This window comes from Streptomyces sp. STAM6, from assembly GCF_054963715.1.
On record NZ_JBUEFZ010000019.1, the window covers coordinates 57,387 to 113,218 of the forward strand.

The window sequence follows — 55,832 nt, forward strand, 5'->3', positions numbered from 1 at the left end:
CCGAGGCCGAGCCGCCCGGCGACGTACCGGGCGCAGCGGGCGCCGAGGAGGACCCCGACCCCGCCCGCCGCCCAGAACAGGCCCAGGGTGCCCTCCGCCAGGCCCAGTTCGCGGATGAACAGCACCGGAACCATCGTGTTGACCATCTGTGCGCCGAGGTTGGAGAGCGCTGCCGTGAGCGCGAGGGCCCGCAGCTCCTTGTCGCCGAAGACGTGCCGCAGCCCCTCCGCGATCCGGCCGCCCAGCCCGGTGGCCGGACCGGCCGGGCGCGGAGACGGTTCCGGAGTGCCGCGGAGCGCCATCAGGCGCAGGGCGGATGCCAGATGCCCGGCGGCCGTGCACACCACGGCGAAGGGCGCCGTGAGCGCCTGGACCAGCCAGCCGCCCGCGCCGCGCCCGGCCACACTGGCCGCGGCCATCAGGCTGACCATGGCGGCGTTCGCCGGTACCAGGCCCTCGCGGCCCACCAGCCGGGGCAGCGTGCTCTGCGAGCCGACGTCGAAGAAGACGGTGGCGCACCCGGTCAGCAGCACGACGGCGTACAACTGCCAGAGGGTCAGGGTTTCCAGCCACCAGGCGACCGGTACGGAGGCCAGCAGCGCGGCGCGCGCCAGGTCCGCGGCGACGAGCACACGCCGGTGGCGCATCCGGTCGACCCAGGCCCCCGCGGGCAGCCCGATGAGCAGGAACGCGGCCGTGCCGAGGGTCGCGAGCAGGCCGACCTGCCCGGGGCTCGCGCCGAGCGCCGACACGGCGATCAGCGGAACGGCGACGTAGCCGACGTTGGTGCCCAGCTGGCCGAGGACCGAGGCGCTGAAGAGGATGCGGAAGTCCGCTGACCGCCAGGGGGATTCGGGACGCATGGCATGACCGTCCCCCGAGCCGACGTCGAAGCACAAGCGAGAAATTCTCCATGATCTGTTCAGCAACGCTACGTCGTCAGAGGGAGTGGCCGGTCCTCGCCGCCGGTCCGTCAATGACCGGCCCCGTCCGGCCGCGCTGCGCTACGGTGCGGAGCATGCCGACCGAGGAGGGACAGCCCGCCGGTGTGTTGTCGCCCCGGCGACCGGCCGACACCACCCGCCGCCGCGACCCGGCGTTACGTCCCGAATCCGGCCGGCTCGTGCGGCGCCGGCCCGACCTCACCGCCCTCTGCGTCGCGACGGTCTTCTTCTGGCTCTCCCTCACGCCCTCCCTCGTCCCGCGCCCCTGGCTCCTCCAGGGGGTGACCGGCGGCATCACCGCCGCGATCGGGTACGCGCTCGGCGCGACCGTGAGCGGGCTGTTCCGGGCCCTCGTCGACCGCCGGCCGCCGGACCGGGTGCGGGTCCGGACAGGGGAGGCGTACTGGCTGCTCAGCCCCGCCGTCACCGCGTGGCTGCTGGCCGAGAGCGCCGACGCACAGCGCCGGTTGCGGCAGTTGCAGGAACTGCCCCCCACCCTGACCTGGCATCCGCCGCTGATCGCGGTCATCGCCGTCGCCCTCTGCGTCGTCCTCCTGGTCCTCGCCCGAACGGTGCGGCTCGGCGCCCGCCGGCTCATCCGGGTCCTCGCCCGCCGGCTGCCGCGTCCCGTCGCCGTCACCACCGGTCTGCTCGTCACCGCGCTGGTGGTGACGGTCGGCGTGCGGGACGTGGTCTTCGACCGGGGCATCGTCGATGTCGCCGACCGCATCGCCGAGACCACCAACCGCGGGACGAAGGCCGGAATCAGCCGCCCGGTGTCCCCCCTCGTCTCCGGCGGCCCCGGTTCCCTGATCCGCTGGAGCGAACTCGGCCACCAGGGACGGAACTTCACCGGAACGGTCCCCACCGGCCGCCGGATATCCGCCTTCACCGGCCGCCCCGCCAAAGACCCGATACGGGTCTACATCAGCTCGCAGCTCCCCCGGGCCTTCAGCGGGCAGGGCGAGGGGGAGGTCTTCGGTCCGCAGGCCCGGCTCGCGGTGCGCGAACTGGAGCGCACCGGCGCCTTCCGCCGGAAGGTGCTGGCCGTCGCGGGCACCACCGGCAGCGGGTGGATCGACTCGAACGTCGCGCAGTCCCTGGAGTACCTGCACGGCGGTGACACCGCGATCGTCGCCCTCCAGTACTCCTACCTGCCGTCCTGGGTCTCCTTCCTCGTCGACAAGGAGCAGGCCGGGAAGGCCACCCGCGCCCTGCTCACCGCGGTCCGGGACAAGCTCTCCACCCTCCCCGTCACGGACCGCCCCCGGCTGGTCGTGACCGGCGAGAGCCTCGGCGCCTACGCCATAGAGGCGTCCTTCGGTGACATCGAGGACCTGCTGGACTCCACCGACGGCGCACTGCTGCTCGGCACCCCCAACTTCTCCCCGCTTTCCCGGCAGGTGCGCGAGCAGCGCGACCCGGGCAGCCCGGTGTGGCGGCCGCAGTACCGGAAGGGGGTCAACGTACGGGTCGCCCAGTTCCCCGAGGAGGATCTGAGGCGGCCCGCCGGGCAGCGCTGGCGGTTCCCGCGCGTGGTGTACCTGCAGAACGCCTCCGACCCGATCGTGTGGTGGTCCACCGACCTGGTCCTCGAACGGCCCGAGTGGCTGGAGGGGGAACTGGGCCCGGACATCACCCCCGAGATCAACTGGTTCCCGTTCGTCGCCTTCTGGCAGACGACGCTCGACATGGCCGTCTCCTACGGGGTCCAGGCACCCCACGGCCACCGGTACGGGGCGGGCGCGGTGGACGGCTGGGCGGCCGTCGTGCCGCCGGAGGGGTGGACGGAGCAGGACACCCGCCGCCTGCGCCGCTACTTCGAAGGAAGGAAGACCCCCTACTAGCACCTGCACCTTTCGATGTAGCGGACTTCGCCCCTGGTCACGAAGAAACGGGCCGCCGCCGCGCGGACGATGGTGTGCATGACCGAGACGCTGCCCACCCCGACCGTGACCACCGGCCCCGCCGGAAGCCGTCTGGCGCTGCTCGACGTCCTGCGCGGAGCCGCCATCCTCGGCACGCTGATGACCAACGTATGGATCTTCACCGGCCCCGGCTCCGAGTGGGGCGTCCTGGAGACCGGCACCGGAGGCGCGGCGTTCGGGTCCGTCCCGGCGGCCGCCGAAAGCCTCTTCCGGCTCCTCGCCGACGGCAAGTTCCTGTCGCTGCTGACCATCCTGTTCGGCGTGGGGCTGGCGATCCAGTTCCGCTCGGCCGCCCGGCGCGGACAGCCCTGGCCGGGCCGCTACCGGTGGCGGGCCCTGTTCCTGTTCGCCGAGGGCACCGTGCACTTCGTCCTCGTCTTCGCCTGGGACGTCCTCATGGGGTACGCCGTCACGGCGCTGCTGGTGGCGTGGCTGCTGACCCGCTCCGAGAAGGCCCGCCGCCGGGTGATGTGGTGGGCGGGCGGGCTGCACCTGACGCTGATGGGGCTGGTGACGGCGGCACTGGCCGCCGCCCCCGAGGAGGGGGAGAGCACGGTCTCGCCGGAGGTCGTCGACCTGTACGCGCACGGCGGCTACCTCGACCAGGTCGCCTTCCGGCTGGAGAACGCCGTCGCGCTGCGCCTGGAGCCGGTGCTGACCTTCGGGCTGCTCGTCTTCCTCTTCCTGCTGGGCGTCCGGCTGTTCCGCGCGGGAGCGTTCGGCGCGGACGGGACCGGCCGGCGCATCCGTGCCCGGATGCTCGCCTGGGGCCTGGGCCTCGGCGTGCCGCTCACCGCGGCCGTCGCCCTGGCCGGCGAGGACTTCTACCTCCTGGGCCGGTACGGCGCGGCGCCGCTGATGGCGGTCGGCTACATCGGCCTGATCGGCGCCCTGGTGGACCGGGTGCGGCGGCCCGGCCCCTTCATGACCGGCCTCACGTCCGTCGGCCGCGCCGCCCTGTCGGGCTACGTCCTGCAGAACGTGCTGTGCGCCCTGGTCTCGTACGGCTTCGGCCTCGGCCTGGCCGAACGGCTCGGCGCGACCGGCCACCCCTGGTGGGTGATGGGCCTGTGGGCGGCGGTGAGCGCCGCTCTGATGGTGGGCTCCACGCTGTGGCTGCGCCGCTTCGACAACGGCCCGCTGGAGTCCGTGCAGAAGTGGGCGCTGCGCCGCTGAACCCGGGCGGGCCCGGCCGCCGGGCGCGGACCGGTCAGCCGCCCAGTGTGCGCACCGCCCCGATGACCAGGTCCCAGAACCGGGGGGCGTCCACGCCGACGCCCACCCGGGCGTTCGCCGGGCGCCCGGTCACGCCGTCCAGGTCGACGACGGTCGCGCCCCGGGTGTGCGTCCCGGTCAGCTCGACCGCGACCGGCGCGTCGACCAGCGTGATCAGTGCCGGGTCGATCAGGTGCGCCACGGTCAGCGGGTCGTGCAGCGGCGGGGCGGCGAACCCGAACACCTCGCGGTAGGTCGTGCCGAAGAACGTCAGGAGATCGACGCAGAGAGCCGCCAGGGGGGTGCCGAGCGCCTCGATCCGGGCCAGCACGTCGGGCGTCGCGGGCACCTGGTGGCTGACGTTCAGCCCGATCATGGTGACGGGCAGCCCGCTGGAGAACACGATGTCGGCGGCCTCGGGGTCGGAGGCGATGTTGAACTCGGCGGCGGGCGTGCGGTTCCCCCGTCCCGTGGACCCGCCCATCAGCACGATCCGCTCCACCCGGTCCAGGAGCCCGGGGTGCGCGAGCAGGAACGCGGCGATGTTGCTCAGCGGCCCGGTCGGCACGAGCGTCACCGGCTCCGGATGGGTGAGCAGCACGTCCCGTATCAGGGTGAGGGCGTCCCGCTCGTCCAGCGGGACGGTCGGCTCGCCGAATCCGGGGCCGTCGAGCCCCGAGTCGCCGTGGATGTCGTGGGCCACCATGCCGGGCCCGTGCAGCGGTCGCGCCAGCCCGGCGGCGACCGGCACGCCCTCGATGCCGGCGACCGTGCAGACCCGCCGGGCGTTGAGCGTCGTCTTCTCCAGCGTCTGGTTGCCGGCGACGGTGGTGATCCCGAGGAGGTCGATCGCCGGGTTCGCGGCGGCGAGCATGATGTTGAAGGCGTCGTCGTGCCCGGGGTCGCAGTCGAGGATCACCGGAACGGCCATGGAAGTCTCCTTCGTGACGGGGCCAGGTGTCCATCGTCCAGCCGCCGCCGCAGCAGCCACAGCCATGCCGCCGCCAGACACGCGGAGGCCACGAACGTCAGGGGCAGCAGCAGATACGGCCCGTCGTCCGGCGCCCCGCCGGTTGGGACGTCCGCCTGCGGGCCCGGGGCGGCCACGGCGCGGGCCACGACCGGCACCGACGCGGCGGCGGCCGGCGCTGCGGGGGACCGGCGGGCCACGACGGCCGTGGCCGACGGGGTCGCGCGCGGCGCGTCACCGCCGAGCGGCGGCGGCAGCAGCGAGCCCACCGGCCGCACCCGGCGGCCCGCCCCGAAGCCCCAGTCGAGCAGCTCCCGCGCCTCCTCGTACACGGCGTACGGACCTCCCGACCGGGGGTTCATCACCGTCACAACCAGGGTGCGGCCGCCCCGCCGGGCCGCGGCGATCAGGGTGTGGCCCGCGTTGCTCGTGTAGCCGTTCTTGACGCCGATGACGCCCGGGTAGCGGTCCACGCCGTCGTCGCCGGTGAGCAGCCGGTTGGTGTTGCGGATGCCGTACGACGAGCCGTCGCCGGGGAACTTGGCGTAGGGCGTGCCGGCGTAGCGGACGAAGTCGGGGTTCCGCAGCCCCGCCCGGCCGAAGACCGCCAGGTCGTAGGCGGACGACACCTGCCCCGGGGCGTCGTAGCCGTCCGGCGAGACGACGCGCGTGTCGCGGGCGCCGAGCCGCTCGGCCGTCCGCTGCATCTGCCGGACGGTGGACTGCCAGCCGCCGTTCAGGCTCGCCAGGACGCGCACGGCGTCGTTGCCGGAGCTGAGGAAGACCCCGTTCCACAGATCGGAGACCCGGTAGGTGAGATCCTCCTTCACCCCGACCAGGCTGCTGCCGTCGCCGATCCCCGCCAGCTCCCGCCCGGTGACCTTGTGCCGGGTCTGCCCGCCGATGCGGGGCAGCGCGGTGAGCGCGAACAGCGCCTTCAGCGTGGACGCCGGCGGCAGCCGCCGGTGCGCGTCGTGCGCGGCGAGTACGTCACCCGTGCGGGCGTCCGCCACCAGCCACGAACGCGCGGACAGCTCGGGCGGCCGTGTGGCGCCGGACGGCAGCCGCACCTGGGTGCCAGAGCGGTGCAGTACGGCCGGGTCGGCGCGCGGGGTCGCCCGCGGCGGCATCGGCTCGACGGGATGGGGCGCCGCCACCGCGGCCGCGGGGAACGACAGCAGGAGCAGGGACACGGCCGCGCCGCCCGCGGCCCGGAGCACTACAGAACTGACGGTCATTCAGCCAAGGTAGGAACGGCGCGCGCTTCCCGCAGTGCGGCGTGCGCCGACCGGACTACGCGGCGGGCGGCCGCCCGGCGCCCCTGCTATCCACGAAGGAGGCAACGCGTCCGTGGGGGGCCCGCCGAGCGGAGGACCACTCATGTCCCAGCGCGCCACCACCGTCACCCTGACCGTGCAGTTCCGCAAAGGCGTGTCCGGCGCCCCGTCGAAGGTGGCCCGGCCGGTGTTCGGCGCGGTGCTGGTCACCGTGACCGGCATCCTGGTCGTCGGCGTCGGCGGCGGGCTGATCCAGCCGGTGCGCCGCCGCGTGGAGCGGCTGCTCGGCGAGGCCCGACGCGATGCGGCGGACCCATGGCACGGCACGCCGGGCCGGCCGGCCGAACGCCAGGACGTCCTGCGCCACGAGCCGCCGCCGCGCAGGCCGCCCGGCCGTGGCCGCGGGACCGGCCCCGGGCCCGGTCCCGACCCGGACACCGGTGGGATCGACCCGATGTGAGCCGGGCGCGGGGCATCACTTGCCGCTGGGCGGGCACTGGAGAGGCCGGGCACCGATCCACCCACCCAGGAGGAACGACATGGACGCGGTCCTGCGCGACAAGGTCTGCATGCGGCTTCTCTCGCAGAACGGCGAGCAGCTCACCGTACTGGCACAGCTGACGTACGACGTCCGCGACCCGTTCGCGGTTTCGGTGGGTTTCACCCACGGCGGCCACGTCTACGCCGAGTGGCGCCTGGACCGGGAGATGTTGCGCAACGCGATGAGTCACCCGGTCGGGGTCGGTGACGTCCGGATGCGGCCCGCCCGGATCGGCGACCGCGACGAGATCCGCATCGAACTGCGCGGCCCGGGCGCCGACGGCGAGGCGGGACACGCCGAGTTCCGGGTGTGGGCGCGGTCCATCGGCCCGTTCCTGGCCCGCACCTACAAGGCGGTCCCGGCGGGCGAGGAGCGCCTGGAGGAACTCGACGCGTTCCTGGCCCAGCTGCTCACGAAGGGCTGAAAAGGCACCCCCGCGACGGCCCTGACAGGCTGGGGCCATGGCACTCTCCCGAAAGCGCGTCCCCGGCGACCCTGCCGCGGTGGGCGCGGTGGCGGTCGGCGGCGCGCTGGGCGCCTCCGGCCGGTACGGCGTCTCCCTGCTCTGGCCCGCCCCGCAGGGCGGCTTCCCCTGGGGCACCCTGTGCGTCAACGCGACGGGCTGCGCCGTCATCGGCGTGTTCCTCGTCCTGATCACCGAGGCGTGGCCGGCGCACCGGCTGGTCCGGCCGTTCTTCGGGACCGGCGTCCTGGGCGGGTACACGACCTTCTCCACGTACGCCGTCGACACCGAGCACCTGCTGGCCACCGGCCGTACGGCGCAGGCCCTCACGTATCTCGTGGCCACCCCGGCGGCCGCGCTGGCCGCCGTCACCCTCGCGGCGTGGGCCACCCGCCGCGCCCTGGCGGGGAGGGCCCGATGACGAAACGGACGGGTACGGCGCTGCGGCTGACGGTGTTCGTCGGCGAGAGCGACCAGTGGCACCACCGGCCCCTGTACACCGAGATCGTGCACCGCGCGCACGAGGCGGGCCTGGCAGGGGCGAGCGTGTTCCGCGGCATCGAGGGCTTCGGCGCCTCCTCGCTCATCCACACGGCACGGCTGCTGTCCCTCGGCGAGGACCTGCCGGTGGCGGTGGTCATCGTGGACGAGGAGGAGCGGGTACGGGCGTTCCTGCCGCGGCTGGACGAGCTGGTGACGGAGGGCACGGCCACCCTGGACCGCTGCGAGGTAGTCCGCTGGGCGGGCCCGGGGCGGGACGGGTGAACTGGCTGCTGGTCCTCGTGGGCGGCGCGGTCGGCGCACCGCTGCGCTACCTGACCGACCGGGCGGTGCAGGCCCGCCACGACAGCGTCTTCCCCTGGGGCACCTTCGCGGTGAACGCCGTGGGTTGTCTGGTCCTCGGCGTCCTCACCGGCGCGGTCGCGGCCGGCGCGGCCTCCTCCCGGCTCCAGTTGCTCCTCGGCACCGGCCTGTGCGGCGCGCTGACGACGTACTCGACGTTCTCGTACGAGACGCTGCGCCTGGCCGAGACCGGAGCGACGCGGTACGCGGTGGCCAACGTCCTCGGCAGCGTCGCGGTGGGCCTGCTCGCCGCCTGGGCGGGCGCGGAGGCGGCCCGCGCGGTCTGGGGGTGACCGAGCGGGCCGCCTCCATGTCCGCATTGAGCAGCGTGAGGCCGACCGGCAGCAGGCGGCTCCGGAGCCGAACCGAGCCCCTTCAAAGGGGCGCCAGGCCCGTGGCGGCGCCGAGCGCGGCGCCGGCGATCGTCTGGGCCACCGTGTGGTACCTCAGGGCGACGCGTGACCAGCACACGGCGGCCGTCATGCCGTAGCCGAGCAGCCACCACGGCGAGTGGACGGCGGCCGGCAGCGCCACGACGGCCGAGGCGACCGCCGAGTCCACGGAGATCTTCCAGACGGTGTTGACGGCCAGCAGTCCCACGGTCATCGCCCACAGGGCGAGCATCGCGACGAGGATGCCGGTGGGGGCGTGGCCGAGGACCATGACGAGCGAGCCCGCGCCGATGGAGCCGAGGATGACGAAGAAGATCGGTGCCCGCTTCGTCCGGTCGACGACGTGCCGGTCGCCCCAGGTGCCGCGCTTGCGTTCCCACTCGATGTAGCCGGCGGGGACGAGCCCGGCGCACAGGGCGCCGAGCAGGCCCCACGGCAGCCCGGTCCAGTCGCCCGCGGCGGCCAGGCCGATGGCGAGCATGCCGGCCAGCAGGAGGTTGCGGGGCTGGAGGACGTCGGTGACGGTGCGGGCCGCGCTGCGGGTGGCGGTGCTGGTGCTCACGCTGCTGAGGTCTCCATGGACGCGAGGACTTCCCGGGTCCGGTCGGCGGTGACGGTCCGGTACGCGGCGGCGACCCGTACCAGCCAGGCGACTTCGTCGTCCTGGTCGGCGGCGTGCCGCGGTTCGACGGCGGCGGCGGGCCCGGCCGGCGCGCCGGCGGCCTTGGTGGCGAGGGCGGCCTTGATCCAGTGGGCCTCGGCGAGCGGCCCGGCGCCGCCCGCCGCCCGGTCCGCCGCCACGAGGAGGCTGTCGGGGACGTAGTGCCGCAGCTTCTCGACCGCGTCCGCGATGTCGGCGGCCCACCGGTCGACACGCAGGTCGGCGGGCGTGTCGAACCGGGTGAGTTCCCGGGCGAGCGAGCGGGGCGGTTCGAAGGGCTGGTCGGGGAAGGCCGTCATCAGCTCGTGCCACAGCGGGTGGAGCCGGGCCTGCGCCCGCCACAGCTTGACGCGCCGCCAGCCCTTGCTGAACGCCGGGATCGACGCGCCCACCGCGAAGAACGCGAACAGCACGATCTGGGCGAACTCGGTGACCTTGTCGAAGGTCTGCGCGAAGGAGTGGCTGGGCGTGTCGACGACGCTGACCCACATGAACAGGGTGCGGCTGACGGTGTAGCCGACGCCGATGAACATGGCGGCGGTCATCATGCCGAGTCCGACGCGCAGGTGGCGCAGGGTGGCATTGCCGGTGGCGAGGGCCCACTGGTAGGCGCAGACGGCGGACGCGGCGCCCAAGTACAGGTAGAACACGCTCATGTAGAGCGTGGCGCCCCACTGGCCGGCGTGGTCGGAGACGAACCGGTCGGAGGGCACGGACCGGTCGACCACGGTGAAGAACAGCACGGTCAGCAGGATCAGCGTGGCGACGGACGCCTTGGCCGCCACCTGCTGGACGAACCGTGCGAACCGGACGTGCCGGGGGACGGCCCCGTCCTCCGGGTAGTGGCCGTAGATGGCGACGATGTAGCTGAGGATCGCGAGGATGGCGATGGTCGCCGTGTAGTGCTTGATGAGGACGGCGAGGTCGACGACCGGGCTGTTGTTGAGCCCGATGCGGACCACGTGGGTCTTCGTCCAGAGGGCGACGGCGAATCCCGCGTAGCAGCCCCACAGGGCCCGGCGGCGCTTGTCTTCTTCGTCGCCCCACAGCGCGGCCGGCATCCGCCAGAGGGCGACGGCGGTCATCAGACCGGCTATGAGGTAGCCGGCGAGGTCGAGCGGGGTCACGGGGAGTCCTTGGTACGGCGGAAGAGGCGGCGGCGCCGGTGGGCGACGGGCCGGGAGAGCGAGTTGGCGAGCCGCCCCACCATGTCATCGCTGGTGACGTCCCGGGCCATCCGGGGGATGAGCGAGGCACCGAATTCGGCCACGCGTTCGTCGTGCGTGTCGTACTGGGCACGGGCCTGGACGGTGGCGCCGGAGCGCAGTACCCGGGAGATGAGCGAGGTGTCGAAGACGGGCAGCAGCGTGCGCAGTTGTTCGGCGTCGAGGCTGGTGCCGTGGTCGAACCACTCGTGGCACAGCTCGTGCAGGATGACGTGCTGGGTCTGGTAGTCCGTGGGGCGCCGGCGGTAGAGCACGAAACTGGTGTCGCCCGAGGTGAGGCGCAGCCCGCAGGCGGCGTTGACCCGGGCCAGCCGCTCGGGCAGTTCGCGCAGGACGATGGTCCGGCCGCGGGCCGCCTCCATGTTCCTCACCAGCTCCGCGATGCTGAAAGGGGCTGGGATGGGGAGGTCGGCCAGTCCGGCTTCGCACTCTTTCCGCAGCTCGCGCATGGACATGGGGGCCTCTTGGTCGTAGTCACGCGTGCCTGTGACATGCGGTGGGCGATTTTAGCCAACCCACGCGGACACCTGTTCGCTACGGCCCCGGTTCGCGCTGTTCGGGTTCCTTCTTGCTCTCTTCCAGCAGGGAAAGGGCGAATTCCAGCAGTTCGGCGGGAATGCCGTCGTCGTCGAGGCCCCGGCCGGCCACCCCACTGATCTCGCCGGTGCGCCGCTTGGCGAGGAACTGCAGACCGGCCACCACGTCGTCGACGACCTCGGACTCCTCCTTGAAGAACCTCCAGTCGACGCCGAAGCCCAGCCCGAGCGCCTTGAGGATGTCCTCCGAGGGGTGGGTGACCTTTCCCGCCAGGATGTTGGAGAAGTAGCTGTGCGAGAGGGAGCCGCCCCGCTCCTTGACGAGCTCCGCGAACTGCCGCCCGGAGACCTTCTGGCCGGGGAAGGTCTTCTCCACCATGTATTCGACCTTCTGCTGCAACGTCCTCAGCTCGGGCGTCTGCTCTTCGCCGTTGTCCATCAAGGTCCCCACGTTGCGCGATGTTCGATTTCGGTCAACGGGCTCGTACTGTAACCGACCCTGAACATTGCCGCCTTTGCCTCGGTGACAAAGCGGAACATCCTGCTCCTGCTTCAGAACCGGACTTGCGTAAACACTCTACGTCACTGTTAACTCGAAAAAACACGGGCAGGGGGCCACGAGGGGAGTCCCTTGCCCGTGAGGACGTGCGCGGAATCGGGGAAGAAACGCGCCCGGAAAGGGGTGTAGCCCTTCGCGACGGGGGATGCACGAAGGGCTACACCGACAGTATGACACCTCGTCAATCGCTGAGGACAGCCGCCCCCGCGGACTCGCGCCGACTTCCCGGAGTTCCGGCGCGCGCATACGCCGACCGCTGATTAGCGTGGCCAGTGGACCACCTCCCATCCGGACCGAGCGGAAGAGGGTCGGAACGATGGCCGGACTGACCGAAGGCACCCCGTGCTGGGCGGACGCGATGTTCACCGACGTGGAGGGCGCCAAGAGTTTCTACGGCGACGTGCTCGGCTGGACCTTCGCCGAGGCACAGTCCGAGTACGGCGACTACACCCAGGCCTACTCCGACGGCAAGGCGGTCGCCGCCGTCGTACCGCCCATGGGCGAAGACGAGGGCATGTCCCAGTGGTGTCTCTACTTCGCCTCGCCGGACGCCGAGGCCACCGCGCGCAAGGTGCGGGACAACGGCGGCGAGGTCGTCATGGGACCCATGCAGGTCGGCGACTTCGGAACGATGGTGCTCGCCCGCGACCCCAGCGGCGTCGTCTTCGGCGTCTGGCAGGCCGGCGTCCACCAGGGTTTCGAGGCCCAGGGCAGGGCCGGCGCCTACTGCTGGGCCGAGGTCTTCACCCGCGAACCGGAGAAGTCCGACCCGTTCTTCGCCGCCGTCTTCCCCTACCGCGTGCAGCGGATGGAGGACGTGCCCATGGACTTCAAGGTCTTCCGCATCGGCGAGGCCCCGGTCCTCGGCCGGATGAAGATGACCCCCGAGGACTTCCCGCCCGAGGTGCCGGTGTACGTGAACGTCTACTTCGGCGTCGACGACTGCGACGCCGCGGTCGCGAGGGCGACCGAACGCGGCGGCGTGCTGCGCTTCGGCCCCATGGACACCCCCTACGGCCGCTTCGCGGCACTCAGCGACCCGCAGGGCGCGTTGTTCTCCGTGATCGACGTCAGCAAGCCCGAGGGCGAGGCACCGCGACTGGTCGACGAGCCGTCCTGACGCCTGCCCGGACCTACAGCGCGACCACCGTCGTCTCGGTGGCCTTGATGCTCGTCCAGACCGGCGTCCCGTCCGCCAGGTCCAGCTCCGCGGCGGCCTGCGGGGTGATCTCCGCGACGAGGTCCGGGGCCTTGTCGGAGGTGATCAGGACGCGCAGGCGGCTGCCGGAGGCGGTGATCTCCCGGACGGTGCCCGGCCAGACGTTGCGGGGGCTGCCGCCGGGGCGTTCGCGGTGGACCGCGACGGCCTCCGGGGCGATGATCGCCAGGGCCTCGGTGCCGGCCGGGAGCGGGTCGGCGACGACCAGGCGGCCGCCGGCCGCGAGACCGAGCCCGTCGTCGGTCGCCGTGCCCGGCCAGGCGTTGCGGCCCAGCATGCGGGCGACCCAGGGCGAGCGGGGGTGACGGGTGACCTCGGTGGGCGGCGCGTCCTGCACCGCACGGCCCTCGTCGAGGACGAGGACCCGGTCCGCGAGCGACACCGCCTCCACCGGGTCGTGCGTGACGATCAGGCACACCCCGCCGAAGTCCGCCAGATGGCCCCGCAGCGTGTGGCGCACGTGCGCCCGGGTGGTCTGGTCGAGGGCGGCGAGGGGCTCGTCGAGCAGCAACAGCCGGGGTCGGGCGGCCAGGGCGCGGGCCAGGGCGACGCGCTGGGCCTGACCGCCGGACAGCTCGGCGGGCCTGCGGCCGGCGAGATGGCCGACGCCGAGCCGGTCGAGCCACCGCCGGGCGCTGCGTCGGGCCTCGGCGCGCGGGACGCCGCGCGCCCGGAGCCCGTACGCCGTGTTCGCGAGGGCGGTCATATGGGGGAAGAGCGCCCCGTCCTGGGGGACCCAGGCGACCCCGCGGCGGTGCGGCGGCAGCTTCGTGACCTCCGTGTCGCCGAGGCGCAGCGCGGCGTGGGCGCGCGGCGTCAGACCGAGGAGCGCGCGCAGCAGCGTGGTCTTGCCGGCGCCGTTGGGGCCGACGACCGCGATCGTGGTGCCGGGCTCGGCGTCCAGCGAGAGCCGGTTGAAGCCGGTGACCTCGGCGTGCAGGGCCCAGCGCTCGGTCGGCGGGGCCGGGGGCGTGTCGTCCGGGGGCGGCACGGGCGCCCGGGGGGCGTCCGGCTCGGCGTCGGCCGCCACCGGGGCGGGCGGGTACGCGCGGGCGGTCGGCGTGCCCGACCAGCGGCCGCGCAGGGCGACCAGCACCACCATGGCGATGGCGAGCAGCAGCAGCGAGACCGACGTCGCGGCCTCCGGCTGCTCCTGGAGCAGCAGGTACACCTGCAACGGCAGTGTCTGGGTGGTGCCCGGCAGGTTCCCCGCGAAGGTGATGGTGGCGCCGAACTCGCCGAGCGCCCGCGCCCAGGTGAGGGCCGCCCCGGCGACGAGTCCGGGCGCGACCATCGGCAGCGTCACGGTGAAGAACACCCGGACCGGTGAGGCACCGAGGGACGCCGCCGTCTCCTCGTACCGCGGCCGCAGCCCGCCCAGCGCGCCTTCCAGGCTGATGACGAGGAACGGCATGGACACGAACGTCGCCGCGACGACCGCCCCCGAGGTGTGGAACGGCAGGGTGACGCCGAAGGTGTCCTCCAGCCACGGGCCGAGCAGCCCGCGGCGGCCGAAGGCGAGGAGCAGGGCCACACCGCCGACCGTGGGCGGCAGCACCATCGGCAGCAGCACCAGGGAGCGCACGACCGCCTTGCCGGGGAACGGCACGCGGGCCAGCAGCCACGCCAGCGGTACCCCGAGCAGCAGGGACAGCCCCAGCGCCCAGAACGACACGACGAGCGACAGCCGCAGGGCCTCGACGGTGGCGGGGCTGCCCAGGTGGCCGGCGAGCTCGCCCCACGAGGTGCGGGCGAGGACCCCGACGAGCGGCAGCAGCAGCAACGCCACGGCGAGCAGCGCGGGCAGCGCGAGAGCGATCGGCGCGCGCGAGCCGGGCACGCGCGAGCCGGTTGCGGGCAGGCGCGGCCCACGGCTCCTGAGACGGTTCATCACTCTTCCCTCGGTCGTGCCCGCGAAGCCCCGTCTGCCCGGCGGGCGGACGACGCCACCTTGCGGACACCCCGGGCCGCGGACGGCGAGCCGCGCGGGTCAGGTCCGGTCGATGTGCACGTTGGTCGACTTCACGCGGGCGGTGGCCTGCATGCCGACCTCCAGGCCCAGCTCCTCGACGGCCTCCCGGGTGAGCAGGGAGACGAGCCGGTGCGGACCGGCCTGGATCTCCACCTGGGCGGCGACGTCGCCGAGCTTCACGGCGGTGACGATGCCGGGGAACGCGTTGCGGGCAGATGTGTACGCGGCCTCGTCCTCGCCCAGGGCGCCCTGGCCCACCTCCACGGAGAGCGCGGCCAGGTCGCGGCCGTCGATGAGGCGACGCCCGCTCTCGTCGCGGTGGGTCGCGACACGCCCGGCATCGGCCCAGCGGCGCGCGGTGTCGGGACTGACGCCGAGCAGACGAGCCGCCTGTCCGATGGTGTAGGACTGCATGTGCGCCACGATATGCACGCTCTGGCCGCATGTACAACGTTTCGGGCGTTCATCCGTCGCAGATGCGGCCCCGTCTGGAGGAATCGCCAAGCGCGGCGCTCGCGAGTCCTCCGCGCGTCGGCACCCTCACCGGCAACAGGATCGACCGGACGGGCCCCTGTGTAGTGATGACGAGCGTGGTCGACGCTCGTCATCACTACACCTAGGCGGCCAGCCGCACGTCGCCGCGGGTGGCGGAGGACCGGCCGCGGCCGGGCCCGCGGCGACGGGCGGCGCTCAGCTCCGTCATGCCGCGGACGGCGCCGGTCCGACCGGGCTCCGTCCGGACCGGCGCGGCGGGGGCGCCCGGCGCGGCGGAGGCGGTGCTGCCGGGAGTGTCGGCGGTGGCGGGGGAGATTTCGGTCCGGGCGAGCGAGAGCAGGTCGGCGAGCCCCAGCCCCAGGGCCCGCGCGGCGGCCGCCAGTACCTCCGAGGAGGCCTCCTTGCGGCCCCGCTCGAGCTCGGAGAGGTACGGCACCGAGATCCGGGCCGCCTCGGCCACGTCCTTCAACGTCCGCTCCTGCGCGCGCCGTTCACGCCGCAGGGCGCCGCCGACGACGTGCCGCCAGAGAGGCTCCTTCGCCGGGTAGGGGCGCAGCGGGACGACACGGGCTTGCTTCGGGGCCTGGTTGCTCACCCGTTCAAGGGTAGGAGCGTCACGTCCCGCCACAAGGGGACGGCGTTCCGCCCTCGGTGGAATCGACCCGTGCGTGAAGGGCAGGACCGCGTACGAAAGGGCGGCGTGCCCGGCGAACCGGTCACGCCGCCCGGACTCCCCCGCCGTCAGCGCTTCCACCACATGCCGGAGGCGTCGCGCAGGGTGTTCGTGCCGCAGTGCACCTCGCCCATGCCGAGGTGGTAGGTGTCCCAGTCGTCGATGTACGACACCTTCAGGCCCTCGCGCGTGTACGCGGCGGTCACGGCGGCGGTGAAGACGTCCTTGCCGCCGATGACCGGACCCCACTGGCGGGGTGCGAGATAGCGGTCCCTGCCGAGCAGCACGCCGTTGACCGCGCCGGGGACGTACGCGCTCGTCATGACCGCACCCGGGCCCCCGGCACGGTCGGCCGACCGCCGAAGCTCCTTCTGCTGGCCGTGCTCACGCACCGCTTCCGGCACCGGCGGTTCTCCGGCGCCCATCCGCGAGAGCCGCGGCATGCGGTCGCCCCGCTCGTCCTCCTCCGTACCGCGCGTGTAGAGCGCGGGGACCCGCACGACCTCGGCGTCGGTCACGCCGGTCTCGCGCTGGAGGACCGCCAGGTTCGCCCTGATCCGCTGGGCGGCCATGGTGTTGTCGGCCACCAGCCACTTGGAGGCGAGCGCCTGGTCGATGGTCTCCTTGGGCGCCGGCACGTCCTTGCTGCCGGGCACCGAGAACATCCGGGTCTTGCCGTGCCCGGCCTTCTGCGCGTCCCGCAGCAGCTTCAGCCCCGCCTCCGGGTCCGCGATCCCGATCTTCCAGCCGCGCGGTGTGTTCGCGGGCAGGAACTGCACGAACTCGTCGACGTGGCCCACGTGCAGCCAGGACGTGTCGAGCAGCAGCGGGTCCTGGAAGCCCTGGGACTTCAGCAGCGTCCGCATCACCTGTGCGGGCTTCGAGCCGTTGTCCTTCCGCTCGCCCATGATGATGCGCCCGGCCGGGAACGAACGGCCGCCCTGGGCGTACGGGGGAACGGTCTCCAGGTTGCCCATCGAGTTCAGGGTCCACTCCTCCGAGTCGCGGACCCCGGACACCTGCACCACGCCCACGCCGTTGCCGCGCAGCTTCTCGAACAGCTCCCGTCCGGCCTCGCGGTCCGCCTGCGCCGAGCGCAGCATCACCCGGATCACCTGCCGGCGCCCGTCGGGTCCGGTCATGCTGACGTAGCCCGGCTCGACGAAGTCCTGTGCCCAGATGTCCCCGTACTTGTCGAAGGTGACCAGCGGCTTGCTGATCCCCGCCGCCTTCGCCTCGGCCGCGAGGCCCTTGACGAACGCCTGCTGCCGGCGCACCCAGGGGTCCTTTCCGGGCAGCCTGGTGACCATCATCTGCTGCGCGTTCTGCAGATGGTGGTGGGTCAGCAACGGGGCGACCCGCAGGGTGACGTCGTCCGAGGAGCTCTTCCCGCCGTCGGTCACCGTCAGGCGTATCACGGCGCGGCCGTCCCAGACCGCGCTGTCGCGTATGACGTCGGTGCTCTCGACGCCGAGCTCCACCCCGGAGCGGAGCTCGGCCGGGGTCAGCCGGGTCCTGGCGGTGACCAGGGTCCAGCCGGCGCCGCGTTTGACGAAGACCCGGGTTTTCTTGCCGCCCGTCACGACGCTCAGCGACCCCGTGGCGGAGGCGGACACGTTCCTCATCGGCACGGCGCGCACCCGGGCCAGATCGGCGGCGTCCGCGGCGCCGTTCACCACCGCGTCGGCCGCGTCGTTGCAGGCGGCCAGCTTGGCGTCGGGCAGCGGTTTGCCGCCCGGGCCGGTGGACTTGCACCGCTTGGTGTCGTCGTCGATGTTCGGCAGGAAGAGCGCGCCCCGCTCCGGGCTCCAGCCGTCCTCACCGGCCGTGTCCGTCGCCCCGGAGACGTCCACGCGCCCGTCCCGGTTCACGTCCGCCCGGAGGTCGACCCGGGGCGGCTCGGCGGCGAACACCGGGGCGGCCGGCGCCAGTACGGCACCGATCGCGGTCATCGCGGTGATCGCCACAGTCGCGCGTCTTGCTTGGCTCGTACTCAACGTGCGTCCTTTCGTGGGGATGGACTGTCGAGCCGGAAGAGGGCGCGTGCGCACGGGCCGTTGCCTGCCGGGCCGGGGATCATCCCGGAAACGGGCCGCCTGCGACCCGGGAACGAGACGGCCTCGGCCCGCGGCATGACGACGCACCGGGGCCGACTGCGGTAGGGGGCGGGGTGCTTCAGGCGCCGAGCGCGATGAGCTGGTCGTCGGAGGTGGCGAGGTACACCGCCCGGCCGTCGGCGGCCACCGTCCCGGTGGCTCCCGGGGCCGGGTACCGCCAGCGCTCGGTACCGCTGGTGGCGTCCAGCGCGTAGACGTAACGGGCCGGGGCGGCCTCGGCGGCCCGGCTGTCGGGGTCCTCCGGCACGGCGATGCTGCCGAGGTAGACCGTGCCGCCGTACAGGGTGGGGACCGCGCTGCCCGTCACCGCGTTCCACGACGCCAGCCGCTCCCCGAACCGGACACGGTGGCTCCAGGCGGGCGTGCCGCCGGCGGGGAAACGGGCCGTGATGCGGCCGTCGGAGGTGGTCGAGTACAGCGTCCCGCCCGCCAGGGTGAGCGGCTGGAGCAGGTCCGAGGAGGCGGCACCGCCGGTGCTCTCGTGGGTCCACCGCCGCTCCCGCGTGGCGAGGTCGACGGCGACGAACGTGCCCATGTTCTCCGTGTAGACGGTCTGCGCGTCGGCCGCGACGTACGGGGCGACGTGACCGTTGATCCGCCACTTCTCGCGGCCGTTCGCGAGGTCCACCGCGGCCAGGTGGTTGGCCTGCTCGTGCGTCACCTGCACGCAGACCAGCGCGTCGCTGACGGCCGGGGCGGAAAGGACCCCGCCCCGCGGCGAGTACGTCCACTTCTTCCGGCCCGTCGTCGCGTCGAGGGCGTACAGGGAGCCGCCCCACCGGGACGCGTAGACGACGCCGTCCTTGACCACGAGCCGTACCTCGTCCGGGGCGATGTCGGTGCCGACCTTGACGGCCCACCGCTGGCGGCCGGCACCGGCGTCGATCCCGAGCACGTACCCGTTGCCGTCCGAGGCGTAGAGCAGACCGCCGGCCACCGCCGACGTGTTCAGGCCGTCGAACCAGGTGTCGTGGCGCAGCGTCCAGCGCGCCCTGCCCGTGGCCGTGTCGAAGCCGTACAGCGCGCCTTCGCCGGGCACACAGACGACGTCGGCCACCACCGCCACGTCGGCGGGCCCCACGCCGGAGGCGAGTTTCGTCCGCCAGATCGGCTCGCCCGGTGTCGCCCGTGGGGAGCTGCGGCTCGGGGCGGGCGCCGGGGCCTTCGCCGACGCCGACGGGGAGGGTGACGGCGAGGCGGACGGCGCGGCCGCCGGACCCGGGGCGGGGCCGCCCGGTGTGGTCCCGCCGCCCGCCCCCGGCCCCTTCGCCCGGGTCTCGGTGCCGTGGCCGAAGAGCAGGTCGCGCACCCCGAAACCGAGCCCGCCGAGCGCGGCCGTCCCGGTGGCGATCCCGGTGAGGACCGTACGGCGGGACAGCCGCCGCGGCAGGGGCGACGGCTTCGGCGCGATGGCGTCGAGCACGGGGTCGGCGGCCCGGCCGGACTCCGGTGCGTGCGCGCGGTTGCGGGCCAGCACGATGAGCCCGCCCGCGTTCCTGTTGCGCTGCTGCGGCAGCGGCCGGTCCTTGGCGTCCAGCTCCGCGTACACATGGCGGTAGATGGTGTCCATGTCGAGCAGTGCGGGGCCCTCGGCGACGCCCCGCACCAGAATGCCGATCAGTTCGCCGGTGAAGGCGGTGTACTTCTCGCCGGGGAAGGACAGCGCCTTGCGCGTCTCCGCGGTGGAGGTCAGCAGACATGTGCCGTCGATGAGCGCCTGGGCCGTGATGTGGTCACCCGCCCCCATCTCGCCGATCAGGGCGCGCCCGCTGTAGCAGCTGTCCAGGATCACCACCTTGCGGCGGGCCGTGACGGCCGGGTCGAGGACGGCCCGGCGGACGTACTCGTACCGCAGCGCCGTGTCGGGTCGGCCCTGTTCGGAGGCGGGCAGGGCGAGGTACAGCTCGTCGGTGTAGGGATCGACCAGGCCGTGGCCCGCGTAGTACACGACGAGCGTGTCCGTCGCCCGCGGCGCCTGCCGGTGGAGCGCGTCCAGGGCCGCCCGGGCGCTCTCCGGCTGTGCCACCACCGTGCAGTGGGACGCCGGCAGCCCCCACACGGCCGGATGCTCCAGTGCCTGCCGCAGCCCGGTGAGATTGTGCTCGACCGCGGGCAGGCCGGGCAGCTTCCGGTAGCTGTGCGCCCCGATCAGCACCGCGCGGGAGGCGGCCGGGTCCGGTAACGACGGCTCCGCCACGACTAGGGCTCCGCGTCGTCGTCGGGGGCGGGAGCGGCCGGGCCCCCCGTCGCCCCGGTGGTTCCGGCGGCCCCGGTCGCCCCGGTGGTTCCGGCGGCCCCGGTCGCCGCGGGCGGATCGCCCAGCGCGTCCACGATCCGGCGCACCACCTCCGGATCCGCGGCTTCCGCCGTCAACTCCACTGTCACACCGTCACGTTCGAGCCGGACGGCCGGCGGCCGGCGCCTCGTGTCCCGCCACGCCACCACCGCGACCACCAGGCTGCTCAGCGCCAGCGTATGGTCGACGACCGCGCTGATCGCCTCGAAGGCCCCGCCCATCTCGCCCGGCCTCAGCGGCGCGCCCACGAGGGTGAGCCTCACCTGACGGGTGACGTCCCGGTCCTGTGCCACCCAGCGGTGCAGCGACGCCAGCGCCTGACCCCCGTCGGCCTCCGCTTCCGTGCCCGAACCCCCGCTCGCGACGGCGATACGGATCTCCACCGAGCCTCCCTCCGGTCGGACCCTCGGCCAGGCCCCCGGCGCATAGTAACGAGGCAGGTGGGGTGAGGGGACCCGAATGCGGGGCGGGTACGGCCGCCCCAACGCCCGTTCAGACGTGCGGTGTCCGGGTCACCGTCCAGCCCCGCGACGCCGCGATCCGGGCGAACGTCCCGGCGTCCACCACGGCCGCGCCCCCCGGGTCGTTGTTGAAGTACACGTACACGTCGTCCGCGTCGGACCAGGCCTCCGAGATACGGCCCGCCCACGACGTCAGGGCCTGGCGGCCGTAGCGCGGCGACGGCCGCGCGAGACCGGCGTGGAACCGCACGTACCCCCAGGCCGCGGTGCGCCACAGCGGCGTCACCGGCCGGGACCACCGGTCGGCCCAGCACAGGGCACTGCCGTGCCGCTCCAGCACCGCCCGGAGCTCCCGCCCGGCGTCCCACCACGAGGGGTGGCGCAGCTCCACGGCGACCCGCACCGAGCCGGGGAAGCAGCGCAGACAGGCCTCCAGCGCCGGGAGGTTCTCCCGGTAGTTCGGCGGCAGCTGCACCAGCACCGGCCCGAGCCGGTCACCAAGACCCTCGGCGCGGTCCATCAGCCGCGCGACCGGCTCCTCCGGCTCGCGCAGCCGCTTCACATGGGTCAGATAGCGGCTGGCCTTCACCGCCATCACGAACCCCTCCGGCGTCCGCTCCCGCCAGGAGGCGAAGACGTCCCGGCCGGGCAGCCGGTAGAACGCGTTGTTGTTCTCCACGGTGGCGAACCGGCCGGCGTACTCCTCCAGCCACAGCCGCTGGGGCAGGCCCTCCGGATAGAGCACGCCGCGCCAGTCCTTGTACTGCCATCCCGAGGTTCCGACAAGCATGGGCATGGTCCGATCATGCCCATGCTGGTGCGAACCGGGCGACTACCGCGCCACGAACTGGGTGAGGATGGCCTGCACCTCGTAGATGTCGACACCCTTGGTGAAGGTCTTCTGGATCGGCAGCTGGCTGCCGGACACCCAGATCTTCAGCTCGGCGTCGAGGTCGAAGGTGCCGGCGGTCTCCACCGCGAAGTGGGTGATGCTCCGGTACGGGACGGAGTGGTACTCCACCTTCTTGCCGGTGATCCCCTGCTTGTCGACCAGGATGAGCCGGCGGTCGGTGAACAGGATGGTGTCGCGTATCAGCAGGTACGCCGCGTGCACCTGCTCGCCGTGGCCCAGCAGCCGCGCGTATTCCTGCTGCGCGCTCGCCGGATCGATGGCGTGGGCGTTCCCGAACAGCGCCATGACAGTCCCCCCAAGTGTCGAACACGGATGTTTCCCGCACTGTATCCGCCGGTTCCGGCGGCTGATCCCGCCCGACGTGGATCACTCCCGGACGCGGATCCAGCGCCGCTGGACGGTGTCGTACTCGTGGACCGGCCGCCCCGCGGTTCCGCTCGTGCGGAACGGGCGCCCGTCGTCGCCGATCCTGACCGTGCCCGAGCGCCCCTCGGAGCTCCACTCCAGCTCCAGGTACCAGCGGCAGTCGCAGTCCGCCGTCCGGGCCTTCACCAGCAGCGCCTCGGGATCCGCCGAGGTGACGGTGTACGGGAACGACACCGCCGGGATCGACGTGCCCGCCGTCCCGTCGAAGCCGGCGACGGGACGGGCGACGGGCCGCGGGGCGTCCAGGTCCACCTCGATGTGGCGCGGCGTCAGCGCGCCGCCGCAGCCGCCGCCCATGCGGTACGCGTTCCACCCGAGCGCCGGGGCGCGCGCCTCGACCCGCACGCGCAGGGCCTCCAGCACCACGGCCTTCCCGGACGTGCCCTGGACGGAGATCCGCACGTTGGTGTCCCCGCCGTGCACCGCGCCCATCGAACCCGCCCACGGCCGGGCGTCCTGCTCCACCGGCGGCGGAGGCACCTGCCCCGGCCCGCGGTCCAGTACGTACGCGTGCCCGCACCCGTTCTGCCACACGTCCGCCGTGGCGGTCCATGTGAACGGCACCGGGGGAGCGGGAGCCGGAGGGGTGGTGGCGGGTGCGGTGGCCGCCCGCGGGACGTCGTCGCCGGGCTCGCCCCCGCCCCGGAGGCCGGGCGCGGCGACGACGCCGATGACGACGGCGGCGGTCGCGGCGGCGGTGGCGACCAGCCCCGCCACCCGCCGCCGCGCCGCTCGCCGCGCCGCCGCCGGGTCCGGGAGCGACTCGGTCGCGGCGACTTCGGCGGGCGGCGCCGGATCGTGCGCGACGAACTCCACAACCGGCCCGCGCGTCGGCTCGGCCGCCTGGTCCGCGGACCGCGGGACCGCCGCGGGAGCGTGCTGCGCCGCGGCCGGGCGGTGACCGACGCCCGGTGTCACGTCCGGGGTCGGGCCCGGGGTCGGGTCCGGGGCCGAGTCGCCCGGTACGGGAGTACCTCGGGGTGCGGCGGGGCGGTCCTCGGCCCTCGGGGCGGCGGGGCGTGGTGCGGCGGCCGGCGGGTCCGACGCGGGCGCGGGGCCCACGGGTTCGGGCTCCACGGGGCCCCGCAGCGGCTCGGGATCGACGTCCTTCGAGGGGGCCGGATCGGGGGTGGGGGCCACGTGCTCGGGCGCGGCCCGGGGCCGCGCCGGTGCGGGCGCCGGGTCTGCCGGGCGGGGTGCCCCGGCCGGTGGACGTACGGCGGGGCGGCGGACCGCGTCGGCCAGGATCCACAGGCGGTGCAGTTCGACGACCTCCCGGGGCGACGCCCCGCACAGCCGGGCCAGCCGCTCGACGGCCGTGAACCGCGCCGGTACCGCCTCGCCGGAGCCGTACCGGTGCAGGGTCGACGCGCTCACCCCCAGGCGCCGCGCCAGCGCGCCGTAGCTGCGGCCGGAGCGGTCCTTCAGCGCCCGCACCTCTTCCGCGAACCGTTCGACGTCCGGTTCCCTCGCCGTACCCATCCGCACCAGTCCCCGTTCCGGTCCGTATTCCACCCCACCCGCATATCCCCACGTCAATGGGGGTGGAATGGTTCCACCGTTCCGCGGGGCCGGGCTCCTATTGCCCGGTCGGCACAGGCGTGGAGAAGCTGGAGGCACGACCGGCACCGACCACGCAAACGGGGGATTTCCGTTCATGATCACACTGCGCACCACGTTCACCGCCGCCGTCTTCGCCGCCGCGGGCCTCGGCCTCGTCGCCGCGCCGGCGACCGCGGCGCCCAAGCCGGCCTTCCTCGACGCGGCGCAGATGCCGCCGTCCTCGACCGCGTGGACCGCGGGGGCGGTCACCGCCGGACTGCCCGAGGGCGGTGCCGCGTGCGCCCCGGGGATCCTTCCGGCCGCCGGCACCAGCCACCGTGTCTTCCGCACCGAACTGGACACGGGCGGCGTCCAGATCACCACGGTCGCCGCGAACAGCACGAAGGCCGCCGAGCTCGTCAGCAGGCTGCGCAAGGCGCTCGCCACCTGTGCCGACCGCATCGAGCAGCAGTACCCGACGACCGAGGCGAGCGGCGCGTACCACGGCAGTCTGGCGGTGGAGGAGGGCGCGTACGTCTACAGCCTGGACACCGAGGACCGGGAGGTCGGCAACACCGACATCAACCTGTTCTCGGTGGGGCGTGACGGACGCACCGTCACCTACGTCAACTGGGGCCGGATGGGCGATCTGGCGGACGCCCCGGTGGGGGACTTCAAGAACACCACGCGTACCGCCGTGAACAAGCTCTACCGCTGATCCGTACCCCGCGGAGCCGAGTTCACCTGCCCGCCGCCGAGGGGGAGCGGCGGGCCGGTGGCTCACCCGCGGCCGGGGCCGGGCCCGCCACCGAGATCACGGGCGGGCCGTTCGGTTCGGCCGGGAAGGGGCGGGGATTCGGGTGGCCGCCTCGAAGACCGAGTACGGGCGACATGCGGGAGGTGATCCGGTCCCTCACCGCGGTGGAGCCGACACGGACCTGGAACCGGGTCAGTCGTCGGACGGCTCCGCCAGCTCCTGGAGTCGTTCGGCGATGTCGTCGGCCCAGGCCTGCGCCCATACGCGCAGTTCACCGATCGCGGCTTCGCCGAGGCCGTACGCGGCGAACTCGCCGTCGTCGATCAGTTCCGCGCCCGCGAGGCGTTCCTGAAGGTCCGTGAGGTCGAAACCGTCACGGGCGTGCCGGCGGCCGAGCTCCTCGAGTTCCAGGAGGCTCCAGCGGTCGGCCGCCGCGCGTACGTCGACCAGGTCGACCGCGAGGCCGCGGTCGGCCAGGGCGCGCACTTCCGTGCCGACCACGTCCTCCAGGGACAGCGCCGGACCGAGCCCGGTCGGCACCGGAGGCCGCCAGAACGTCTCCTTGGAGACGTCGACCCGCCACTCCTCACCGGTGGCGCCGTCGGTGACGGTCAGCCGCGCGGCCAGCGGGTCCACGGTCACGGAGTGCACGAGCCACCCGCGCTCCCGCAGTCCGGCGCGCACCGCCTCCGCGATCCCGGCCATCGGCTCCGGGCTCTCGGTGGCGACCTCGACCTCCCGGCCGGGCCCGATCCGTGCGACCAGCCCGTGGGCGTGGGCGGCGTACGCGCCCGCCAGCACGAGCGGGCGGTCCCCGCCCGCGGCGAGGACGTCCACCGGCAGACGATGGCGGGGTTCGGGGGTGGTGGTCATATGCCGATTATCCGCGGCGGGTGGCCCCGCTCCGGGCACCGTGGTGTCGGAGCCATCCGGTTGACTGGCCGCCATGAGTGACGCCGAGATCCTCGCCGCCGTCCGCCGGACGCTCGCCCTGCCCCCGCCGCCGCGCGACGCCCCGGTCGTCCTCGAAGCACCCCGTGGCACCGTCCGGCCGGAACTCGGCACCGGTATCGGCCGCTGGCCCCTGCGCCCCCGGAACCTCGTCGCGGACGGCTTCCGCGACCCGACGCTGACGGAGCGCACGGGCCTGCCGCTCGTCGAGCCGTTCGGCGAGGAGCTGCTGAGGATGCGGGGCTGGGCGCACGGGCCGCACTGGATCGGGTGGGGGCAGCTCGCGCACCCGGAGGGGGAGCGGTCGGTCGTCGTGATCGCCCGCCGTGAGGATCCGGCGGCGGCCGGATTCCCGGAGGGCGCGTCCTGGGCGCGGAAGCTGGCCCTCCTCACCGGCTGGGAGCCGGCGTCCGGCCCGGCGTCCGGCCCGGCATCCGGCCCGGCGTCCGGCCCTGCGCCCGGTCCGGCCGTCGACTGGCCGGCCGCCGAGGCCGCCCTGGGCACGCCGCTGCCGACCGACTACAAGGAGATCGCCGACCTCTTCGGCGCCGGCGACTTCGACGCCTACATCGGACTCCTCGTCCCGGGCCACCTCGGGCGAGACCTCGTGGAATGGGCCAAGGCGGAGGGCACCGCCCCGTGCGACCCCCACGACCCCGACCCGGAACCACGGGGCCTGCTGCGCTGGGCCGCATCCGAACGGGAGATCGACTTCGCCTGGCAGACGGGCGCCGAGGACCCGGACGACTGGCCCGTCCTCGTGCGGCGCGACTTCGAGACATGGGAGCGGTTCGACTGCGGCACGGGCGAGTTCCTGCTGCGGATGCTCACCGATGTGGGGTTCGGCTTTCCCACGTGCCGTCTGGCGACCCATTCGTTCACCGAGCTGCGACTGGCGGAGTGAGTCCCTGCGCCGTGAGGACGCCCAGCAGCCTGGTGACCTCGCGGGTCATGGCCGTGCGGCCGGCGCCGAGGTAGCGGCGGGTGTCGACCAGGGCCGGGTCGCGGTCGAGTGCCTCGCGGGCGGCGGTGGTGAAGACGCGGTTCAGATGGGTCGCGATGTTGATCTTCGTCATGCCGTGGCCGACGGCCGCGGTCAGGTCCAGGTCCGCGACCCCGGACGAGCCGTGCAGCACCAGCGGTACCGGGACGGCGGCGCGCAACGCCGCGATCAGGGCGAAGTCGAGTGAGGCGTCACGGGTGAGCATGGCGTGGGAGGTGCCGACGGCGACCGCGAGGGCGTCCACCCCGGTGGCGGCGACGAACGCGACCGCCTCGGCGGGGTCCGTACGGGCGCCGGGGGCGTGGACGCCGTCCTTACCGCCGACCTCGCCGAGTTCGGCCTCCACCCATACGCCGGCCGCGTGGCAGTGGGCGGTCACCTCCGCCGTCGTGCGCACGTTCCGCTCGTACTCCTCGGCGGAGGCGTCGAACATCACGGAGCCGAAGCCCAGTTCCACGGCCTCCCGCACCAGGTCGGGCGAGGTCGCGTGGTCCAGGTGGACCGCCACGGGGACACGTGCGGCGCGGGCCACGGCCAGGGTGGCGGCCCCGACGGCGGCGAGCGCGCCGTGGTAGCGGGCGGTGTTCTCACTGATCTGGAGGATCACGGGTGATCCGGCGGCCTCGGCGCCGGCGACGGCGGCCTGGGCGTGTTCGAGCTGGACGACGTTGAAGGCTCCGACACCGCTGCCGGTGCGGGCGGCGGGGGTGACGATGTCGCCCGTTCCTACGAGGGGCACGACATTTCTCCTTGGTCGGCGCCGACTGGCGCGGCGTGTGCGTTGTTGGCCAGGAGGTCCCGGGCGAGCAGCGCGGCGCCCAGGCAGCCGGCCCGGTCGCCGAGTTCGGCGGCGACGACATCCGGCGCGGCCTGGAAGGTGAGCCGCCGGGCGAGTGCCGCACGCAGGGGTGCCAGGAAGGCCTCGCCCGCCTCGGCGAGGCCTCCGCCGACGACGACGCGTTCGGGGTCGTAGAGGCTGATCGCCGTGGCGAGTCCGTCCGCCAGGGCTTCCACGGCCTCGGCCCAGACGGCCTTCGCGACCGGGTCGCCGGTGTCGGCGCGGCGGCGCACCTCCTGGGCGCCGACCGCCGGCCGGCCGGTCGCCAGGGCGTAGCGGCGGGCGACCGCGGCGGCCGACGCCACGGTCTCCAGGCAGCCGCGCCCGCCGCACGGGCAGGGGTCCCCGCCGGGCCGCACGACCACATGGCCGAGCTCGCCGGCGCGCCCGTGGCCGCCGGTCAGGACGCGGCCTCCGGCGAAGACCGCGGCGGCGATGCCGGTGCCGACCGGTACGAAGAGGAAGTCCCGGCAGTCGCGGCCCGCGCCCGCCCGTGCCTCGGCGAGCCCGCCGGCCCGGACGTCGTGTCCGAACGCCACCGGCAGGCCGAGGCGTTCGGACAGCCGGTCCCGCACGGGTACGTCGCGCCAGCCGAGGTTCGCGGAGAGGACGGCGCTGCCCGTGGTCTCGTCGACGATGCCGGGCACGACGATGCCCGCCGCGGCCGGCCGGCAGCGCTCGGCGAGCGAGGTGGCGAAGCCGAACACGGCCTCCAGGACGGCTTCCGGTCCTCGCCCGGCCGGGGTGGGCCGGTGTTCCCGGAGGTACGGGGTGCCGTCGGGGCCGAACGTGCCGCCCTTGATACAGGTGCCGCCGACGTCCAGGGCCAGGACGGTCATGAGTCGACCAGGACGATCGAGCGGGTCAGGCCGCGAGGACGGTCGGGGTCGAGCCCCCGGGCCCGGGCGAGTTCCACGGCGAGCCGCTGGGCCCGGACCAGTTCGGCGAGCGGGTCGTGGGACGACACCGCGGTGTACGCGCCGGTGGCGCGGACCTGGTCGAGGAGGCCCGCGGGGGGTTCGCAGAAGAACCAGACGACGCTGTCCGGCCCGGTGACGCTGATGGGGCCGTGCCGGTACTCCATGGCGGGATAGGACTCGGTCCACGACCCCGAGGCCTCGCGCACCTTGAGTGCCGCCTCGTGAGCCAGGCCGACGGTCCAGCCGATGCCGAGGAAGGTGAACTGCCGGGCGTCGAGGGCCTCCTGGGGGAGCGGGGCCACCAGGGTGCGGCCGGCCTGTTCGGGCAGGTCCGCGGGGATGTGCCCCAGGCTCGCGCGCAGCAGGACGAGCGCGGTCGTGGCGAACCGGGTCTGCACCACCGACTGTTCGTCGGCGAAACCGAGGTCCACCACCGTGCCGGCGGCGCCGCTGACCGGGGTGTCGGTGTCGCCGGTGACGGCGACGGTCGGGGTGTCGCCGCAGCGCCCCAGGGCGGTGAGGACCTCGGTGGTGGTGCCGGAGCGGGTGAGCGCGAGGACGCGGTCGTAGCGGCGGGCGGCGGGGAACTCGGAGGCGGCGAAGGCGTCGGTCTCGCCGAGCCCGGCGGATTCGCGCAGAGCGGCGTACGCCTGGGCGATGTAGAGCGAGGTGCCGCAGCCGATGACGGCCACGCGTTCCCCGGCCCGGGGCAGCCCTGCCGCCCGGGTCTCCAGTGCGCGCCGCCAGCACTCCGGCTGGCTGGCGATCTCTTCGTCGACATGGCTCACGGTGCCTCCCGGCAGAACGCGGATGGAGTCGGCTGATGCGTGAAGCTGATTTGTTTATAGCCATTGCGCGCAGCTCTGCGCAAGCATGCGCAGTACCGCTCATCTCGCGGGGCGCGCCGGACGGCTACCCTCGGCACCCATACGGACGAGGCGAGGAGAACGGTGAATGAGCACCCATGAGCGGTGGACGCGGCTGCTCGACGCGCTGAGCGAGCGGGGCCGCATCGAGGTCGGCGAGGCCGCCGACCTGCTGGGCGTCTCCCCGGCCACCATCCGCCGCGACATGGAGGAGCTGGCCCGCCAGCAGCTGCTCACCCGCACCCGCGGGGGTGCGGTGCTCAGTGGAGTCGCCTACGACCTGCCCCTCCGCTACAAGACCGCGCGCAAGGCGGACGAGAAGCAGCGGATCGCCCGCGCCGCCGCCGGCCTCGTCCCGCCCGGCGCGGTGGTGGGCCTGAACGGCGGCACGACCACCTCCGAGGTGGCCCGTGAGCTGGCGACCCGCGCCGACCTCGCCGACCAGGCCACCGGCACGGCGCTGACCATCGTCACCAACGCCATCAACATCGCCGGCGAGCTGGCCGTGCGCCCGTACGTGAAGACCGTGGTGACGGGTGGGGTCGCCCGGCCGAACTCCTACGAGCTGACCGGTCCGCTGGCCACCACGGTGCTCCAGGGGCTGTCACTGGACTACGCGATCCTCGGCGTGAACGCCGTGGACCCGAAGTTCGGCGCGGCCACCCATGACGAGGGGGAGGCCAGCGCCAACCGCGCCATGGCCGAACGGGCCGGGCGGGTGATCGTCGTCGCGGACTCCACCAAACTCGGCCAGCGGGCCTTCGCGCGGGTATGCACCGTCGCGGAGATCTCCGTCCTCGTCACCGACCGGGACGCCCCGGAGGAACTGGTGGAGCAGTTCACCGGCCAGGGCATCGAGGTCATGCGCGTCTAGGCCGCCCCGGCCCGCACCCGGCCCGCACCCGGCCCGCACCCGGGCCGCACCCGGCCCGCACCCGGGCCGCACCCGGCCCGCACCCGGGCCGCACCCGGCCCGCACCCGGGCCGCCCCGCCGGGCCGCCCCGCCGGCCCGCCCCGCCGGGCTGCCGCCCGGGCGGGTCGCCCGCGTCCCCAGGCGGGCCCGCCCCGCGCGCACCCATGCAACGGACTCCGCCACTCCGTGCGCGAAGTTGAGTGAAATACCGCCCCAGCAAGCACTTGACGGCAAAAACGCACGACTGCTCTCATGGCGCGAGCACTTCCGCTTGTAGCACTTCCGCATGTTGTCGGTGGGCGCCGCCGCGTGGTGCTCACCCGCCCGGAGAAGGCGGCGATGATGCAACGAAGCTCAGGAAGGCAACGCGCCCAGAGGCCTCACCGGCCGGGGGCCCGGGGACGCCCCCGAGCCGCCCCGCGCACCACGGTCCTCGCGCTGGTGACCGCCCTGGTCGCCGCACTCTTCTCGGTCGCGGGCCCGGCGCCCGGCGCGGGCGCGGCGAGTGCGGGCGCGGCGAGTCCGGCCGCGGCGAGCGCGGGCGACGCCACCGGCGTCAGCCGGTCGGGAAACACCTTCACGGTCACCACGTCGACCGCCGCGAAGGCCCGGGTGGTCGTCGCCCGCGAGGACATCTTCCGCATATGGCTGTCGCCCAGCGGCCACTTCACCGACGACCCGGCCGGCGACAGCCTCGCCGTCGACACCGACTTCGGCACCGTCCCGGCGAACGTCACCGACGCCGGCGCGTACTACCGGATCAGCACCCCGGCCCTGTCCATCCGGGTCAACAAGTCGCCGCTGCGGTTCTCGGTCTACCGCGCCGACGACACCACCCTCGTCTGGCAGGAGTCGCGGCCCATCGGCTGGACCGGCACGCAGACCAGCCAGTACCTCACCCAGGGCGCGGACGAGCAGTTCTACGGCACCGGCCTGCGGCTCGGCGAGTGGGCGCTGCGCGGCAAGACCGTCCCGGTCTCCGTCGCCAACACGTGGAAGGAGAACACCAACGCCAGCCCGGCGCCCTTCTACATGTCCACCAACGGCTACGGCGTGATGCGCAACACCTGGGCCCCCGGCACGTACAGCTTCGGCGCGCCCGGCACGTTCACCCACCACGAGAGCCGCTTCGACGCCTGGTACTTCGTCGCCGACTCCCTCAAGGGCGTCCTCGACGCGTACACCGACGTCAGCGGCAAGCCGTTCCTCGCCCCCCTCTGGGGCTTCGAGCTCGGCAACGCGGACTGCTGGAACGCCTCCAACCCCGAGTACACCGGCGACCACGACCGCCCGCGCCACCAGACCACCCCCGACGTCGTGGGCTACGCCGCCGACGCTCGCGCCGCCGACATGCCCTCGGGCTGGTTCCTGCCCAACGACGGCTACGGCTGCGGCTACACCAAGCCCCTGAAGAGCACGGTCGACGCGCTCAGGGCGAAGGGCTTCCACACCGGCCTGTGGACCTCCACCGGCCTCGCGGACATCGACGAGGAGGTCGGTGCCGCCGGCAGCCGCGGCGTCAAGACCGACGTCGCCTGGATCGGCTCGGGCTACAAGTTCGCCTTCGACGGTGTGCAGCAGGCCGTGGACGGCATCGAGAAGAACTCCGACGCCCGCCGCTTCGTGTGGACCGTCGACGGCTGGGCCGGCACCCACCGCAACGCCGTGGTGTGGACCGGGGACACCCCCGGCACCTGGGACGCCATGCGCTGGCACGTTCCGGCCATCACAGGCGCGGGCCTGTCGGCCCTGAACTACGCCGCCGGTGACGTCGACGGCATATTCCAGGGCAGCCCCAAGACGTATGTGCGCGACCTGCAGTGGAAGGCGTTCACCCCGGCGTTCATGACGATGTCCGGCTGGGGCGCCACCCACCCGTCCGCCGGCTACCAGGACAAGCAGCCCTGGCGGTTCGCCGACCCGTACCTCTCCATCAACCGCAAGTACCTCAAGCTGAAGATGCGGCTCATGCCGTATCTGTACTCGATGAGCCGGGTCGCGAACCGGACCGGTGTGCCGACCGTCCGCGCCATGGTCCTGGAGTACCCGGACGACCCGGTCGCCCGCTCCGACCTGACGAGCGGGCAGTTCCTGTCCGGCGACTCCTTCCTCGTCGCCCCCGTCGTCTCGGACACCGACACCCGCGACGGCATCTACCTCCCCGCCGGCACCTGGACCGACTACTGGACCGGCCGGACGTACCGCGGCCCGGGCTGGCTCAACGGCTACTCCGCCCCGCTCGACACCCTTCCCCTGTTCGTCAGGGGCGGCGGCATCGTCCCGATGTGGCCGCAGATGAACCACACCGGCGAGAAGCCCGTCTCCACGCTCACCTACGACGTGTACCCGCGCGGCTCCTCCACCTTCACCCTGTACGAGGACGACGGCATCACCCGCCAGTACGCGAGCGGCGCGTACGCCACCCAGAAGGTGGACGTCACCGCCCCGGCCTCCGGCACCGGTGACGTGAGGATCGCCGTGGGCGCGAGCACCGGCGCGTACACCGGCAAGCCCGCGTCCCGCGGCTACGAGTTCAGCGTCCACGCCGCCGCCTCGCCCTCGCGCGTGACCGCCGACGGCACGGCACTGACCAGGCTCACCTCCAGGGCCGCCTACGACGCGGCCGCCACCGGCTGGTTCTTCGACGCCGCCGACCGCTCCGGCACCCTGTGGATCAAGACGGGCGGAAAGCCGGGTGCCTTCACCGTCACCGCCTCCGGGCTGACCCTGCTCCCGGCCGCCGCGGTGCCCGCCGCCGGTACACCGATCCCCAAGGCCGGGTGGAAGGTCGTCCGAGCCGACAGCCAGGAGGCGTCCGCGGAGAACGGCGCAGCGGCGAACGCGGTCGACGGCGACCCCGGCACGATCTGGCACACCGCGTACAGCGGCACGCCCGCGCCGCTGCCGCACGAGATCACGATCGACCTCGGGGCGCGGTACGACATCGACGGCGTCTCCTACCTGCCGCGCCAGGACGGCGGCGGAAACGGCCGCATCGGTCGGTACGAGGTGTACGTCTCGGACACCACGAGCGACTGGGGGAGCCCCGTCGCGACCGGCACCTTCGCCGACACCGCAACCGAGAAGAAGATCGGCATGGGCGTCAGGACCGGCCGCTACCTCAGGCTCAGGGCCCTCACGGAAGCCGGTGACACCGGGCCGTGGACCAGTGCGGCCGAGATCTCCGCGACCGGCAGGGCCACCCCGCCGCCGGCGAACGCCACGCTGGTCAACGCCGCCTCCGGCAGCTGCGTCGACCTGCCGGCGGGCGCCACCGCCCCGGGCACCGAACCGGCGCTCCACACCTGCCACGGCGGGCCCAACCAGCGCTGGACGTTCACGGCCGCCGGCACGCTCACCGGCAAGGACGGCGTCTGTCTGGACGCGTCCTCGGCCACCGTCGCCGTCCGGCCCTGCGACGGGTCCGCGGCCCAGAAGTGGCAGCTCGGCCCCGAGCAGTCCCTGACCAGCGGGGGCCGCTGCCTCGCGCCGGTCCGCTCGGGCACGGCCAACGGCACGGAACTCGAACCGGCCGTGTGCACGGGTGGGGCCGCCCAGCGCTGGCGGCCCACCGCCTGAAAGCGGGCTCGTCCCGGGCCTACGGCAGGGCCCACGTACGGATCGGCGGTGCCGCGCACGACGGCACCGCCGAATCCTTCGGTTCCTTCGGTTCCTTCGGTTCCGTCGGCGTCGGCGTCGAAGACCCCCCGTCGTGGACGGGGAAATTGCGTGAGCGGCGTCGAGCCGATCGTGAATGACTCACCGCCCAATTGCAATTACCCTTTTTCATAAGGGACTTGGGAAGACCGTAGGGCTTATGGCATTCGGTCGAACCGAGGCCTCGGATCGCTGTCGGGAAAGTCGGACGCGGCGATGGCGTCGAGGTGGTCGTCGAGCGGACCGCGCACCCCGGACCGCGTGCGGGCCGCCGCGTCGGAAGCGTCCTGGTACCGCGCCGACCTGCACTGCTCCGGGGTGAACGGAAGGTGGGCCCGTGCACCGAGAGCGCTTACCCGTCGATTTCCAGGACCGCTCTGTCGCGCGGCGAACGGGGAGGCGGCTCCCTTTGTCGTCCGGCTCACGGAAGGCCCCTGGAATGCAGTCCTCCAAGTCGTCCGCCACCGGCGCGAGGAACGGTTTTATGGTGCCCGAAATCACGCGGGAGGATTAGCGGCCCATGGGATCATCTTCATGACTGTCTTGATCTTGCCAAGGGGGCACACCGTGCTGGACATCCACAAACCACCACGAAGGGGCGAGGAATACCTCACGGCTGTGGACCAGCGGTTGTACGAGTGCGTGGTGAGCGGGGGGCCACGCGAGGCGCCGGAGCTGGCCGCCGAACTCGGTGTCTCCCCCGAGGCCGCCGAGGAGTCGGTCCGCCGGCTGCTGGCGCTGCGCCTGCTGCGGTCGGAACCCGGGGCCGAGGGCCGGGTCTCGGCGGTGAGCCCGGAGTCGGCCGCGGTCCTCGCCGCTTTACCGGTGGAGAACCGGTTGCGCCGGCAGATGGAAGAGGTCCAGCGGCTGCGGCACGAGATCGAGAGCCTCCTGCCGGTCTTCGAGCGCGGACAGGCCCAGGAACCCAGGACCGACTGCCTGCAGGTGCTGCCCGAACTCGACGACGTGCTCGCCGTCCTGGCCCACCAGGCGGCCACCTGCCAGGAAGAGGTGCTGACCGCCCAGCCCGGCGGCAGGCGCAGCGTGGACGAGCTGACGGAGGCGGTGGAACGCGACGAGGGGATCCTGCGCAGGAAGGTCCGGATGCGTACGCTGTACCAGCATCCCGCGCGGTTCCACCAGGCGACCGCGGCGTATGCCGAGCGCCTCGCACAGCTGGGCGGAGAAGTGCGCACCACCAGTGCGAACTTGATGCGGCTCATCGTCTTCGACCGGAAGACCGCCCTGATCTCGCACGTCGGGAACCCCCGGGGGGCCGTGGTGGTCCGGGACAGCAGTGTCGTGGACTTCGCCGTCCAGGCCTTCGAACACATCTGGCTCAAGGCCGACCCGTTCCCGGTCGACCACGACCGCGCGCTGATCCAGAGCGTGTCCGAGGACACCGACCAGACGTTGCTGCGCCTGCTGGTGAGCGGGGAGAGCGACCAGGCGGTGGCCCGCCGGCTGGGTGTCTCGATGCGTACCCTGCAGCGGCGGCTCGGGAAGATCACGGACGAGCTGGGCGCCACCAGCCGGCTGCAGGCCGGCTACCTCATCCACCGGAGGGGCCTGCTGTCCGAGAAGTGAGGCCGAGAGGTGAGGCCGAGAAGTGAGGCCGAGGGGTGAGGCCGAGAGGCGGGACCGGGTAGCTGAGGCGCGAGCGGGTGCCGGCCCAGGGTGCGGTGGGCCGGGGAGCCGGACCGTCCGGTCGCGCACGGTCCCAGGGGTGCAACTGACCGTAATTGGCCGGTGTGGCGACGGTTTGACCACTTGTCGCATTGCGCCAGTCCGAAACGTGCACCTAGCAACCTCTTGATTCGCCCAATCCGGCGGCAAGAATCAGGAAGGAAAGCGCTCGGCCGTCACTCCGGTGGCACTCGCCTCACTCTTAGGAATTCAGTGATGTTCGCACAAGTCCGCCCCGTTCGTTACCTCGCGTTCGCCGTTCTCGCCGCCGGGTGTCTCCTTTCCGCGCCCGATGTGGCGGGCGTGCGGTCCGTGAACGAGGCGGCCGACGCCGCGGGCGCCCCGCTTCCGGCCGTCGCGCTGGGGGACACCGGATGGGGTGTGGCTCCCGTCGACACCGGCTGGGGCGCAGTGACTCCCTGAGCAGGTAATTGCCGGCATTCAGCACGAACGCCGGCATGCGCTTTTTTCCGGGTTCCGTCCCCGGCCGCCCGTACGGGGGCGGTCCTGTCCCGAGGGATCACCTGCTCATGGACTGGCAAGTCGTTCTTGCCCTCTTGGCCGTCGCCGCGATGGCCGGCTGGATAGACGCGGTGGTGGGCGGCGGCGGACTGCTCCAGCTCCCCGCGCTGCTGCTCGCGGGCGGCTCGCTGCCGGTGGCCTCGGTGCTGGGCACCAACAAACTCGCCGCGACGCTGGGCACCCTGGCGGCGGCCGTCACCTACCGTCGCAAGCACCCCATCTCCGTGAAGGTGGCCGCCGTCGGCGGCGGCGCGGCCGTCGCCGGATCCGCCGGCGGCGCGATCGTCGCGACCGTCGTCTCGTCCGACTTCCTGCGCCCGGTCATCCTCGTCCTGCTGGTCGCGGTGGCCGTCTACGTGCTGCTGCGACCGCAGTTCGGGACGACCGCCGCCCGGGACGAGGGCCCGGACGCCTCGCGCCAGGCGCCGCAGCGCCGCCGGGTCGCCTGGCTGGTCCTGCTGGCGGGCGGCGGAATCGGCTTCTACGACGGTCTGGTGGGGCCCGGCACCGGCACCTTCCTCATCATGACCTTCACCACCCTGCTGGCCCTGGAGTTCATCCGGGCGCTCTCGACGGTAAAGACCATCAACGTGGGCACCAACCTCGGCGCGCTGCTGGTGTTCGCGAGCCAGGGCCATGTGCTGTGGCTGCTGGGACTCGGTATGTCCCTGTTCAATGTGGCGGGTGCGGTCGTGGGCGCGCGGATGACCATGTCCCGGGGCAGCGGGTTCGTCCGGGTCGTGCTGCTGACCGTGGTCGCCGTGATGGTGCTGCGCCTCGGGTACGCCGAGTTCGCCTGACGGACCCCTCCCCGAGCGCCTTCCCACCGCCCCGAACTCACGTGTCCCTTTTGGGACGTTGCACGCCAAGTGTTCTGGTGGCGACTCACCGACAGTCCGAGGGCCGACGGTTTGATGCCTGGATTTGGCTTCCCTCGGCGACAACGATGGACACCGAGCGGAACAATCCCCATTCCGCAAAACGGAGGAAGTAGTAATGGCGAAGTCGCCTGACAGTGTCCTTTCCTGCTTTGACGTCAACAACGATTTGCTGCCCGACAGTGTCCTGAAGTATGCATTCCGCCAACTTCTCGGGAACAACGGCTACGTCAAGATTGTCAACGTCCCGGACAGCTTCGACCATGTGGCGTTCCTGAAGGAGCTGGGCGATTTCCAGCCGACCCCCACCGGCACCGTCATCGGGGACCTCAAGCCGGAACCCGACATGGACGACACGTATCACGCGCAGAACCGCCGTCCGCTCGTGCCGCACACCGAGGGGTACGAGTTCCGCGGCACTCCGCCGCGCTACATGGCCCTGTGGTGCGTCAAGCCGGCCTCGGGGCTGGGCGGCGAGACCACCATGCTCGACGGCAACCGGATCCTCCGCGAGTTCACCGCGGAGGAGCGGCAGCACTTCCTGGACACCACGTACGCGTGGAAGTCGACCGAGGGCCTCGCCCGCCGTGGCGTGCACCACAACGCCGAGCACCCGGTGCTGGAGGAGATCGACGGCGAAACCGTCTTCCGCTTCTCCTACAACAACCTGGTGGTGCCCGAGGGCGACGAACTGGCGGCACGGCTGCTGCGACGCGGCAAGGAGATCTACGACGAGAGCCACGTCGCCGTGGAGTACGAGGAGCGCGACATGATCGTCTGGGACAACTGGCGCATGCTGCACTCCCGTAACGCGTTCGACGACCCGGACCGGCACCTCAAGCGCGTCCAGATCGCCGCACCGATCAGCGCGTAGCCCGATCCGCGCCCTGTCGGCCCGGCGCAGGCGCAGGCGCAGGCGCAGGCGCGGGCCGGCAGGGCGCCGTACGGAACCACGGTGCGGTCGCGAGGAAGAGGAGCCACACATGTTTCGGGTCGCGGTCATCGACGACTACCAGAACGCCGCCGCCGGGCTCGGGTGCTGGCGGGAGGCGGCCCCCGCCGCCGACGTCACGTTCTTCCCGGACCACCTGGCCGACCCGGACGAACTCGTCGACCGGCTACGGCCGTTCGACGCCGTGGTCGCGACGCGGGAGCGTACCCCGTTCCCCGCGCACGTTCTGGAACGGCTGCCCGGCCTCCGACTGCTGATCACCACCGGCCTGCACAACGCCGCCATCGACATGGACACCGCCCGCGCGCGCGGCGTCACCGTGTGCGGCACCCGGCTGCTTCCGTACCCCGCGGCGGAAGTGACCTGGGCGCTCATCCTCGAGCTCGCCAAGCGGGCGGGCGCGGAGGACGCCGCCCTGCGCTCCGGAGTGTGGCAGAGCGGTGTGGGTCTGGACCTCGACGGCGCCACCCTCGGCGTCATCGGCCTCGGCAAGCTGGGCCGCAGGGTCGCCATGATCGGAGCTGCGTTCGGGATGGACGTCGTGGCGTGGAGCCAGAACCTGACTCCCGAACGGGGCGCGGAGGCAGGCGTCCAAGTGGTCTCCAAGAAGGAGCTGTTCCGGCGTTCCGACTACGTCACCGTCCACCTCCGGTACAGCGAGCGGACCCGCTCGGTCGTCGGCGACGAAGAGTTCGGGCTGATGAAGCCGACCGCCTTCCTCGTCAACACCTCCCGCGCCCCGATCGTGGACCGGCAGGCACTGCTCGCCGCCCTGCACGAGGGACGCATCGCCGGAGCGGGGCTGGACGTCCACCCGGTCGAGCCGATCCCGGCGGACGACCCGATCCTCACCGCACCCCGCACCGTCCTGACCCCGCACATCGGCTACGCCACCCGCGGCACCTTCGAGCTGAGCTACGCGGACGCCGCCGAGTGCGTCGCCGCGTACCTCGCGGGCCGCCCGGTCCGCGTCCTGTAGAACGCGCGCCGCCGGACAGGCCGGCCGCACCGCTCCGAAGGAAAAGGCCCCGTGCACATGTTCCTCGACCTGACGGGTGAGTCGGTGGCGCTGCTCACACTGGTCGCGCTCGTCGCCGGACTGATCGACGCCGTCGTGGGCGGCGGCGGCCTCGTCCAGCTCCCCTTCCTGCTCGCCATGGTCCCCGGACTCGGCACCGCCACCCCCCTCGGCATCAACAAGGCCGTGTCCGCGCTGGGCAACGTCTCCTCCGCGGCCGTCTACTGGCGGCGCAACCCCGGCGCCCGCCTCGACCGGCGGCTGCTGGCCTGGTCCGGAACGGTGGCCGTGGCCGGCGCGGTCACCGGCGCCCTGGTCGCCGCGAGCCTGCCCGTCGGAATCTTCCGCCCGGTCGTCATCGCGGTACTGATCACGATCCTCTGGCTGGTCGTCACGGGCAGGCTCGCCCGGCCGGCCGCGGCCGGCCCGCCGCCGTCCCCCGGCCGCCGGACCCGCCTTCCCCTCGCCACCTCGTCGGGCGCGATCGGCCTGTACGACGGGATCGTCGGCCCGGCGGCGGGGAGCTTCCTGCTCCTGTCCCACCAGCGCATCCTGCGCCGGTCGCTGGTCGACTCGCTCGGTACGGCGAAGGTCATCCAGTGCTGCATGAACCTGGGCGGCGCGGCCGTCCTGCTCTGCGCGGGCCCCACCAGTTGGGCGCTGATCGTCCTGCTCGGCCTGGCGAACACCGCCGGCTCCGCGCTCGGCGCCCGTCTCACGCTGCGTCGCGGTGACGCCTTCGTCCGTGCCGTCCTCGTCCTCGGGGTCCTCGCCACGGTGGGAAAGCTCGCCCACGACCAGTGGTTCTGACCGGCCCCTCCGCCCGAACCCCGCCGCCCCCACCCCTCACCCGCCGACCCTGGAGAACCCCGCCATGACGCTCATCTCCCCGGCCGACCTGGACCGCGCCTGCGCCGACATCGCGGGCAGCGTCGTACGCACCCCTCTGCTGCCCGTGTCCGGCACGGAGCATCCCCTCTGGCTCAAACCCGAGAACCTCCAGACCACCGGAGCCTTCAAGATCCGCGGTGCCCACCACCGGATCGCGGCGATGACCGACGCCGAGCGCGCCAGGGGCGTCGTCACCCACTCCAGCGGCAACCACGCCCAGGCGGTGTCCTGGACGGCACGGACCTTCGGCATCGCCGCCGTGGTCGTCATGCCCGACACCGCGGCCCGGGTGAAGATCGACGCCACGCGCGCGCTCGGCGCCCAAGTGATCACCACCGCGCCGGAGCTGTACCGCGACAAGGCCCACGAGCTGGCCGCGGAGCACGGCTACACCCTGATCCCGCCCTTCGACGACCCGCACATCATCGCCGGGCAGGGGACCATCGGCCGGGAGATCCTCGAGGACCTCCCCGGTGATCTCACCGTCCTGGTCCCGGTCGGCGGCGGCGGGCTCATCTCGGGAGTCGCGGCGGCCGTGAAGCAGAGCCGCCCGGACAGCCGCGTCATCGGCGTGGAACCCGAACTCGCCGGCGACGCGGCCGAGAGCGTGCGGACCGGGCGAATCAGCCGCTGGACCGCGGCCCGGGCCGGCCGCACCCTCGCCGACGGCCTGCGCACCCCGGCGCTCGGTGAACTGAACTGGCAGCACATCAGCGCGTACGTGGACGACATCATCACCGTGACCGACGAGGAGATCCGCGCGGCGCTCCGGTTCCTCGCCACCCGCGCCCACCTGGTGGCCGAGGCCTCCGGTGCCGTCGCCACCGCGGGCCACCTCTTCCACGGCGACCGGCTCCCCGCACGGCTGCCGCGCGTCGCCGTCATCAGCGGAGGCAACATCGACCCCGACCGGCTGGCAGCGCTCCTGACCTGACCACCCCGGCCCCGACAGGGAAACGGAGAACCACCCATGCCCATACAGCCCGTCACCAGCCCGGAGATCCAGGTACTCGGGCCCTACTCCCCGGCCGTACGCGCCGGTGACCTCGTTCTCGTGTCCGCCCAGACCGGAGTGGACCCCCGCACCGGAAAGGTCCCCGAGGGCCCCTTCGAGGCCGAGTGCCGCCAGGCGTTCACCAACCTCGCGCGCGTCCTCGACACGGCGGACAGCCGCCTCGACCTCGTCGCCAAGGTGACCGTCCTCTACACCGACCTGGCCGACCTCAACACGCTCAACGCCGTGTTCGCGGAGACCTTCCCGACGGCCCCACCCGCACGGACGGCCGCGGTCGTCACCCTCGCCGGCGGGCGCCGCATCAGCGTCGACGCCGTCGCGCTGGTGGCCGAGAAGGGCGAGGACACCCCCTGAGGCGTGTTTCGGAAGTCCCGTCCGGCCGGGGGTGTCTGGCAGGCACGGTCGCGGCGTTGTCGGTCGTCGGCGCAGCCCGCCGCGCTCTCTCCCCCTGCGCCTGGCGGCGCGGGAGGTACCCTCCACCCTCCGTCTTGCGCTCGCACGCACCGGACGCCCCCGGCCCCGCCCTCCGGGCGGACGGCGCCACTTTCGAAACACGCCCCAGCCAGGAGGTGTCCGGAGGATCATGCCGGGCTCGCGACGCCCTGCGACTCCGTCCCCGGCGCCGCGTTCCCTCCGCTCACTGCCTCCGGGCCCGTTTCGAAGCCGGCGGATGCCGAGCTGTCGTCACGCGCCGACCCCCCGTGGCCTTCCGGGCACGGGAGGTGCCTCCGCCACGTCGCCTCACTCCTCCGCCGTGGACCCGAAGCCGCATGTCGCCGCCACCTGCTCCAACCTGATCCACCGGACACCTCGGACACCCCCTGGCCTCGGACCGGCCGGGCCGGGCGCCGGTGGGCCGGGCAGGCCGGAGGCCCGTGGGCCGGTTCGGGCGGGCCGGGGTCGGGCGGGCCGGTTCGGGCGGCGCAGGTCCGTCGGCAAGACGGCGGCGTGGGCGCGCCCGGGCGGCGGGATGGGCGCGCCGGCGGCGGCGCGCCGGGCCGCCTCTCGGCCGGCCGCCCGGGCTGGTTGTGCACGGCGGCCGGCGGGCCGCCGTCCTCGCCCCTCAGCCTTCCGGGAGCAGATGCGCCCAGCAGCCGCGGACCCTGTCGAGCAGCGCACGCTGCTCGTCGATCCAGCCGGGTTCCATGACGAGGGACAGGGCCAGCCTGGTGGTCTGCTGATCCGCGACGGTGACGGTGATCCCGTCCTCGTCGTCCTCCCGCCAGTCCAAACGGATACCGATCTCGGCGACCCGTGCCGCCTCCCGCCACACGGCGTCCCGCCCCGCGGCCACCTCGTCCAGCACATGTGCCCAGCCGGCCAGGTCCCTCGGATCCACGAAGGTGTCGAGCACGCCGGCCACGAAGTCGTTGTGCACCAGCAACTGCCCCGCCACATCGGGGATGCCCGGGGCGTTGCTGTCGTCCAGCTCGACGACGACGCTGCCGCCGTACCGCCCGACCATCCGTATCAAGGTGAACCGCTCGTCCTCCGCCACGCCCACTCCCCAGTGCCCGTCTTCGCGCCGGCGCCGTCACCGCGCCGGCGCCGAGCACCCTATGCGGCACCACTGACAAAGCGGGCCGACATGTTTGTGGCAGATCTGTGACAGGGTCGGGAACGATTTGGTACACACGCCGGTGATCAGGCGGATCAGTGCGTGTCCATATCGTCACGGGTGATGATGACCAAACGTGAACCCGGGCACTCGACCGGCAGGAAAACATGGCTCATCGCGCTGATCGGAGCACCGCCGAACAGCGGCAGACGCAGGGCGAAGCGATGTCCGGAACGGTGTTCCATGACATCGTGCCCCTCGGCCCATATCCGTCGGCAGTCGGCGTCCGTCGCGAGAATGTCGCGCGTGAGTGACCGGACCGGGGAATTCTCCGGGTCGCGATTGTTCGCAAGCCGAAGCATCGCCAGATAGGGGCGGGCGAATTCTTTTTCCCAGTCCACCAGCTGGGCGCGTGCCTCGGGTGCCAGGAGGGCCCACCGGAACAGATTCGCGCGCGGAGCGGTGGACCAGGGGAACCACTGGGCCATTGCCGAATTCGTCGCCACGATGTTCCACGCGCCGTCGGAGACGTAGGCGGGGTTCGGCGCCTGGTGCTCCAGGAGCCGCAGGACCTCCGGAGCGATCTCGGCCAGCTGCCGGGCGGGGTCCGCCGGCGGCTGGCGGCCCGTGGCGCCGAGGAACAGGGTGAGCTCTTCCGCCTCGCTGAGCCGCAGTACCTCGCTGACGCGGAGCAGAAAGGAGTCGGAGAAGTCCCGGCGCGTACCCCGCTCCAGCGAGCGGTACCAGCCTTCGCTCACCTCGACCAGCCGGGCGACTTCCGCCTGGGAAAGGCCGGTTGTGCCATTGCGTGCCGCATGGAGTCCGACGTCCTTGCGAACCACCCGCCCGCGCCAGGCGCGGAGCAGCCGGCCGATGGATCCTCCTTCGTCGACTTCTTCCGCGTCCAGCTGGAAGGAATCGCGGGATTCTTGCTCCGGCGTACAGGAATGATTTTTTATTGCGCTGAAAATTTTGGCCCCCGTTTCGCAGGCCGAGGGAAAGTGCAAGCCCCGCGGCCATCTCGTTATTGTAACAGAGTTGATCTTGGGAGCCCCGGGTTCGGCCGGTCGCCGGTAAGTGACGGTACTGGCAGTACCGGTACTGCAAGTGCCGGACGGTTTCAGGCATGGTGTGAACACCGCGGCGCCAAGGGGTGATTGACCTCCGGGGCGGCGGCGCAGCATTGCGCGTGATTTATCCGCAACTTATTTAAGCTGCAACTTATTGGAATACGGGGGAACGGGGACTTCATGAGAGGGCGGACGGCCGCGTGCGGCCATGCCGAGGACACTCCGACGGCCGGCGGGGCTCCGGACACGGTGGCGCTGGTGGCACACGACGCGAAGAAGGCGGATCTGCTGGAGTGGGCGGACCGGCACCAGGAGGCGCTGCGCGGCTGCCGGCTGGTCGCCACCCGCACCACCGGTGATCTGCTGGCGCGCCGGCTCGGCCTGCGGGCCGAACTGGTGGCGAGCGGGCCGATGGGCGGCGACCAGCAGATCGGCGCGATGATCGTCGAAGGGCGCATAGCCCTGCTGGTGTTCTTCACCGATCCACTCGGGACCCAGCCCCACGAAAGCGATGTGCGGGCACTGCACCGCCTCGCGGTCGTCCACGACGTGCCCCTCGCCTCGAACCCCGCGTCCGCCGACGTCCTGCTCGCCGACGCCTGCCTGCGGATGGCCGATCCGGCGCCGCCGGCCGAGGCCGACGCCGCGTGACACGAGCGGTCCGCGCAGGACACCCGGGACGTGCCGGACGCACGCACACGGAAACCAACGGGAAGGACGACACAGTGTCGTACTGGCTTGTAGCTGGTGGCGCCGGATTCATCGGCGGCCATGTGGTCAAGGCGATGCGGGACGCCGGCGAGCGGATCATCGTCGTGGACGACCTGTCGACGGGGTCGCGGAAGGCCGTGCCCGACGACGTGCCCCTCATCGTGGGCAGCGTCCTCGACGGTGAGTTGCTCGCCCGCGTCTTCCGCGACCACCCCGTCGAGGGGGTGGTCAACCTCGTGGCGCGCACCCAGGTCGGCGAGTCGGTGGAGCTTCCGCTGCTGCACTACCGCCAGAACGTCGAGGGCTTCCGCAGTCTGCTGACCGCCATGGAGGCCGCGAACGTACGGAAGCTGGTGTACTCCTCCAGCGCCTCCGTCTACGGCATGCCGGACGTGGAGCTGGTCACGGAGGACACCCCGTGCGACCCGCTGAGCCCCTACGGCGAGACCAAGCTGATCGGGGAGTGGCTGGCCCGGGCCGCGCACCGGGCCGGCAAGGTGGACTTCATCAACCTGCGGTACTTCAACGTCGCCGGGGCCGCCTCACCGAGCCTGGCCGACGAACGGGTCCTCAACCTGGTGCCCATGGTCTTCGAGCGGCTGACGGCCGGGGAAGCGCCCCGTATCTTCGGCGACGACTACGCGACCCCCGACGGCACCTGCGTGCGGGACTACATCCACGTCGCCGACATCGCCTCCGCACACCTGGCGGCCACCCGCTTCCTGCGCGAGCACGACGACGTCGGCCGCACCTTCAACGTGGGCCGCGGCGAGGGCCTGTCGGTGCGTGAGCTGATCTCCGTCATCCAGGACGTCACCGGTTACGACACCGCCCCGGCCGTCGTGGAACGGCGCCCGGGCGACCCGGCCAAGGTCGTCGCCGACGCCTCGCCGATCCAGCGGGAGCTCGGCTGGACCGCCCGCCACAGCGTCGTCGACATGGTCGCCTCCGCCTGGGAGGGCTGGTGCCTGCGCCACCCCGACGCCCGCCGGCCGCGATGAGCGCCGTACACGGTGACCGCCGGCCGCGATGAGCGCCGTACACGGTGGCTGCCGGCCGACCCCCCGCGCACCGCACGAAACACCAGAACGTATGCACCGCATTGAGCCGTACGACAGGACTTTCATGAGCAAGCTGTTCACCCCGCTGAAGCTGCGCGAACTGACCATCCCCAACCGCGCCTGGATGGCACCCATGTGCCAGTACCAGGCGGAGCCCACCGGCGAGCAGGCCGGTGTGGTCAACGACTGGCACCTCGGCCACCTGTTCTCCCGCGCGGCCGGCGGCACCGGCCTGATCCTCCTCGAAGCCACCGCCGTGGCACCCGAGGGACGCATCACCCCCGGCTGTCTGGGCCTGTGGAACGACACGCAGGCACGCGCCCTGACCCGGGTGACCCGTTTCCTCGACGACCACGGCGTGGTGCCGGCCATCCAGCTGGCGCACTCCGGCCGCAAGGGCTCGGCCGCCGCGCCGTGGCTCGGCGGCGGACCCGTTCCCCCGGAGGAGGGCGGCTGGGGCACCGTGGCGCCCAGCGCCGTCCCGTACGGCGACTTCCCCACCCCGCACGAGCTGACCGTGGACGAGATCCAGCGCCTGGTCGACGACTTCGCCCGGGCCGCCCGGCGCGCCCTGGACGCCGGCTTCAAGGTCGTCGAGGTGCACGGCGCCCACGGCTTCCTGATCAACTCCTTCCTCTCGCCGCACAGCAACCACCGCACCGACGCCTACGGCGGCAGCTTCGAGCGCCGGGCCCGCTTCGCCCTGGAGGTCGTCGACGCGGTCCGCGCGGTGTGGCCGGACGAACTGCCCGTCTTCTTCCGCACCTCGGCCACCGACTGGCTGTCGGCCGAGAACCCCGAGGACAACCGCCAGGGCTGGACCGGTGACGACACGGTGCGACTGGCCAAGGAGCTCCTGGCCCACGGCGTCGACCTGCTCGACGTCTCGTCCGGCGGCATCGCCCACGACGCCAGGATCGCCACCGGCCCCGGCTACCAGGTCCCCTACGCGGCGGCCGTCCGCGCCCAGACCGACATGCCCGTCGGCGCCGTCGGCCTGATCACCGAGGCCGGCCAGGCCGAGGAGATCCTCGCCTCCGGCCAGGCCGACGCCGTCCTGCTGGGCCGGGAGCTGCTGCGGGACCCGCACTGGCCGCACCGAGCCGCACGCCTGCTCGGCGACACGCCCCGCTGGCCCGACTCGTACGGCTACGCCGTCTGACGGGCACCCGGCCCGCGTCCGCCCGGTGGCCGGCCGTCCCGCCGGCCACCGGGCCCCCGGCACCGCCCCCGGCCCCACCCCAGTGGGTCCCGGCTCCCCGGCCCCGCCCCCGGGTGTGTCCGCGTCCGGGGCATCCCCCCACCCGACAACCGACAAGGGATCCAGCAAGTGAGTCGTTCCGTCCTGATCACCGGCGGCAACCGGGGCATCGGTCTGGCCATCGCCCGCGCCTTCGCGGCGGAGGGCGACAAGGTGGCCGTCACCTACCGCAGCAGCCCGCCGCCCGACGCCGGACTTCTGTGCCTGCCGTGCGACGTCACCAGCACCGACCAGGTGGACGCCGCCTTCACCGCCGCCGAGGCCGCCCACGGGCCGGTGGAGGTCCTCGTCGCCAACGCCGGGATCACCCAGGACACGCTGCTGCCGCTGATGAGCGACGAGGCGTTCGCATCCGTCATCGACACGAACCTCGGCGGAGCGTTCCGGGTGGCCCGCCGCGCCTCACGGCAGATGCTGCGCGCCCGCCGCGGACGGATCGTCTTCATCTCCTCCGTCGTCGGCGCCACCGGCGGCGCGGGCCAGGCGAACTACGCCGCGTCCAAGGCCGGTCTGGTGGGCCTCGCCCGGTCCGTCGCGCGAGAACTCGGCCCGCGCGGCATCACCGCCAACGTCGTCGCCCCCGGTCTCGTCACCTCCGACATGACCGCAGCCCTCTCCGAGGAGCGGCACGCCGCGATCGTCGCCCGTACCCCCAGCGGACGCGCCACGGAACCGGACGAGATCGCGAGGACGGTCGTCCATCTCGCGAGTGAGGCGGCCGCGACCGTCAACGGCGCGGTGCTCACGATCGACGGCGGGCTCAGCGCGGGCGTCTGACCCCGGCCGGACCCGTCGATCCCATCCCGCTCCAGGAACACCCCCGCATGCCCTCCCGCAGCACCATCCTCTTCGCCCTCACCAGCCACGGCCGCCTGGGCAACACCGCCCGGCCCACCGGCTATCACGTCCACGACCTGGCCCACGCCGCCGCCGTCTTCCGCGACGCCGGCCACCACATGGACTTCCTCTCGGTCCGCGGCGGCGACGCCCCCCGGGAGAAGGGCGTCAACCTCGCCGACCCCGTCGTCGCCGCGTTTCTCCGGGACGCCCGGACCACCGAGCGCCTGCGTACCACCCTCGCGCCGGACGGCATACGGCCCGAGGAGTACGCGGCCGTCTACTTCGCCGGCGGACACGGCGCGATGTGGGACTTCCCCCACGACGCGGCGCTGGCCCGCCTGACCCGCGCCGTGTACGAGAGCGGCGGCATCGTCGCCGCCGTGTGCCACGGAGCGGCGGCACTGGTCAACGTGAGGCTCGGCGACGGAAGCCGTCTCGTCGCGGGGAAACGGGTGGCGTGCTTCACCGACGCCGAGGAGGCGTCCATCGGCCTCGACGAAGTGGTGCCGTTCGCCCTGGAGAGCACCCTCGCCAGGCGCGGCGCGATCCTCTCCACCGCGCCGGACTTCCAGGAACACGCCGTGCTGGACCGGCGACTGGCGACGGGTCAGAACCCGGCCTCCGCCACCGCCGTCGCCCGGCTGGTCACGGCCGCTCTGCGCGACCGAGCCCGCCCCCTCGAAAGGTGAACCCCATGCCCGAACCCCTGAAGCCCGCCCCCCGCACCGCCTGCGTGATCACCGTGGGGGACGAACTCCTCCGCGGCGAGATCACCGACACCAACGGCACCGAGGCCAGCCGCACACTCACCGCGTACGGCATCTCCACCCACTCCCGGCACACCGTCGCCGACGACGAGGGCGCCATCAGCGACGCCGTCACCCACGGGCTCGACCAGGCGGTGGTCGTCATCGTCATCGGCGGCCTGGGCCCCACCTCGGACGACGTCACCCGGTTCGCGGTCGCCGATGCGCTCGGACTCGGCATCGAAGAGCGCCAGGAGGCATGGGAAGCGGTGTGCCGCAGGCTGGAGGGGCTGCGGATCGAGATCCACCCCGACAACCGCAGGCAGGCCCAGTTCCCCGAGGGCAGCGTGCTGCTGCCCAACCCCAACGGCACCGCCTGGGGTGCCCGGGTGACCGTCGGCGGCCGCCATGTCGTCCTGCTCCCGGGCCCGCCCAAGGAATGCCTGCCGATGCTCACCGCGGCACTGGACGGCCTCGGCGCGACCCCCGTCACTTCCACCGGCCTCCGCTGGCGCACCATGGGCCTGCCCGAACCCGAGGTCGCGGCCCGTGTCGACGCCGCCCTGACCGCCGCGCCCGGTCCCCGTGCCACGGCGGGCTACTGCTGGCGCTACCCCTATGTCGACGTCACCCTGCACGCCGGCGACCGGCGGACCGACACCCTGACGGCCCTCATGGCCGACGCCCTGTCCGGCCACGTCGTCAGCCGCGACGGCAGGAGCGCCCGGGAGCACCTGGCCGACATCGTGCCCAGGATCGGCCTGACGATCGACGACGACCTCTCCCACGGCACCTTCCGGAAGTGGCTCGACGGCCTCGCACCGAACGGCGACGGCCGTGTCGGCGTCACCGTCACCTCCACCGGCACCTGGCACACCGGCTCCCCGACGGACCACCGCGGCTACGTCGCCATGCACAGCCGCGTGACGATCGGCGAGGCCACCCACACCTACGCGCTCGAAGAACCCAACCTCGGCCCCGAGGTCCTCGACGGCGCCGCCGAATTCATCGCCTGGTCCGTACTTCGTGCCCTGGAGGCCGAACTGGGCACGGGGGAGTAGCCCCTCGAACCCCGTGGGCCCGCACCCCGGGCAGCGGCGCGTCGCCGGCCCGCTCCCCTCACGGCCTCACGTCTCGTCCTCCTGCGGACGGTCCTCCTCCGACGACCGGCTCGACGCCAGCCACGACCGCGCCGGTCCTGCCGGGTGCGCGGTGTCCACCGTCAGGTGAAGACGGGTGCCGCTGTGGCCGGTGGGGTAGCTGCGCTGCTCGCTGGAGGCGAAGCAGCGGCGCAGTACCTCCGCGACCATCCGGGCCACCTCGGGAGTCGCCGCCACGATCCGCACTTCGGCGCGGTCGGCCGGCGGCAGTGGCTGTTCGCCCTGCATCGTGAACCTCCTTGCGTACGCACGGGCGGCCCCGGGCCCTGCCACCGCCGTCCGCCCCGGTGCCGGAGCGGGCCGCCCCACACCCGCCCAGTGTGCCCGGCAACCGTGGGAGAGGCCGACCGGAACACGGTGGTGGCGGATCTTCGTTCCCGCGACGGCATCCGGGACGGAGCCCGGTGGCCGCGGCCCCGGGACCCGCTCGTGGGTGCCAGGGCGACGCCCGCCGCCGCGCGCCGCGACGGCGGGCGTCCGGCCCGGCGACGTCACGCGGCGGCTACGGGCCGGCGGACCGGCCGCCGATCCCCCCGGGGCAGACGCGTCAGAGTCGGGCGAACCTGTTGCTCTGCTCCGCGAACTCCTGGGCCATGGAGCTGCTGACCGTGGGCCGGGTCTCGCGGATCGTGTGCAGATAGTCGTCAGTGGTGGGCCGGGTCCGGGTTCCGGTGTCGTAGGTGCGCTCGAACTGGGCCTGCGAGACGGTGCGTGCGACGTGGGCGATGTCCGCGGGCGTGAACCCCTCACTGACGGACGCGAGTGCCGCACTGTCGGCCTCCGCACCCGCCCGTGCCAGGTAGCTCTCCCACAGTGCGGTCCTGGCCGTGCCGTCGGGCGGGCCGATCGGCAGTACGTAGTCGAAGCGGCCGTGCCGCAGGAAGGCCGGGTCCAGCGCGGTGACGCTGTTGGTGGCGCAGACCAGAAGCCGGCCTTCCTGGCGCCTGAACCGGACGATCGCCTTGAGCAGTTCGTTGACGATGCCGACCGCGGTCGCGTCCGCTCCGCTTCGCGCGCCGGCGACTTCCTCGACCTCGTCGATGAAGACCAGGACGTGGTCGAGCCGGGCGATCTCGTCGAAGCGCCGGTTCAGGCCGGCCGCCAGCCCGTATTCGGCGGCGAGGCGCGCGGGGAACAGTTCGAGGAAGGGCCATTTCAGGCGGCTGGCGATCGCGTTGGCGAAGGTGCTCTTGCCCGTTCCGGGCGGACCGAACAGCATGACCGCTCGCGGCGGCTCCACGCCGTGCTGAGCGGCCATTTCGGGTCGGGCCAGCGGCAGGACCAGACGTCGCTCGATGAGCTCCTTCTCCCGTGCCATGCCCGCGACCTTCCGCCACAGTCCGCCGGGCGGCAGCTCCGCCCCGAGCGAGGACAGCATGCCGCTCGCCCGGGGAGTCACCGGCCCGCGCTTCTCGAAGAAGACCAGGCCCGACCGGGCCACGAAGTCGCAGTTGCGCAGCGCGACGGCCCCGGTCTCCCCCTCGGGCAGGACCGCGTGGACCACGCGGACCCCGTCACCGAAGAGCCGGTGCTCGAGCGCCGTGATCAGGGCGCTGCCCAGCCCCTTGTGCCGCCAGGCGGAAGCCATGCAGATGCGCAGGATCCAGGCCTCGTCGCCCTCCACCCTGCTCACCGCGGCCCCGACCACCACGGTGTCCGCCACGGCCACGACGGCCGGATGAGCGGTTTGGAGGGCCGTCACTGCGTCGGAGAGCCGGAAGAGCGGAGGCTTCCCGGTCGTGCCGCTCTCCGCGTCGACGTGAAGCACCGCTTCGAGGTCGTCCTCGGAGTAGTCCCTGATAAGCCAACCCGTCATGATCAGCTCCGCGCGCTCGACCGTACCTCCATCATCAGCCGCATCTCCCGGCGCGACGACCGGACCGTGGAGGCCCGGCCTGCGCGCCACCGGTCGGCCCCTCGCCCTGCCTGCGGCCGGCTCACTCCAGGACGGGGCGGTCGTCGGCGGCGGCCGCCCGCCCCTCGACCAGGAGCACCGTCACGCGTGTCCCCGGGAGGGCACCCCTCCGGTCACCGGATGGGGCGTCGGCGCGAGCGCCGGGACCATCGCATCGTCACGAACGCCATATCGGCGACGAACAGAACGATGCCGATGACCAGGAGATAGACCAGGCCCTCCGCCACCGCGCCGATGAGGCCCAGGACGACCGCCACGAGCAGGACGAACCAGAAGATCGCCATGCGGAACACCTTCTCTGCCGTGGTGCCCGGGCGGTCAGCGGCGCGCGAGCTGCCGTTCGCCGTTGGCGCCGGGCCGGTAGGTCATGCCGTAGTGCTTGAAGATCGCTTCTTCGTCGCCGGCGGGCAGGACCTCGTCCGTGCCGATGGACGGCCCCTTCTTCACCAGGCCCCTGGAGTGTGCGATCTTGACGTAGTCCGGTCCGAGGACCGCCTCGTCAAGGGGGACGAAAACCAGGCGTTGCCGCGTGGGCAGCCCGGTGCGGACGGTCGCCATGGCCGGTTCATCGGTGGTGGTGTCCACGTAGATCGCCTCCAGCGAGCCGATCTTGCGCCCCTTCGGGTCGACGACCTTCTGGTCGCGCCACTCGCGGACATCGGCTGAACGGATCATGCCGCGCTCCCTGCCGTCGCGCCGATCGTGCGCAACGGCCCCGGCATATACATACCGAGGCCGCCCTTCCGGGTCGCTGCACGTGAGAGTGCACCGGCCCACTTGTCATAGTATGCCCGGAATGGCGATTCGGTATATAAGCATCCGTGCGTCACGGGAGGTTTTTCGCCGTCGGAGCGCCGCGGCGGCGCACCCGCCGAGGGCGGCTGTGGCAGCCATCAGCCGGGCGCCGGCAAGCGCACCGGTGTCCGGCGGGATCACCAGCAGGTCCCAGAGCCGGGGACCCGCGCGCGGGGCGAGCCCCGCGTGGGCACGCGGAGTACGGTGAAAGCAGCCACAGGCGAGCAACGAGCGCACGCCTGATCCCGCAGGCGGGTGAGCACCCATGGTCGACGCCGACACTCCGCGTGAAGCGAAGCTTCTCCCGGACGCGATTCACCGCGCCGTGGCACCCGGAACCGCTCTCCTGCGGCTGGAGACGACGCAAGCCCGCGAAGGAAATCTCGACGGCGCATGGTGGCCGCGCTCCCGCGACATCGGCGCCGAGCTGCCCAGCCTGATCACCGCGCTGACCGAGCACCTCGGACCCGTCGACCGCGTCGGCCTGGACGCCGACGCCTGGGAAGAACTGCCGACACGGCTGACCATCGGCGACCGCGTCGTGCACATCGACTCCTTCCCGATCGGTGACGACACCGTCCTCATCACCCGGGGCGACCGGGACCACTTCTCCCTACTGGTGGTCCCGCCGAACACGACTCAGGACATGGCACGTGCGGCGATGGCCCGGGCCGTCAGCCCCGGCAGCACCACGGCCCACCAGATCCTCATCGACACCGGCACCGGCCGCCCGATCGCCGGGGAAGGCCGGCAGACGGGAAGCGAACACCCCGCTACCGGGTGATGCGACGGCCGGGCCCGGCGGCGCGCCCTGTGGCCGGCCACCCGGTCGCCGGCCGCCGTGGCGGCAGGCTCACGCCTCACGGAAGGCACCCGCCCACGGACTGACGCCCGCTCAACAGCCCGCCGAACGGCCCACGCCACTCCGGCGCGGCGCAGCGAAGCACCGCCTCGCCCGATGCCCGGCCCGCCCGCCGGGGCCCGCCGGAGGTCACCTGCCCCGCTCGCGCGGAAGGCGTCGTCCGCCGTCGTAACGCCGGGGCGGACGGGGGCCGCTGACCCCTGACCCGGTCCGGACAACGACAAAGCCCCGGGCCGGTGGCCTGGGGCTTCACTTTGGAGCGGGTGACGGGAATCGAACCCGCGCTCTGAGCTTGGGAAGCTCATGTTCTACCATTAAACTACACCCGCGCGGCGGACCGAGGACCCGGAGATCCGGTACCGCATCGTCGCTCACTGTACCCCATCGCAGGCCCCCGGTGTATGACGCCGCGGGGTCTTCGTGCTGTTGCGGGAGGTGCGCCGCGCGCGGTGGGGTGCTTCGGGTGCGGGGAGGGCGGCGGGGGTGGATCCCTCTGCGGGGCGCGGGAGTTGAGGCGTACGGTAGAGGCGCGGAGTGCCGCCTGGAGTGGCGTCCTGTTCATCCCCTAATGTGGCTTTCTCGTCCAGGCTTTGTTGGGGAAGGGACTTGATGGACTCCATGGAGCGCACCGTCGTCCGCTGTGCCGAGGGGCACGTGTTCAGTACCGCTTCGTTCCCGATGCAGCAGCTCGGCGCCGGCCGGATCGGGCCCGGGCGGCTCATTCGGTGTCCGCGGTGCGCGCGGCTGCGGCATGCCGTGCCCGTCGAGCTCGAGCGGCGCTGAGCGGCGACGACGAGCAGCGTCGGCTGATCTTGGTGGGAGGCGCGCGGGAGCCGTCCGATTGGGGCGGGCCCGCGCGCCTTGCGTATCCTCAGGACGTGCTTCTCTCAGACATGGACATCCGGACCGAGATCGACGCGGGACGGGTGCGTATCGACCCGTTCGACGATTCGATGGTGCAGCCCTCGAGCATCGACGTGCGGCTCGACCGCTACTTCCGGGTGTTCGAGAACCACCGCTACCCCCACATCGACCCCGCCACCGAGCAGGCCGACCTGACCCGGCTGGTCGAGCCGGAGGGGGACGAGGCGTTCATCCTGCACCCCGGTGAGTTCGTGCTCGCGTCGACGTACGAGGTCATCACGCTGCCGGACGACATCGCCTCCCGGCTGGAGGGCAAGTCCAGCCTCGGGCGGCTGGGGCTGGTGACGCACTCGACGGCCGGGTTCATCGACCCCGGGTTCTCCGGGCACGTCACCCTGGAGCTGTCGAACCTCGCCACGCTGCCGATCAAGCTGTGGCCGGGGATGAAGATCGGCCAGCTGTGCATGTTCCGGCTCAGCTCTCCCGCCGAGCACCCGTACGGCTCCGAGAAGTACGGCTCCCGATATCAGGGGCAGCGCGGGCCGACGGCCTCGCGGTCCTTCCAGAACTTCCATCGGACGCAGGTGTGAGCATGAGTGACGTACGGGAGAACCTGACCTACGAGAAGTTCGGCACCGCGATCCGCGAGCTGGCGCAGACCATCGCCGACGACGGGTACGAGCCCGACATCGTGCTCTCCATCGCCCGCGGCGGTGTCTTCGTCGCCGGCGGCCTGGCGTACGCGCTGGACTGCAAGAACATCCACCTCGTGAACGTGGAGTTCTACACGGGCGTGGGCACCACCCTGGAGATGCCGGTCATGCTGGCGCCGGTCCCCAACGCGATCGACTTCTCCGACAAGAAGGTCCTGATCGCCGACGACGTCGCCGACACCGGCAAGACCCTCAAGCTGGTCCACGACTTCTGCGTCGACCACGTCGCCGAGGTCCGCAGCGCGGTCATCTACGAGAAGTCGCACTCCCTCGTGAAGTGCGAGTACGTGTGGAAAAAGACCGACGAGTGGATCAACTTCCCGTGGAGTGTCGAGCCGCCCGTCGTGAAGCGCGAGGGCCAGGTCCTCGACGCGTGAGAGCGTGAGAAGTCATGACGAAGGCCCCCACCGTCCGGCGGTGGGGGCCTTCGTCGTACGCGCGCCGTATGCCGCGCCGCCGGCGCGTTACAGCATGCCCAGCTTGAGCAGCGACAGCAGCGCGACCAGCTGGATCGCCGACGCGCCCAGTGCCTTGGGCCACGGCAGGTCGTGCGACTTGCTCACCATCGAGGTGAACAGCGCGCCGGCCGCCAGCCAGGACAGCCAGCCGACGATCTGGACCAGGCCGTTGTCGCCGCCGAGGAAGAGCGCGAAGAGCAGGCGCGGGGCGTCCGTCATCGACATGATCAGCATGGACAGGCCTACGGTCGGCTGCCACGCGCCGTCGCCGCCGAGCTGGCGCGCCAGGGTGTGCGTCACCGCGCCCAGGATCAGGCCACCGACCACGAAGATCACGCCCGTCACCAGGACGTACGGTATGGCCGTGGAGATGGTGGCGTTGATCGCCTCTTCGCGGGCCTGGTCGAAGCCGAACAGCGCCAGCAGGCCGTAGAGGAAGGTGACGGTCAGCGCGGGCACCCAGACGGCGTGGTCGCGCATCTGCCAGAACGTCGGGCCGGGTCGCATCACGATGCCGCTGAGGAGCTGCTTCCAGGGCAGGCGCGGGCCGGACGGGGCGGGGGCGGCACCGGCATGGTACGTGGCGCCGTCGCCGTACGCCTCGTCGTTGATGCTGAACGCCCGGGTGTGGCCCGGGTTGTTCGCCGCGTAGGGATCGTGCGGGGCGTGCGGGCCCTGGGGGCCGCCGTAGGCCCCGTGGGGCGCGCCGTGAGGCGTGTGCGGCCTCTGTTGCGGCCGGCCCGGCTGCTGCTGCGGGTAGGGGTCGCCGAAGTACTCCGGCTCCCCGTACGGCTGCTGCGCCTGGGGCCATTGCTGCTGGCCCTGCCCGGCGTACGGCGGCGGTGGTGCCGTGCCGCCGTACGGCGCCTGCTGCTGCGGGTGTTGTTGCGGGGTGCGGTTGTCCCGGCCGCGTCCGATCCTGAATCCAGCCACATCACCGAACGTACCCGGTCCGGCTGTGCCCGGCGTCCGGGCCCCGGGAATAAGGGGCCTTTGCTGCGGACCTGTGACATCCCCTAAGGGTCGGGCTTGTGGGTATGTGGGTGATCTGCGGCACCGTCCGACGGCTCGCAGGGGTTCGCCCGCCGTGGCCGTGGCCGTGGCCGTGGCCGTGGCCGTGGCCGTCGCCGTCGTCGGTCGCCGGTCGCCGGTCGCCCGTCCCCCGTCGAACCGTCGCCCCTCGCCCGGCGCGTCGACGCCGACCGCCCGCCGCTCGCCCGCGCGGAAACGCCGGACGGCCGGTCCTGCCCCCGAGGCAGATCCGGCCGTCCGGCGTTCAGG

56 protein-coding genes and 1 tRNA gene (1 of these 57 only partly in view) are annotated in these 55,832 nt (G+C 72.8%); 29 read left to right on the forward strand and 28 right to left on the reverse strand.

The genetic code is table 11. The features are described 5' to 3' along the window. On the reverse strand, positions 1-863 hold the 5' portion of the coding sequence (locus tag ACY34K_RS21600; RefSeq protein ID WP_462749489.1) for an MFS transporter. 391 nt of this gene lie to the left of the window's left edge; only the first 863 of its 1,254 coding nucleotides appear in the window; it begins with the start codon at positions 861-863; its stop codon lies off the left edge, out of view. Between the two features lie 155 nt (positions 864-1,018). On the opposite strand from ACY34K_RS21600, the gene ACY34K_RS21605 reads away from it, so the two are divergent. Together ACY34K_RS21605 and ACY34K_RS21610 are read left to right on the forward strand one after the other, a co-directional pair. Then, on the forward strand, positions 1,019-2,791 hold the full coding sequence (locus ACY34K_RS21605; protein ID WP_462749491.1) for an alpha/beta hydrolase: 1,773 nt from the start codon (positions 1,019-1,021) through the stop codon (positions 2,789-2,791). Positions 2,792-2,869: 78 nt separating this feature from the next. After that, positions 2,870-4,048 (forward strand): DUF418 domain-containing protein, encoded by a 1,179-nt coding sequence (locus tag ACY34K_RS21610; RefSeq protein ID WP_462749494.1) that lies wholly within the window; start codon positions 2,870-2,872, stop codon positions 4,046-4,048. A gap of 34 nt (positions 4,049-4,082) precedes the next feature. Here the strand turns inward: ACY34K_RS21610 and ACY34K_RS21615 are convergent, their stop codons facing one another. Together ACY34K_RS21615 and ACY34K_RS21620 are read right to left on the reverse strand one after the other, a co-directional pair. Further along, the gene (locus ACY34K_RS21615; protein ID WP_462749496.1) at positions 4,083-5,018 is read right to left on the reverse strand and encodes a nucleoside hydrolase; all 936 of its coding nucleotides are present in this window, start codon (positions 5,016-5,018) and stop codon (positions 4,083-4,085) included. Beyond that, positions 5,003-6,295, reverse strand: a complete 1,293-nt coding sequence (locus ACY34K_RS21620; RefSeq protein ID WP_462749498.1) for a D-alanyl-D-alanine carboxypeptidase family protein — start codon at positions 6,293-6,295, stop codon at positions 5,003-5,005. The genes ACY34K_RS21615 and ACY34K_RS21620 overlap by 16 nt, the downstream gene beginning before the upstream one ends. 142 nt (positions 6,296-6,437) lie before the next feature. Here ACY34K_RS21620 and ACY34K_RS21625 point away from each other — a divergent pair, with 142 nt between their 5' ends. The 5 genes from ACY34K_RS21625 to crcB (ACY34K_RS21645) all read left to right on the forward strand — a co-directional run bounded on the left by ACY34K_RS21625 (position 6,438) and on the right by crcB (ACY34K_RS21645) (position 8,474). Beyond that, the gene (locus ACY34K_RS21625; RefSeq protein ID WP_462749499.1) at positions 6,438-6,794 is read left to right on the forward strand and encodes a hypothetical protein; all 357 of its coding nucleotides are present in this window, start codon (positions 6,438-6,440) and stop codon (positions 6,792-6,794) included. A gap of 79 nt (positions 6,795-6,873) precedes the next feature. Continuing rightward, the gene (locus tag ACY34K_RS21630) at positions 6,874-7,299 is read left to right on the forward strand and encodes an SsgA family sporulation/cell division regulator (protein WP_462749500.1); all 426 of its coding nucleotides are present in this window, start codon (positions 6,874-6,876) and stop codon (positions 7,297-7,299) included. A gap of 37 nt (positions 7,300-7,336) precedes the next feature. Next, a complete protein-coding gene (gene crcB, locus ACY34K_RS21635) occupies positions 7,337-7,759 on the forward strand; it encodes a fluoride efflux transporter CrcB (protein ID WP_462749502.1) in 423 nt (140 codons plus the stop codon). Beyond that, entirely contained in the window at positions 7,756-8,103 is a 348-nt protein-coding gene (locus ACY34K_RS21640; RefSeq protein WP_462749505.1) for a DUF190 domain-containing protein, read from the forward strand. Before crcB (ACY34K_RS21635) ends, ACY34K_RS21640 begins: the two co-directional genes overlap by 4 nt. Further along, a complete protein-coding gene (gene crcB, locus ACY34K_RS21645; RefSeq protein WP_462749508.1) occupies positions 8,100-8,474 on the forward strand; it encodes a fluoride efflux transporter CrcB in 375 nt (124 codons plus the stop codon). The genes ACY34K_RS21640 and crcB (ACY34K_RS21645) overlap by 4 nt, the downstream gene beginning before the upstream one ends. A gap of 82 nt (positions 8,475-8,556) precedes the next feature. Here crcB (ACY34K_RS21645) and ACY34K_RS21650 read toward each other — a convergent pair whose 3' ends face one another. The 4 genes from ACY34K_RS21650 to ACY34K_RS21665 form a co-directional block, all read right to left on the reverse strand. Beyond that, a complete protein-coding gene (locus ACY34K_RS21650; RefSeq protein WP_462749510.1) occupies positions 8,557-9,135 on the reverse strand; it encodes a hypothetical protein in 579 nt (192 codons plus the stop codon). Beyond that, positions 9,132-10,361 carry an MAB_1171c family putative transporter gene (locus ACY34K_RS21655; RefSeq protein ID WP_462749512.1) on the reverse strand — a complete coding sequence of 410 codons (1,230 nt, stop codon included), beginning with the start codon at positions 10,359-10,361 and terminating at the stop codon, positions 9,132-9,134. Before ACY34K_RS21655 ends, ACY34K_RS21650 begins: the two co-directional genes overlap by 4 nt. Further along, on the reverse strand, positions 10,358-10,915 hold the full coding sequence (locus ACY34K_RS21660; protein ID WP_462749514.1) for a toxin: 558 nt from the start codon (positions 10,913-10,915) through the stop codon (positions 10,358-10,360). Before ACY34K_RS21660 ends, ACY34K_RS21655 begins: the two co-directional genes overlap by 4 nt. Positions 10,916-10,994: 79 nt before the next feature. Next, positions 10,995-11,435 (reverse strand): hypothetical protein, encoded by a 441-nt coding sequence (locus ACY34K_RS21665; RefSeq protein ID WP_462749517.1) that lies wholly within the window; start codon positions 11,433-11,435, stop codon positions 10,995-10,997. 436 nt (positions 11,436-11,871) lie between these two features. Here ACY34K_RS21665 and ACY34K_RS21670 point away from each other — a divergent pair, with 436 nt between their 5' ends. Continuing rightward, positions 11,872-12,675: a VOC family protein gene (locus ACY34K_RS21670; protein WP_462749519.1), complete on the forward strand. Its 804-nt coding sequence runs from the start codon at positions 11,872-11,874 to the stop codon at positions 12,673-12,675. 13 nt (positions 12,676-12,688) lie between these two features. Here the strand turns inward: ACY34K_RS21670 and ACY34K_RS21675 are convergent, their stop codons facing one another. From ACY34K_RS21675 to ACY34K_RS21715, 9 genes are all read right to left on the reverse strand, one after another. Further along, complete coding sequence (locus ACY34K_RS21675) at positions 12,689-14,665, reverse strand: ABC transporter permease (RefSeq protein ID WP_462749520.1); 1,977 nt, start codon at positions 14,663-14,665, stop codon at positions 12,689-12,691. A gap of 99 nt (positions 14,666-14,764) precedes the next feature. Further along, a complete protein-coding gene (locus ACY34K_RS21680; protein ID WP_462749522.1) occupies positions 14,765-15,160 on the reverse strand; it encodes a TOBE domain-containing protein in 396 nt (131 codons plus the stop codon). 202 nt (positions 15,161-15,362) lie between these two features. Next, on the reverse strand, positions 15,363-15,836 hold the full coding sequence (locus ACY34K_RS21685; RefSeq protein ID WP_462749524.1) for a helix-turn-helix domain-containing protein: 474 nt from the start codon (positions 15,834-15,836) through the stop codon (positions 15,363-15,365). A 146-nt stretch (positions 15,837-15,982) separates the two neighbouring features. Next, on the reverse strand, positions 15,983-17,866 hold the full coding sequence (locus tag ACY34K_RS21690; RefSeq protein WP_462749527.1) for a protein-arginine deiminase domain-containing protein: 1,884 nt from the start codon (positions 17,864-17,866) through the stop codon (positions 15,983-15,985). Positions 17,867-18,089: 223 nt separating this feature from the next. Next, positions 18,090-20,228: a caspase, EACC1-associated type gene (locus ACY34K_RS21695; RefSeq protein ID WP_462749529.1), complete on the reverse strand. Its 2,139-nt coding sequence runs from the start codon at positions 20,226-20,228 to the stop codon at positions 18,090-18,092. 2 nt (positions 20,229-20,230) lie between these two features. Next, positions 20,231-20,710 carry an effector-associated constant component EACC1 gene (locus ACY34K_RS21700; protein ID WP_462749532.1) on the reverse strand — a complete coding sequence of 160 codons (480 nt, stop codon included), beginning with the start codon at positions 20,708-20,710 and terminating at the stop codon, positions 20,231-20,233. A gap of 109 nt (positions 20,711-20,819) precedes the next feature. Next, positions 20,820-21,584 carry a DUF72 domain-containing protein gene (locus ACY34K_RS21705; protein WP_462749534.1) on the reverse strand — a complete coding sequence of 255 codons (765 nt, stop codon included), beginning with the start codon at positions 21,582-21,584 and terminating at the stop codon, positions 20,820-20,822. Positions 21,585-21,620: 36 nt separating this feature from the next. Continuing rightward, positions 21,621-21,986 (reverse strand): PH domain-containing protein, encoded by a 366-nt coding sequence (locus tag ACY34K_RS21710; RefSeq protein WP_462749536.1) that lies wholly within the window; start codon positions 21,984-21,986, stop codon positions 21,621-21,623. An 81-nt stretch (positions 21,987-22,067) separates the two neighbouring features. Continuing rightward, positions 22,068-23,609 (reverse strand): helix-turn-helix domain-containing protein, encoded by a 1,542-nt coding sequence (locus ACY34K_RS21715; RefSeq protein ID WP_462749537.1) that lies wholly within the window; start codon positions 23,607-23,609, stop codon positions 22,068-22,070. A 175-nt stretch (positions 23,610-23,784) separates the two neighbouring features. Here ACY34K_RS21715 and ACY34K_RS21720 point away from each other — a divergent pair, with 175 nt between their 5' ends. Then, positions 23,785-24,387: a hypothetical protein gene (locus tag ACY34K_RS21720; protein ID WP_462749539.1), complete on the forward strand. Its 603-nt coding sequence runs from the start codon at positions 23,785-23,787 to the stop codon at positions 24,385-24,387. Positions 24,388-24,618: 231 nt separating this feature from the next. Here the strand turns inward: ACY34K_RS21720 and ACY34K_RS21725 are convergent, their stop codons facing one another. After that, complete coding sequence (locus tag ACY34K_RS21725) at positions 24,619-25,299, reverse strand: hypothetical protein (protein WP_462749541.1); 681 nt, start codon at positions 25,297-25,299, stop codon at positions 24,619-24,621. A gap of 73 nt (positions 25,300-25,372) precedes the next feature. Between ACY34K_RS21725 and ACY34K_RS21730 the strand changes: the two genes are divergently transcribed. Further along, complete coding sequence (locus ACY34K_RS21730; RefSeq protein ID WP_462749543.1) at positions 25,373-26,281, forward strand: hypothetical protein; 909 nt, start codon at positions 25,373-25,375, stop codon at positions 26,279-26,281. Here the strand turns inward: ACY34K_RS21730 and ACY34K_RS21735 are convergent. The 3 genes from ACY34K_RS21735 to ACY34K_RS21745 are packed head-to-tail and all read right to left on the reverse strand — an operon-like array spanning position 26,256 to position 28,926. Then, positions 26,256-27,119 (reverse strand): class II fructose-bisphosphate aldolase, encoded by an 864-nt coding sequence (locus tag ACY34K_RS21735; RefSeq protein ID WP_462749544.1) that lies wholly within the window; start codon positions 27,117-27,119, stop codon positions 26,256-26,258. The two genes, ACY34K_RS21730 and ACY34K_RS21735, sit on opposite strands and share 26 nt — an antisense overlap. After that, entirely contained in the window at positions 27,107-28,057 is a 951-nt protein-coding gene (locus ACY34K_RS21740) for an ROK family protein (RefSeq protein WP_462749545.1), read from the reverse strand. Before ACY34K_RS21740 ends, ACY34K_RS21735 begins: the two co-directional genes overlap by 13 nt. Beyond that, positions 28,054-28,926: an SIS domain-containing protein gene (locus ACY34K_RS21745; RefSeq protein ID WP_462749547.1), complete on the reverse strand. Its 873-nt coding sequence runs from the start codon at positions 28,924-28,926 to the stop codon at positions 28,054-28,056. The genes ACY34K_RS21740 and ACY34K_RS21745 overlap by 4 nt, the downstream gene beginning before the upstream one ends. A 166-nt stretch (positions 28,927-29,092) precedes the next feature. Here ACY34K_RS21745 and ACY34K_RS21750 point away from each other — a divergent pair, with 166 nt between their 5' ends. The 10 genes from ACY34K_RS21750 (at position 29,093) to ACY34K_RS21795 (ending at position 40,891) form a co-directional block, all read left to right on the forward strand. After that, positions 29,093-29,878 carry a DeoR/GlpR family DNA-binding transcription regulator gene (locus ACY34K_RS21750; protein WP_462749549.1) on the forward strand — a complete coding sequence of 262 codons (786 nt, stop codon included), beginning with the start codon at positions 29,093-29,095 and terminating at the stop codon, positions 29,876-29,878. 481 nt (positions 29,879-30,359) lie between these two features. Beyond that, positions 30,360-33,497 carry a TIM-barrel domain-containing protein gene (locus ACY34K_RS21755; RefSeq protein WP_462749551.1) on the forward strand — a complete coding sequence of 1,046 codons (3,138 nt, stop codon included), beginning with the start codon at positions 30,360-30,362 and terminating at the stop codon, positions 33,495-33,497. A 645-nt stretch (positions 33,498-34,142) separates the two neighbouring features. Continuing rightward, positions 34,143-35,162, forward strand: coding sequence for a helix-turn-helix transcriptional regulator (locus ACY34K_RS21760; protein ID WP_462749554.1), 1,020 nt, complete (start codon positions 34,143-34,145; stop codon positions 35,160-35,162). A gap of 315 nt (positions 35,163-35,477) precedes the next feature. Continuing rightward, positions 35,478-35,684: a hypothetical protein gene (locus ACY34K_RS21765; RefSeq protein WP_462749556.1), complete on the forward strand. Its 207-nt coding sequence runs from the start codon at positions 35,478-35,480 to the stop codon at positions 35,682-35,684. A 107-nt stretch (positions 35,685-35,791) separates the two neighbouring features. Next, on the forward strand, positions 35,792-36,583 hold the full coding sequence (locus ACY34K_RS21770; protein ID WP_462749558.1) for a TSUP family transporter: 792 nt from the start codon (positions 35,792-35,794) through the stop codon (positions 36,581-36,583). Positions 36,584-36,779: 196 nt separating this feature from the next. Continuing rightward, a complete protein-coding gene (locus ACY34K_RS21775) occupies positions 36,780-37,535 on the forward strand; it encodes a TauD/TfdA family dioxygenase (RefSeq protein WP_462749560.1) in 756 nt (251 codons plus the stop codon). A 109-nt stretch (positions 37,536-37,644) separates the two neighbouring features. Next, entirely contained in the window at positions 37,645-38,592 is a 948-nt protein-coding gene (locus tag ACY34K_RS21780) for a D-2-hydroxyacid dehydrogenase family protein (protein ID WP_462749561.1), read from the forward strand. A gap of 57 nt (positions 38,593-38,649) precedes the next feature. After that, positions 38,650-39,441, forward strand: coding sequence for a sulfite exporter TauE/SafE family protein (locus tag ACY34K_RS21785; RefSeq protein WP_462749618.1), 792 nt, complete (start codon positions 38,650-38,652; stop codon positions 39,439-39,441). A gap of 64 nt (positions 39,442-39,505) precedes the next feature. After that, positions 39,506-40,456 carry a threonine ammonia-lyase gene (locus ACY34K_RS21790; protein ID WP_462749563.1) on the forward strand — a complete coding sequence of 317 codons (951 nt, stop codon included), beginning with the start codon at positions 39,506-39,508 and terminating at the stop codon, positions 40,454-40,456. A gap of 36 nt (positions 40,457-40,492) precedes the next feature. Then, entirely contained in the window at positions 40,493-40,891 is a 399-nt protein-coding gene (locus ACY34K_RS21795) for a RidA family protein (RefSeq protein WP_462749565.1), read from the forward strand. A gap of 709 nt (positions 40,892-41,600) precedes the next feature. On the opposite strand, the gene ACY34K_RS21800 is transcribed toward ACY34K_RS21795, so the two are convergent. Together ACY34K_RS21800 and ACY34K_RS21805 are read right to left on the reverse strand one after the other, a co-directional pair. After that, positions 41,601-42,035 (reverse strand): DUF5959 family protein, encoded by a 435-nt coding sequence (locus ACY34K_RS21800; RefSeq protein WP_462749568.1) that lies wholly within the window; start codon positions 42,033-42,035, stop codon positions 41,601-41,603. Positions 42,036-42,190: 155 nt separating this feature from the next. Beyond that, the gene (locus ACY34K_RS21805) at positions 42,191-43,102 is read right to left on the reverse strand and encodes a helix-turn-helix transcriptional regulator (RefSeq protein WP_462749571.1); all 912 of its coding nucleotides are present in this window, start codon (positions 43,100-43,102) and stop codon (positions 42,191-42,193) included. Between the two features lie 321 nt (positions 43,103-43,423). On the opposite strand from ACY34K_RS21805, the gene ACY34K_RS21810 reads away from it, so the two are divergent. The 6 genes from ACY34K_RS21810 to ACY34K_RS21835 all read left to right on the forward strand — a co-directional run bounded on the left by ACY34K_RS21810 (position 43,424) and on the right by ACY34K_RS21835 (position 48,845). Beyond that, positions 43,424-43,816, forward strand: coding sequence for a methylglyoxal synthase (locus ACY34K_RS21810; protein ID WP_462749573.1), 393 nt, complete (start codon positions 43,424-43,426; stop codon positions 43,814-43,816). Positions 43,817-43,890: 74 nt separating this feature from the next. Then, positions 43,891-44,877: a UDP-glucose 4-epimerase GalE gene (galE, locus tag ACY34K_RS21815; RefSeq protein ID WP_462749576.1), complete on the forward strand. Its 987-nt coding sequence runs from the start codon at positions 43,891-43,893 to the stop codon at positions 44,875-44,877. 124 nt (positions 44,878-45,001) lie between these two features. Then, entirely contained in the window at positions 45,002-46,099 is a 1,098-nt protein-coding gene (locus ACY34K_RS21820) for an NADH:flavin oxidoreductase/NADH oxidase (protein WP_462749578.1), read from the forward strand. 168 nt (positions 46,100-46,267) lie between these two features. Further along, entirely contained in the window at positions 46,268-46,975 is a 708-nt protein-coding gene (gene fabG, locus ACY34K_RS21825) for a 3-oxoacyl-ACP reductase FabG (protein WP_462749580.1), read from the forward strand. Positions 46,976-47,022: 47 nt separating this feature from the next. Further along, positions 47,023-47,727, forward strand: coding sequence for a type 1 glutamine amidotransferase domain-containing protein (locus tag ACY34K_RS21830; protein ID WP_462749583.1), 705 nt, complete (start codon positions 47,023-47,025; stop codon positions 47,725-47,727). 5 nt (positions 47,728-47,732) lie between these two features. Continuing rightward, the gene (locus tag ACY34K_RS21835) at positions 47,733-48,845 is read left to right on the forward strand and encodes a competence/damage-inducible protein A (protein ID WP_462749585.1); all 1,113 of its coding nucleotides are present in this window, start codon (positions 47,733-47,735) and stop codon (positions 48,843-48,845) included. A 66-nt stretch (positions 48,846-48,911) separates the two neighbouring features. Here ACY34K_RS21835 and ACY34K_RS21840 read toward each other — a convergent pair whose 3' ends face one another. The 4 genes from ACY34K_RS21840 to ACY34K_RS21855 all read right to left on the reverse strand — a co-directional run bounded on the left by ACY34K_RS21840 (position 48,912) and on the right by ACY34K_RS21855 (position 51,534). Beyond that, complete coding sequence (locus ACY34K_RS21840; protein WP_462749588.1) at positions 48,912-49,172, reverse strand: hypothetical protein; 261 nt, start codon at positions 49,170-49,172, stop codon at positions 48,912-48,914. Positions 49,173-49,491: 319 nt separating this feature from the next. Further along, positions 49,492-50,760, reverse strand: a complete 1,269-nt coding sequence (locus ACY34K_RS21845) for an ATP-binding protein (protein WP_462749590.1) — start codon at positions 50,758-50,760, stop codon at positions 49,492-49,494. A gap of 212 nt (positions 50,761-50,972) precedes the next feature. Further along, a complete protein-coding gene (locus tag ACY34K_RS21850; RefSeq protein ID WP_462749592.1) occupies positions 50,973-51,143 on the reverse strand; it encodes a hypothetical protein in 171 nt (56 codons plus the stop codon). Positions 51,144-51,177: 34 nt separating this feature from the next. Further along, complete coding sequence (locus tag ACY34K_RS21855; RefSeq protein ID WP_462749594.1) at positions 51,178-51,534, reverse strand: PRC-barrel domain-containing protein; 357 nt, start codon at positions 51,532-51,534, stop codon at positions 51,178-51,180. Positions 51,535-51,919: 385 nt separating this feature from the next. On the opposite strand from ACY34K_RS21855, the gene ACY34K_RS21860 reads away from it, so the two are divergent. Continuing rightward, positions 51,920-52,438 (forward strand): DUF5994 family protein, encoded by a 519-nt coding sequence (locus ACY34K_RS21860; RefSeq protein WP_462749596.1) that lies wholly within the window; start codon positions 51,920-51,922, stop codon positions 52,436-52,438. A 333-nt stretch (positions 52,439-52,771) separates the two neighbouring features. Here ACY34K_RS21860 and ACY34K_RS21865 read toward each other — a convergent pair. After that, positions 52,772-52,845, reverse strand: a tRNA-Gly gene (locus ACY34K_RS21865). Positions 52,846-53,394: 549 nt separating this feature from the next. Here ACY34K_RS21865 and dcd point away from each other — a divergent pair. Further along, positions 53,395-53,970 carry a dCTP deaminase gene (gene dcd, locus ACY34K_RS21870; protein WP_462749598.1) on the forward strand — a complete coding sequence of 192 codons (576 nt, stop codon included), beginning with the start codon at positions 53,395-53,397 and terminating at the stop codon, positions 53,968-53,970. Between the two features lie 2 nt (positions 53,971-53,972). Next, positions 53,973-54,470 carry a phosphoribosyltransferase gene (locus ACY34K_RS21875; protein WP_462749600.1) on the forward strand — a complete coding sequence of 166 codons (498 nt, stop codon included), beginning with the start codon at positions 53,973-53,975 and terminating at the stop codon, positions 54,468-54,470. An 87-nt stretch (positions 54,471-54,557) separates the two neighbouring features. Here the strand turns inward: ACY34K_RS21875 and ACY34K_RS21880 are convergent, their stop codons facing one another. Further along, a complete protein-coding gene (locus ACY34K_RS21880) occupies positions 54,558-55,484 on the reverse strand; it encodes a Yip1 family protein (RefSeq protein ID WP_462749602.1) in 927 nt (308 codons plus the stop codon). Positions 55,485-55,832 lie beyond the last annotated feature (348 nt).

Bases quoted from the DNA above. Each gene is read 5' to 3' on its own strand.
- ACY34K_RS21875 (WP_462749600.1), top strand. From the start codon at position 53,973: ATGAGTGACGTACGGGAGAACCTGACCTACGAGAAGTTCGGCACCGCG.
- ACY34K_RS21625 (WP_462749499.1), top strand. From the start codon at position 6,438: ATGTCCCAGCGCGCCACCACCGTCACCCTGACCGTGCAGTTCCGCAAA.
- crcB (WP_462749502.1), top strand. From the start codon at position 7,337: ATGGCACTCTCCCGAAAGCGCGTCCCCGGCGACCCTGCCGCGGTGGGC.
- ACY34K_RS21660 (WP_462749514.1), bottom strand. From the start codon at position 10,915: ATGTCCATGCGCGAGCTGCGGAAAGAGTGCGAAGCCGGACTGGCCGAC.
- ACY34K_RS21610 (WP_462749494.1), top strand. From the start codon at position 2,870: ATGACCGAGACGCTGCCCACCCCGACCGTGACCACCGGCCCCGCCGGA.
- ACY34K_RS21840 (WP_462749588.1), bottom strand. From the start codon at position 49,172: ATGCAGGGCGAACAGCCACTGCCGCCGGCCGACCGCGCCGAAGTGCGG.
- ACY34K_RS21780 (WP_462749561.1), top strand. From the start codon at position 37,645: ATGTTTCGGGTCGCGGTCATCGACGACTACCAGAACGCCGCCGCCGGG.
- ACY34K_RS21730 (WP_462749543.1), top strand. From the start codon at position 25,373: ATGAGTGACGCCGAGATCCTCGCCGCCGTCCGCCGGACGCTCGCCCTG.
- ACY34K_RS21790 (WP_462749563.1), top strand. From the start codon at position 39,506: ATGACGCTCATCTCCCCGGCCGACCTGGACCGCGCCTGCGCCGACATC.
- ACY34K_RS21850 (WP_462749592.1), bottom strand. From the start codon at position 51,143: ATGGCGATCTTCTGGTTCGTCCTGCTCGTGGCGGTCGTCCTGGGCCTC.
- ACY34K_RS21720 (WP_462749539.1), top strand. From the start codon at position 23,785: ATGATCACACTGCGCACCACGTTCACCGCCGCCGTCTTCGCCGCCGCG.
- ACY34K_RS21750 (WP_462749549.1), top strand. From the start codon at position 29,093: ATGAGCACCCATGAGCGGTGGACGCGGCTGCTCGACGCGCTGAGCGAG.
- ACY34K_RS21795 (WP_462749565.1), top strand. From the start codon at position 40,493: ATGCCCATACAGCCCGTCACCAGCCCGGAGATCCAGGTACTCGGGCCC.
- ACY34K_RS21860 (WP_462749596.1), top strand. From the start codon at position 51,920: ATGGTCGACGCCGACACTCCGCGTGAAGCGAAGCTTCTCCCGGACGCG.
- ACY34K_RS21820 (WP_462749578.1), top strand. From the start codon at position 45,002: ATGAGCAAGCTGTTCACCCCGCTGAAGCTGCGCGAACTGACCATCCCC.
- ACY34K_RS21690 (WP_462749527.1), bottom strand. From the start codon at position 17,866: ATGACCGCGATCGGTGCCGTACTGGCGCCGGCCGCCCCGGTGTTCGCC.
- ACY34K_RS21605 (WP_462749491.1), top strand. From the start codon at position 1,019: ATGCCGACCGAGGAGGGACAGCCCGCCGGTGTGTTGTCGCCCCGGCGA.
- ACY34K_RS21680 (WP_462749522.1), bottom strand. From the start codon at position 15,160: ATGCAGTCCTACACCATCGGACAGGCGGCTCGTCTGCTCGGCGTCAGT.
- ACY34K_RS21630 (WP_462749500.1), top strand. From the start codon at position 6,874: ATGGACGCGGTCCTGCGCGACAAGGTCTGCATGCGGCTTCTCTCGCAG.
- ACY34K_RS21615 (WP_462749496.1), bottom strand. From the start codon at position 5,018: ATGGCCGTTCCGGTGATCCTCGACTGCGACCCCGGGCACGACGACGCC.
- ACY34K_RS21770 (WP_462749558.1), top strand. From the start codon at position 35,792: ATGGACTGGCAAGTCGTTCTTGCCCTCTTGGCCGTCGCCGCGATGGCC.
- ACY34K_RS21775 (WP_462749560.1), top strand. From the start codon at position 36,780: ATGGCGAAGTCGCCTGACAGTGTCCTTTCCTGCTTTGACGTCAACAAC.
- ACY34K_RS21620 (WP_462749498.1), bottom strand. From the start codon at position 6,295: ATGACCGTCAGTTCTGTAGTGCTCCGGGCCGCGGGCGGCGCGGCCGTG.
- ACY34K_RS21715 (WP_462749537.1), bottom strand. From the start codon at position 23,609: ATGGGTACGGCGAGGGAACCGGACGTCGAACGGTTCGCGGAAGAGGTG.
- ACY34K_RS21640 (WP_462749505.1), top strand. From the start codon at position 7,756: ATGACGAAACGGACGGGTACGGCGCTGCGGCTGACGGTGTTCGTCGGC.
- ACY34K_RS21710 (WP_462749536.1), bottom strand. From the start codon at position 21,986: ATGGCGCTGTTCGGGAACGCCCACGCCATCGATCCGGCGAGCGCGCAG.
- ACY34K_RS21675 (WP_462749520.1), bottom strand. From the start codon at position 14,665: ATGAACCGTCTCAGGAGCCGTGGGCCGCGCCTGCCCGCAACCGGCTCG.
- ACY34K_RS21765 (WP_462749556.1), top strand. From the start codon at position 35,478: ATGTTCGCACAAGTCCGCCCCGTTCGTTACCTCGCGTTCGCCGTTCTC.
- ACY34K_RS21670 (WP_462749519.1), top strand. From the start codon at position 11,872: ATGGCCGGACTGACCGAAGGCACCCCGTGCTGGGCGGACGCGATGTTC.
- ACY34K_RS21845 (WP_462749590.1), bottom strand. From the start codon at position 50,760: ATGACGGGTTGGCTTATCAGGGACTACTCCGAGGACGACCTCGAAGCG.
- ACY34K_RS21705 (WP_462749534.1), bottom strand. From the start codon at position 21,584: ATGCCCATGCTTGTCGGAACCTCGGGATGGCAGTACAAGGACTGGCGC.
- ACY34K_RS21835 (WP_462749585.1), top strand. From the start codon at position 47,733: ATGCCCGAACCCCTGAAGCCCGCCCCCCGCACCGCCTGCGTGATCACC.
- ACY34K_RS21725 (WP_462749541.1), bottom strand. From the start codon at position 25,299: ATGACCACCACCCCCGAACCCCGCCATCGTCTGCCGGTGGACGTCCTC.
- ACY34K_RS21830 (WP_462749583.1), top strand. From the start codon at position 47,023: ATGCCCTCCCGCAGCACCATCCTCTTCGCCCTCACCAGCCACGGCCGC.
- ACY34K_RS21855 (WP_462749594.1), bottom strand. From the start codon at position 51,534: ATGATCCGTTCAGCCGATGTCCGCGAGTGGCGCGACCAGAAGGTCGTC.
- ACY34K_RS21785 (WP_462749618.1), top strand. From the start codon at position 38,650: ATGTTCCTCGACCTGACGGGTGAGTCGGTGGCGCTGCTCACACTGGTC.
- ACY34K_RS21740 (WP_462749545.1), bottom strand. From the start codon at position 28,057: ATGACCGTCCTGGCCCTGGACGTCGGCGGCACCTGTATCAAGGGCGGC.
- ACY34K_RS21665 (WP_462749517.1), bottom strand. From the start codon at position 11,435: ATGGACAACGGCGAAGAGCAGACGCCCGAGCTGAGGACGTTGCAGCAG.